Source organism: Exiguobacterium sp. KRL4 (assembly GCF_001870785.1).
Classification (GTDB): Bacteria; Bacillota; Bacilli; order Exiguobacteriales; family Exiguobacteriaceae; genus Exiguobacterium_A.
Window position 1 is genome coordinate 1 of sequence record NZ_MOLV01000016.1, and the last position, 57,671, is coordinate 57,671.

Genomic DNA, 57,671 nt, shown 5'->3' on the forward strand with positions numbered 1-57,671 from the left:
TTCATCTTCTGTCAAATTGTTAATAGGTACAGTATATCGATATCTTTAAACACAAAAAACCCCGAATGGGCTTTTATCAAGTGTCCACCATTCAGGGTTCAGTTCAGACATCGGGAACGGCGAGTTTTCTTATTTTAATAACGCATCCATCTTCGCTTTTGCATCTTGTGCCAACGTATGGTTCGGTTGATACGAAAGGACGGTTTCAAGTTCGGTATAACACGCTTCTTGCTCTCCTAAGAAGGCGAGTGCAATCGCATAATTGTAACGTGCATCCGTATGCGTCTCTTCCAGCAATAGCACCTGTTCGAAGATTTCTGCTGCTTCTTCGATCTGTTCGTTTTGGGCGAGCGCCAATCCGTACTGGAAGGCAATTTCAACATCAACGCCGTTCAATTCCGTTGCCTGTTTCAGACGGGGAATTCCTCGAATCGGGTCACCTAACTTTTGGTACGTAAGTCCGAGCATAAAGTGTAAATCGGCATCATCTAGTCCATGTAGTAACGCAAGTCGTAACGATTCTTCCGCTTCGACGAGTTGATCTGCCGCGAAAAACAAGGCCCCTTTTGCATAATGGGCACTGGCAAACGTCGAATCGATCGTTAATGCCTTCTCATAAAACCGAAGTGCCCGATCTGCATCATCCATCGATTGGAGTAATGTGCCCAGATTGACATAGGCCGTCGGATCGTTTGGCTGTTCTTCAATCGCATCGTTAAAGGCCTGAGCAGCCAGTTCATAGTTACCGGACTCCAGATGTCTAAAACCTACTTCATTATAGTTCATATACTTCTCTCCCTTACGCAAGATACGTTAAGCGTTCCCCTGCTTTGTATGCTTCATCGATCGTCGCACCACCTAGACAGATGTCACCATCATAAAAAACGACCGCTTGTCCAGGTGTAATCGCACGTTGGCGTTCGTCAAATGCGACGTCAAGACGACCGTTTTCGAGCACACGGACCGTGACCGCCGTATCTGTCTGACGGTAGCGGAATTTTGCCGTACACCGGAACTCCGTCCCAACCGGCATCGATGCCGTCCAACTGATATCAGAAGCGTATAACCCTTCCGAGTACAACAATTCATTATGGAAGCCTTGTTCGACGAATAAAATGTTGTCCGCCAGGTTTTTACCGACGACGAACCACGGTTCACCGTCTCCACCGATGCCAAGACCATGCCGTTGTCCCATCGTATAATACATCAGACCATCGTGGCGTCCCATCGTTTTCCCGTCCAGCGTCCGCATTTCACCCGGTTGGGCCGGTAAATACTGACTGAGGAATTGTTTGAAGTTTCGTTCACCGATGAAACAGATCCCGGTCGAATCTTTTTTCTTCGCTGTCGCGAGGTTCGCTTCTTCAGCGATTTTCCGGACTTCTGACTTTTCCATATGACCGATCGGGAACATCGCTTTCGCAATTTGATCTTGTGACAGTTGGTTCAAGAAATACGTTTGATCCTTGTTTGTATCGACGCCACGAAGTAGTTTATGTTCCCCATCTTCGTAGACGGCACGGGCGTAGTGTCCCGTCGCAACGAAATCAGCACCAAGACGCATCGCGTGATCAAGGAACGCCTTGAATTTGATTTCTTTGTTACACATGACATCCGGGTTTGGCGTCCGTCCGAGTTTGTATTCGTCTAGGAAATACGTAAAGACTTTATCCCAGTACTCTTTTTCAAAATTGACTGCATAATACGGAATACCGATTTGGTTCGCAACAGCGATGACATCTTCATAATCTTCTGTCGCCGTACAAAATCCGTTTTCATCTGTATCGTCCCAGTTCTTCATGAAGATCCCGATGACGTTGTACCCTTGTTGTTTTAATAAATAAGCCGTGACGGAAGAATCGACACCGCCGGACATTCCGACGACAACCGTTGTTTCGCTAGGCGCTTTTGCGCGTGTATTCATTTTCTTCACCTCTTAGTTGTTCTGAAACGATTTTACGATATCTATCAGTCCTTGTGCGAGTAGTTCGACTTGCTCCAAGTCATTCCCTGAACCAAAGCTGATCCGGACAGACTGTTTTGTCCGCGGATTTTCACCGTACATCGCCGACAGGACATGGGACGGTTCAATCGACCCTGCGGTACAGGCACTCCCGCTCGAGACGGCAATTCCCCGCATATCGAGCATGATCAAAAATGGTTCGATCTCGACATGGGGGAAATAGAGGTTGATGACTTGCGCCAACCCTTCCGCACCATTGATTTCAAAGTCGATTGTCGATGCATGTAAGCGGTCAAGTAACCGCGTCCGTAACTGATGGTACTTTTTTGTTTGTTGCTCCTGTTCCTCGACCGTCAACCGGACAGCTTCCGCAAAACCGACGATACCGGCGACGTTTTCGGTCCCGGCACGACGCTTGCGTTCCTGCTCGCCACCAAAAGACTGTGCTTCCAGCTTTAGACCAGAGCGGACATACAATAAGCCGACTCCTTTTGGTCCGTTGATTTTGTGACTCGAAGCGGATAACAGGTCAATTCCCATCGCTTCGACATCAATCGCCCTCTTGGCAAAAACCTGGACGGCGTCCGTATGAAACAAAATCTGCTGTTCCCGTAAGAAACGACCACATGCCGCAATCGGCTGAATCGTTCCGACTTCGTTGTTGCCAAACATGATCGACACTAAAATCGTATCGGTCCGAACCGCAGCACGTAATGCGGATTCCGACACGACACCGGACGCAGATACATCGAGATAGGTCACTTCAAACCCACGTTTTTCGAGTTCTTCGAATGCGTGAAGGACAGCATGGTGCTCGAAACGTGTCGTAATGACATGGCGCCCCTGGTCTTGATATTGCATCGCGGCTCCAATGATGGCGTAGTTATCCGCTTCCGTTCCCCCGCTCGTAAAGATTACTTCCGTTGGTTTAGCGTTTAATTCTGTCGCCATCACTCGTCGTGCTGTGTCGATCGCTGCCCGACCGGATCGTCCGAACGCATGCACGCTCGACGGATTGCCAAACTGCTCTAACATGTATGGCGTCATTTTTTCCAATACTTCCGGACGCATCGGCGTCGTCGCCGCATGATCAAAATACATCATTGTTTTCACCTCTCATATATAAAACATGTAGCCTGTATCGTCTTCTTCGGCTAAATCTTTTAACGTCGTCGAATCGAGGACATCGTCAACGGCACGTTGGATTTTATCCCATAACTTCCGTTTCGTCACTTCGTCACAGTTGTCACCTTCGACGACGACGAGTGGTCCTTCGAGCAAACGAATGATGTCGCCTGCCGTAATCTCATCTGCTGGACGCCCTAGTTTGTATCCACCGTAAGCCCCACGAACACTCTTGACGAGACCACCGTTACGCAGCGGTGCAATCAACTGTTCTAAATAGTGTTCCGATAAATCATAACTTTGAGCAATTTTCTTTAAGGATAATGGCTTTAACTCGCCTCCTTTAGCAAGGGCAATCATGATTGTCAGACCGTAACGGCCTTTTGTCGAGATTTTCATCATGCGAAAAAACATCCTTTCTAGTATAGTAGTAGCTAAAAGTCGAAAGAAGGAACGCTACCTATGGCTCATCTATTTGAATCACACTCTCCAGCTGGTCCACTCGCCAATCGGATGCGTCCTCAATCCTTGGACGAAATCGTTGGACAACGTCACTTAATCGGAGAAGCAACCTTGTTACGTCGGGCGATCCTTGCCGACCGGCTTGGGACCGTCATTTTCTACGGACCACCCGGGACCGGCAAAACGACGCTTGCCCGAGTTATCTCCAGTTATACGAAGTCAGCGTTTGAACAATTGAATGCTGTCACGGCAAAACTGGATCAACTGCGCGAAGTCCTGAAGGCGGCTGAATCACGACTCCAGTTTGACCAACAAAAAACGATCTTATTTTTAGATGAAATTCATCGGTTTAATAAAATGCAGCAAGATGCGTTATTGCCAGCCCTTGAAGCGGGCACGATCACGCTGATTGGTGCGACGACAGAAAATCCAAGTTTTGAAGTCAATGCGGCTTTGTTATCGCGAGCAACCGTCTTCCGGTTCGAAACACCGACGACCGATGATTTACGGGTCGTGCTGCGACGTACCTTACAAGATCAAGAACGAGGGCTTGGGAAATATCCGATTACGATCACGGAAGACGCCGTCGACCATTACGTCAAATTATCGGACGGGGATTACCGGGCTTTACTGAATGCACTTGAACTCGCCGTCTTGACGACACCGGAAATCGATGGGGAAATCACGATTGACCTCGCGGTTGCCGAAGAATCGATTCAACAAAAGGCCTTAAAATACGATAAAGACGGGGATCGACATTACGATGTCATCTCTGCCTTCATCAAGTCGATTCGTGGCTCGGATCCCGATGCTGCCTTATACTGGCTCGCTGTCATGATCGAAGCTGGGGAAAGCCCTCGCTTCATCGTCCGACGCCTGTATGTCCACGCCGCTGAAGACATCGGGTTGTCCGATCCCCAAGCCTTATTGCTCGTCGATGCCTGTGCCCGGGCTTGTGAATACATCGGTTTTCCGGAAGCACGCATTCCACTTGCAGAAACGGTCCTGTATTTAGCGACTGCTCCGAAATCAAACGCCGTCATCACAGCAATCGATAAAGCACTCGAACTGGTCCGTCGTTCCGACGGCGGTCCGGTTCCCCCACATTTACGCGATGCGCATCATGCTGGGGCTGCCGCGCTAGGTAACGGGGTCGAGTATCAATATCCGCATCAGTTCCCACATGCTTATGTCAAACAAAACTACTGGCCCGAAAATCTGGCACGAACAAAACCTGTCTTCTACACACCTAGTCCACGTGGTTTTGAAAAACAAGTGCAGGCCCGACTCGATTTTTGGAAAAAACAACCGTAAGTGTACGTATCAGAAAAAGCGACCTCCTGAGGTCGCTTTTTTTAACGGACACGTTCGATGATGACGCCTGCTTCCCGAACGATTTCATTGATGACATAACTCGCCGCAATCAATCCCCCTACGGATGGGACAAAGGCATTCGAGCTTGGTGGCATCTTCGCTTTCCGGATGACAGCTTCGTCATTCCCAACGACTTGCCGCACTTCTTCGATGATTTTGACAGGTGGTTCGTCGGAGAACACGACAGGTACACCTTTATGGATTCCCTCTTTACGTAATCGTGTCCGAATGACTTTCGCGAGCGGGTCATAACTCGTATCCTTGATGTCAACGATCTTGATTCGAGTCGGATCCATCTTATTCGCCATCCCCATACTCGAGATGATCGGAATCTGACGTCGCTTACACTCTTTAATCAAATGAATCTTAAAGGAAACCGTATCCGACGCATCGATGACAAAATCCGGATTTTCAGCGAAAAAAGCTTCGTAAGTTTCTTCATTGTAAAACATCTTTAAACGAACAATCTCGAGGTCGGGATTGATTTGCATCAACCGATTGGCCATCGCATCGACCTTCGGCTGTCCGACTGTCGGGAGTAAAGCATGAATCTGGCGATTGACGTTCGTAATGTCGATATCATCTTTATCGACGAGGATCAAACGGCCAACACCACTACGGGCAAGGGCTTCCGCCGAAAACGAACCGACGCCGCCAATCCCTAAAATTGCGACAGACTTGGATGCCAATGCGTCAAGTCCAGTCTTACCGATTGCTAATTCATTACGTGAAAATTGATGTAACATCTCATAACCTCACAATACTCATACTGTTTTACTCGGAATTATATCATAAAAAAAAACGTCATGCGACGTATAGATGAATCACTTTTTAAAAAAATAAACGATGGGACCCGAAGTGCCGTGTCGATACCTTATTTTTGAACCTGCTGTGCAGGTGGGTGTCTTATCCGACTCCTATTCGTACGTCCTCCTGCTGTGTTACGAGGCATGTACTACTAGTTGGAACGTCAGACTCCCTATCAAAAAAGAGTGGCTCAAAGATAAAAGGCGGCTCTCGTACATCTCAGGAACCCCATCTGTTGCATTTAATATAGCATTCCCCTTATCGAAATGCAACTGGTTCTGACTCTTAAAATTTGATCATTTTTCAGTCGTTTCACTTGACATCCAACGCCGAATGAATGCCCCTGCCGGATCGTATTTTTGCTGTTGGAATTCCGGGTTGAATCGTGGTATGCGTGTCGCGTTTCCGACCCCTGCAATGTAGGCCCAGTTCCCATAATTGGAAGCGACATCGTAGTCAATCAACTGCTGTTCAAAATAACGCGCCCCGATCCGCCAATCTTGTTTCAGATCGTGAATCAAATAACTCGCCGTAATCTGGCGTCCCCGGTTCGACATCCATCCCGTTTCTCGAATTTCACGCATGAAGGCATCCACGAATGGTTGACCGGTCCGTCCCGCCATCCAGGCATCGATCGCCGATTGATCCGTTTCCCATGTCAGATGACCATCTCGCAAGCCATTGGACCGAAAGAGACGATGCCCCGTTTCCCGCATCGTCAAGTGGAAAAAGTCACGCCACAACAATTCGAAGTATAACCAGTAAGTCGATTCGTTCGCCCCGTGCAGACGTTCAGTTCGTTGTAACTCTGCCATGACACGCCGTGGCGAAAGCGAACCGTTCGCAAGCCAAGCCGATAATTTTGAGGAATCATCGCGATCAAACCCGTTCCGCGTCTCTTTATACGTAAAGACAGGTCGTTCCAGGTACTCGGTCAAACGAGCACGCCCTGCCGCTTCACCGCCTGCAAACGGAAACGCCGTATGCGGATGATCCACAGCTCTCGCCTCTGGCGGTTCGACATACCGGACTTCCCCCGGTGCCTCGATTGGTTCAGCGAATCGACCGGATTCTTCGACTCTTTTTCGAAATGCGGTAAAGACTCGTTTCAGTTCATCACTACCAATATCTTCCCGAAGATGTAACGTTTGTGTCTCATACATACAGGCTGTAAACTGTCGCAGAACCGCTTGCTCCAGACGCTCTTCATAAAAACCAGTCATCCTGTGAAAATAGACGACATCTTCCGGTTCAATGAATCGTGAGAGTTGTTCCATCGTCTCCCCTCGCAAAATCGTCAGTTCGATTCCGAGTTGCCCTAAATGATCCCGTAAGGATTCGAGCGTCTCCCGTTCAAATGTCACGTGTTGATGTCCTCTCGTCTCTGTCTCCCGTTGAATGAAAAGCGCTCGGACCGTCTCTTGTTCGGTACAGGCACGCGACAAGGCTTGATGATCATCGACCCGTAAATCATTTCGATACCACACGATTCCCGCCATTTCATCAGCTCCTTTTTTCTTGTCTACTCGTACTATCTCAGTCTTCCGCTCTTACGCAAAGAATCAATGTGCGGAAAAGGTTTTGATTTTTTGTTTTAGTGGAATATGATTAATACAACTTACTAAGGAGTGAATCATTTCATGGCAGCTAAAAAAGGGAAATTAAAGACATTAATCACGCTCGCTACGACGGTCGGACCAATCGTCTACAAATTCTATAAAAAACAACAAGCTAAAAAATCAATCAACACACCAAAATAATGTATCTGTTAAACACGCTTCCCTTATCGAGAGAAGCGTGTTTTTTGATGTCTAGATTTTTTGTTCCACCGCATTGCGATGGATTCCACTTATTTCTCGTTGTTTTTTATCAAAATCAGACGAGAATACTCCCACTTCTAAACGTTCAGGGCGAAGCCCTAGTGCAAGTGAGGGATGAATCGTCTTCGGGCAAGGCGTGTCTTCCGACACGTCAATTGTCCGACACTCTTGGTTTGAAAACAATTAAAATCAGGAATAAAAAAATGTCGCGTTCTTTGAAAACTGAAGATATAGGGTTGTGACAGGAAGTTCGTCTGTCACGTAAAATCTTCAACGTTCATCTTGCGGATGATCGAAGTAGCGAAAACCAAGCAGAGTAGGCATCCGCGCAAAAGAAACGGACAAGATTAACGTTCAACCGTCGGGACGACGGGGTAGCCTGATAAATTTTCGACCGGTAGGTAGGAATCCTCCACCTCTTAGCGAAGCGTAGGTGGAGGTAGTTCACTTTTTGCTCACTCCACTGCTCCCCTCTTCGTAAAAACGCCAAGGGTATGCCGTGGCCTCGCCGGCGTTCGGAATCCCGATTCGGGTCGTCTGCACGATGGTTCCTGCAGGTCCTGCCTCGATTCGAAAACGAGAATCCGTATATACATCGACACCGGAGTCAGCCGTCGTCAATCCGAACGCTTGGCACAACTTCGCTGGACCATTGACGAGATTTTTTTGTTCCGTTTTTGTCAATGTCACATACGGTTTCTCAAACCGGCGTTCTGCGATGAGATCATGTCCGCTTATAATCTCCGCGCCACGCAGTAACACCGCATACCCTTGACCCACCTCCCCACAGACGATGTTCAGACAATGATGCATGCCATAAGTAAAATACACATAGATGTGACCGGCCGGCCCAAACATCGGCGCCGTCCGTTTCGTCGGGCGTCCGCTATAGGAATGGGCCGCTTGATCATACGGCCCAAGATAGGCTTCGACCTCGACAATCCGCATCGTGACTGCATCAACCGTCAGAAGACTTCCGATTAATTCCGGTGCGACATCGACCGGTGATCGTTCAAAAAAAAACCGTTCCATCTTCATTCCTCCTAAAAAAACAGATTTCCCTCTGGCAGAAGGAAATCTGTATTGTTTATGATTGTTTGACTGCCGTTCGGATCGACAATTCGTTTAATTGTGCATCCGAGACCGGACTTGGTGCTGCTGTCAACAAGTCACTCGCCGACGCCGTTTTCGGGAAAGCAATCGTATCCCGTAAATTCGTCCGTCCCGCGAGTAACATGATGAGACGGTCAAGACCTAACGCAATCCCCGCGTGAGGCGGCGTTCCGTATTCGAACGCTTCCATCAGGAATCCGAACTGTTCGTTCGCTTCTTCTTCCGTGAATCCAAGCAGTTTAAACATCCGCTCTTGAATATCACGTTCGTAAATCCGTTGTGATCCTCCACCTAACTCATACCCGTTCAAGACGAGGTCATACGCAACGGCTAGGACGCTGCCCGGGTCCGTCTCGAGTTTGTCGAGATCTTCCCGGCGTGGCATCGTGAACGGATGGTGGTTCGCATAAAAACGACCGTCTGCCTCTTCAAATGTCACGAGTGGGAAATCCGTCACCCAAAGGAAATTAAAGATGGTCTCGTCAATCAATCCAAGTTCTTTTCCAAGTTTTTGACGAAGTGCACCGAGGCTGTCAGCAACGATCGAAGCTTTTGCTGCCACGAAGACAAGTAAGTCACCGGCTTCAGCAGCCGTTGCGTCAACAAGACGTGCCGTCGCTGCTTCATCAAAGAACTTCGCGATTGGACCGTTCAGACCTTCTGCTGTCACTTTGACCCACGCGAGACCTTTCGCCCCATAGATCGCCGTGAATTCTTGTAATTTATCGATATCTTTCCGTGAAAACTGATCTGCTGCCCCTTTGACGTTTAAGGCTTTGACTTCGCCACCTGCTTCAAGTGCCATATCAAAGACTTTAAAACCGGCTCCTGTGACCGCTTCCGCGACATCAATCAACTCAAGACCAAAACGTGTATCCGGCTTATCTGAACCAAAGCGGCTCATCGCTTCTACGTGAGGCATCCGTGGGAACGGTGTCGTGATGTCTTTTCCGAGTGTTTCTTTCATGACACGTGTCATCATCGCTTCCATCATCGCGTACAAGTCTTCGACATCCATGAAGCTTGTTTCGATATCGACCTGTGTGAATTCCGGTTGGCGGTCTGCTCGTAAATCTTCGTCACGGAAACAACGGGCGATTTGGAAGTACCGCTCAAAACCAGACACCATCAACAATTGCTTAAACAATTGCGGTGATTGTGGCAACGCATAGAATTCGCCGGGATGAACACGACTTGGAACGAGATAATCACGTGCGCCTTCCGGTGTCGACTTCGTCAAGATTGGTGTTTCAACTTCAAGGAAGTCTTGTTCATCGAGGAAGTTTCGCATGATGTTCGAAGCTTTCGAACGCAGACGGAATGTTTCTTGTAACGACGGACGACGTAAGTCCAAATAACGGTACTTCAGACGAAGATCTTCCGATGTTTGTTCCGCTTCGTCACTGATTGGGAACGGCGTCATTTTCGAAGCGTTCAAGATGATGACTTCATCCGCGACGACTTCGACTTGTCCCGTCGGAATGTTCGGATTCGGATTTTCACGTTTGATGACGGTTCCTTTAATATCGAGCACGTATTCTGAACGGATCGTTTCCGCTAAGCGGTGTGCTTGTTCGTTTTCAGGTTGGAACACGACTTGGACGATCCCGGTCCGGTCGCGTAAGTCGAGGAAAATCAATCCACCTAAGTCACGGCGTTTTTGAACCCACCCTTTTAACTGAACCGCTTGTCCAATTGTTTCTTCTGTTACTGTTCCGTTCATATGTGTACGTCCGATCATTATGCTTCCTCCTTTAATTTCGCAACAATCGTGTCGGCAACTGCTGACAGCGGGACATCAATCTGTTCACCGGTCGACATATCTTTTAGCGCCGCTGCACCACGCTCGACTTCTTCGTCTCCGAGGATGACGGTAAAGCGTGCTTTCATGCGGTCTGCTGCTTTGAATTGCCCTTTAAACTTCCGTCCGAGGTAATCCCGATCCGCAATGAGTCCTTCTAGACGCATCAATTGCAGCAAACGGGTTGCCGTTTTTTCGACTTCATCGTTTCCTTGCGCCACGATGAAGGCATCAATCGACTCATCGATTTCCGGTAAGACCGCTTCGTTTTCAAGTGCCATCAACAAACGTTCGATTCCAATACCAAAACCGATTCCCGGTGTCGCCGGTCCGCCGATCTGTTCGACAAGTCCGTTGTAGCGACCGCCCCCACAAAGTGTCGTGATCGCCCCGAAACCTTCTGCTTCCGACATGATTTCAAACGACGTGTGGTTGTAATAGTCAAGACCACGAACGAGTGTCGGATCAATGACATACTCGATGCCTAACGCATCCAGATGAAGCAAGACTTGATCAAAATAGTCTTTTGATGCCGGGTTCAAGAAGTCAAGAATCGATGGTGCCGTCGCCATGCTCGGGTGATTGCGGTCAACCTTACAATCAAGGACACGCAGTGGATTGGCTTCGAGACGATTCTGGCAGTCCTGACACAACTCATGCGCAACGGGCTTGAAGTGATTGACCAGCGCTTCCCGGTGCGCCGCTCGACTTTCACTGTCACCGAGTGAATTGATGACAAGCTTTAATTTCTTTAAGCCGAATGACCGATAGATGCTCATTGCAAGACTGATGACTTCTGCATCGATTGCCGGTTCTTCACTGCCTAACGCTTCGACGCCGTATTGGTGCAGTTGACGGAAGCGACCGGCTTGGGGACGTTCATACCGGAACATCGGTCCGATATAAAATAACTTGACCGGCTGATTCGGTGAACCGTACAGTTTATTCGTCACGAACGACCGAACGACGGCAGCCGTCCCTTCCGGACGAAGCGTAAACTGCTCTTTGCCGCGTTTTTCAAGCATGAACATCTCTTTTTGGACGATGTCCGTCGTCTCACCGACACCCCGTTTAAACAGTTCTGTCTCTTCAAAGATCGGTGTCCGAATTTCCTTGTAGTTGTATCGTTTACTGATCTCCCGTAACTGGTTTTCAATATACTGCCAACGCTCGACCGTACCCGGAAGCACATCAAACGTTCCGCGTGGTAATTTCATCCTAATTCCTCCTTTTGAATACAAAAAAAGCCCTCGTCCGCAAAGGGACGAGAACTTGAAGATCCCGTGGTACCACCCTGGTTGCTGAATTACATTCAGCCACTCGGTGCAGTTAACGCCTGCTTACGATTTCCCCTACTCTGCATATTTCAGGAAAATACCTCAAAAGGGTCTTTCATCTAGTTCGCCTGATCACCCTTTCAGCCAAAGGGGCGACTCTCTAAGCAGCCGAGATCTAAATTACTCTTCTTCGTCATCGGTTCTATAATCGTTCTGTTATCCCTTATATTGCCTCGTTCGAAAGATCCTGTCAAGACTTTGGTCACTTTTCTAAAATCAAGGTGACCGGACCATCGTTGACGAGTGCCACATCCATCATCGCTCCGAACTGTCCTGTCTCGACCGTCAGTCCCTGCTTACGCAAACGGTCATTAAATGCTTCGTACAGTTCGTTCGCATGATCCGGTTTTGCGGCTTCCGTAAAGGCTGGGCGTCGGCCTTTTTTGACATCTCCGTATAACGTAAACTGGGAAACGGATAAAATACTTCCATCGACATCCTGAAGCGATCGGTTCATTCGTTCTTCCTCGTCCTCGAATACACGTAACCCCGCAATTTTATCCGCTAACCAATTGACTTGTTCTAGCGTATCTTCATGCGTGACCCCGACGAGTAAAAGAAATCCTTGATCGATTTGACCGGTAATCAATCCATCGACCGTCACGCTTGCTTCTTTGACCCGTTGTAATACGACTCGCATTCCTATCCGCTCCTTATGTCATCATGACGCGATGCACGGCATACACGTCTGATATCTGTTTAATCCGATCGACCACTTTCTGCAAGTGGTTGACGTTGTCAATCGCAATCGTCATTGAAATCTTCGCTTGTTTGCTGTCGTCCCCTTTACCGCTGACGGCCACGATATTCGTATTCATCGCCGAGACAGATTGAAGGACATCATTGAGGAGACCTGCCCGGTCAAAACCGGAAATTTCAATCTCAACGTTGTAACTTTTGACCGTCTTGCCTTCATGTTCCCATTCGACTTCAAGCAACCGTTCCGGATTTTGTTCATGGATGACGTTCAGACAATCCGCCCGGTGGATCGATACGCCGCGACCACGGGTGATGTAACCGACGATATCGTCTCCTGGAACCGGATTACAGCATCGGCTCATCCGGACTAACATATTGTCGATTCCCTTGACACGGACACCTTCCGGATTCTGTTTCTTCGGTCGGTCAAATGTCTTCATCCCGCTGATGGCTTCGTTTAATTCCAGATTCTTCGATTCCTTGTCTTTGCGCAATTTTTCCGTCAATTTATGGGCGACTTGAGCCGCGGTCAGTCCATGATAACCGACTGCCGCATACATATCTTCTTCCTGACCAAAATTAAACTTCCGTGTCACGTCTTCGAGTGTCTTTTCATTGATGACGTCTTTCGGCTCGAAACCAAGTTTTTTCACTTCCGCTTCAATCAATTCGCGGCCTTTTAAGACATTTTCTTCTCGTTGCTGGCGTTTGAACCATTGACGGATTTTGTTTTTCGCTTGGCTCGACACACAAATCTTCAGCCAATCCTTGCTTGGTCCGTAACTGTGTTTTGACGTGACGATTTCAATGATGTCCCCTGTTTTCAATTTATAGTCAATCGGAACCATCCGTCCGTTGACTTTCGCTCCGATCGTCCGGTGGCCGATTTCCGTATGAATCCGGTACGCATAATCAATCGGCACCGATCCTTTAGGTAATTCAATGACATCACCTTTTGGTGTGAAGACATATAACATGTCGCTAAAGAAATCGACTTTGACAGACTCCATGAATTCTTCTGCATCTGCTGTATCTTTTTGAAGCTCTAAAATTTCACGGAAATGAGCGATTTTATCTTCAAAACCGGATTTTGCTTCCTGTTCCTTGCCTTCTTTATAGGCCCAGTGTGCGGCAATTCCGTACTCGGCGATGAAATGCATATCGCGTGTCCGAATTTGCACTTCAAGCGGTTCACCCTTCGGCCCGATGACCGTCGTATGCAGTGACTGGTACATGTTCGGTTTAGGCATGGCGATGTAATCCTTGAAGCGACCCGGCATCGGTTTATATTGGGTATGAATGATTCCGAGCACCGCGTAACAATCTTTGATCGAGTCGACGATGATCCGGACTGCCATCAAATCATAAATTTCGCTAAATTCTTTTTTGGAATTTTGCATTTTATTATAAATCGAATAGATGTGTTTTGGACGTCCATCCACATCTGCTGCAATCTCGACTTCTTCAAGCACTTCATTGACTTCATTAATCACGGATGTGACCAGTGCTTCCCGTTCCGTCCGTTTTTGTTTCATCATCGAGACGATCCGGTAGTATTGTTGCGGATTGATGTAACGAAGACTGATATCTTCGAGTTCCCATTTAATCGTCGAAATCCCGAGACGATGGGCAAGCGGTGCAAAGATTTCGAGTGTTTCTTCCGCTTTTTGAACTTGCTTCTCTTTCACCATATGTTGCAACGTCCGCATATTGTGCAAACGGTCGGCTAGCTTAATCAAGATCACACGAATGTCTTCTGCCATCGCAATGAACATCTTCCGGTGATTTTCGGCTAATTCTTCCCGTTTGGATTTGTATTTGATTTTTCCGAGTTTCGTCACACCATCCACGAGCATCGTCACGTCTGCTCCAAATCGTTCCGTTAGTTCCTCCAGCGTAATGTCAGTATCCTCGACGACATCATGAAGAAGAGCGGCAACGATCGTCGTCGCATCTAGTCCGATATCCACTAGTATCCCCGCTACTTGAACGGGATGAATGATGTAAGGTTCACCCGATCGGCGAAATTGTCCTTCATGCTCGTCTTTTGCGAATTGATAGGCACGTTCGATATCTTTGACTTCTGCCTCGGTCATGTACTCCGCACATCGAGCGAGAAGGTCTTCTACATTTACGATTTGTTTATTTGTCATCCCTTATCCTCACCCAGTCCCCGGGATTGATTACGCTGAATCCCTAATATATATCTTCTATTATCGTGAAATTTTGATAATATGTCAAAATAAAAAGAAATACCCCCCCGACTACAGCCGGGAGGATATCTACTACGTATTAATCTGCGTAACGAATCAAGGACAAGATATCGTATCCTTCTAATTTTTCACGTCCACCTAACCCATCGAGTTCAATCAAGAATCCGATTCCGGCAACTGTTCCGCCAAGCTGCTCAATCATTTTGATTGTCGCTTCGATCGTTCCACCTGTCGCAAGTAAATCGTCGAGAATGACGACACGTTGTCCGGGTTGGATCGCATCGTGATGCATCGTCAAGACATCTTTTCCGTACTCGAGACCATACTCGACACGAACTGTCTCACGCGGTAGTTTCCCTTCTTTACGAACCGGTACGAAACCGATTTCCATCGCATAAGCGGCCGGACAACCAACGACGAATCCACGTGCTTCTGGACCGGCAATGACGTCTGCACCTTGTTTACGCGCATAATCGATCAAAGCATCGACCGATTGTTTGTAAGCTGGACCGTTCTGCATCAGTGATGTGATATCTTTGAAACTAATTCCTTCTTTCGGCCAGTTTTCGACCTCTTTTATATGCTGTTTGAACTCCATGTCATTTCCTCCTGCTTCGCCGCTTCTACCAAAGTATCAAAACGCTCTTTCAACTGAGCGAGTGACGAATAAATGTATTGTTGCTCAAGACGTTGACGTCCCTCGTGACGCTTGTACGTCGCGGCTTCCGTCAAATCTCGTTTTTCAGCATTCGGGTTCACACCCGGCAGCCCATCCTCCATTGTAACAAGAAAATCCAGTTCCGAAAACACTGAATGCATAAAGTTAATCGAACGTTTCGACCATTTTCGGGATTTCGACAAACGGACGAGTCCGATTCGCAGTTCATCACGGGGACATTTGGCAAAATAATTGAAGTACTGTTTAAACTCTTCCCGGGAAGGAATCGTCTCGAAATAGTATCCTTCGTCTTTAAACGCGCAATACACGCGCTCCGCCTCTTTCAAGTAGGGCAAAAAGGCAGATTCTTCTTCCGGTAAGTCTAAAAAGACGATATTCGCTTTGATCGGACCGTTCAAGGGACGTTCGGCGTACTTGGTTTGTGTGTCTTTCGAAAAGGCAACTAACGTCGTCATGTCTTCTGGTAACTCAAACACATCCGTCAACGGTTTTTTGCCACCACGATAATCAAACAGTTGAACATCGACGACGGCCAAATCCTGAATCATCAGTTGCGGTTTTCGGAAACCGTTCCACTCATTGATGTTTAAACTCCCCATCAACGAGACGTCCGCTAACGAAGAAATCTCATCGACCGCATCACCAAAACCAAATCCAATCCCGTCAAGTTCCGTTTTTCCATCCGTCACGAGCATTTTTAAATGGGTTAAGTCACGACCGATCCGCTTTAAATCGCGAATGCTGGCTCCTTCGACCACGACACGCGGCGAGGGATTTCCCATACCAAATGGGGCCAATTTCCCCATCTCTTCGATCAACCCAATCGAAATGTCTGATACGCTGAGACGTAAGTCAATCTCCGTCGTCGCGATGAACGCCTCATCCGGTAAACCAGCGGCTTGGGCATTCAACCGTTCCCGTAAAACGATGACATCCTCTGACGATAAAGTCATTCCTGCTGCTGCCGGATGTCCTCCGAAGTGTGGCAAGATGTCTTCGCATCGTGTCAATTCAGCAAACAAATCAAACGCAGCAATTGATCGACCCGAACCTTTGGCTGTTCCTTTTTCCGTATCGTGGCACAAAAGAATGACCGGACGATGGTACTTCTCAACAAGTCGTGAGGCAACGATTCCGACGACCCCGGGATTCCACTGATTTGAGTCGACGACTAAGACACGATCGGACAAATAATGACGTTCGACCAAATCAATCGCCTCTTCCGCGATTTTCTTGACGATGTCTTGCCGTTGTTTGTTCTGTTGATCCAGTTGTTCTGCGAGGATACTGGCTTCTTCGATCGTTTCCGCCAGTAACATCTCAAGCGCCGGCATCGCAGAATCAAGGCGACCCGCTGCATTGATCCGTGGACCAAAGGCAAAACCGACCGATTCTTCCGTCAACTCGTCTTCCACTAGACTGCAAACTTTCCGTAACGCTAAAATTCCGGGACGTTCACTTGCGTTTAAAACTTCGATTCCTTTTGCTGCAAGTAACCGGTTTTCACCCACTAACGGGACTAAATCAGCAATTGTCCCAAGAACGGCCAGGTCAAGCAGTTCCTCCGGTACCCGCCCGAGCAGGGCATGGGCGACTTTAAAAGCGACACCGGCGCCGGCCAGTTTCGAATACGGATAGTTTGTATCGACACCAGGATGAATCATCGCAAAGGCATCCGGTAAGACGTCTTTTGCTTCATGGTGATCGGTAATGATCAAATCGACACCCAAGTCTTGTAAGACTTTTGCTTCGTCAATTCCAGAAATACCACAGTCGACGGTGATGACTAAACCAAATCCTTCTTCAGCTGCCCAACGGAACGCAGCTTCGTTTGGTCCATATCCTTCCGTAAAACGGTTTGGGATGTAACATTCCGCCATCGCTCCGATCTCAACTAACGCATGCCAGAGGATCGCGGCAGAACTGACACCGTCGACGTCATAATCCCCATAAATCAAAATCATTTCCCCTTCTTCAGCTGCCTGCTGAATCCGGGCCACGACCTTGTTCATATCCTGAAAGAGGAACGGATCATGAAAGTCCATCTGATCGGCTTCTAAAAACGCTTTTGCCTGTTCTGCCGTCTCGAATCCACGTTGTACGAGCAGATGCGCGACCTGTCGGGACACGGCCACTTGTTCTGCCAACTCGTCTATTTTCAGCGAATCGACTTCTTTGTCGATCCATGTTTTCTTTGAATGATACATCTAACCCCTCCAATCAACTTCATCATTATAAAACAAAACCCGCGTTAGCGATAGCTAACGCGGATCTGATTATGATGCTTGTTTCGATGATTTTAATGTCCGGCCTTTCATGACGAGCCACAGTTGCGCTGCGATGAAGATTGAAGAATACATCCCCATGATCAGACCCACCAGTAAGGCAAGGCTAAATCCACGGATCGCTTCGCTACCAAAGATATAAAGTGCCGCAGCCGTCATGATGACGGTAATGACCGTATTGATGGAGCGGATGATCGTCTGTTGAATCGATTCATTGACGATATGCGACAATTCACTGAACGTCACTTGACGGCCACCTTTTTCAGCAAGACCCAAGTTTTCCCGGACCCGGTCAAAGGTAACAATCGTATCATTGACGGAATAACCGATGATGGTCAAAATCGCTGCGATGAAGTACAGATTAACTTCAATCTGGAACAGTGAGAAGAAGGCAATGATCATCAAAGCGTCATGGAGTAACGCGAGGACCGTCGCAATCCCGTAAAGCGGTTGGAAACGGAACGAGACGTAGATGACGATTCCGAGTGAAGCCAGCAAGACGGCATAAATCGCGTTACGGGCGATTTCCTGACCGACTTGTGCCGACACTGTCGAGATGCTTGGTTCTTTTTTATATTTTGCTTCGATCGTTTGTTTCATTTTCGAGATTTGTTCCTGGCTGAATTCTCCAACGAACGTCACGTTCGCGAGCTTTCCGCCTTGTGCAAATTGAACGCCGTTGATTTCAGCTGCATCAATTCCCGCATCTTCAATGACGGAGCGAACCTCCGATTCCTTAATCGTGTTCGTTGAAGAAATTTCGACCCGTGTTCCTTCTGTGAAATCAATTCCAAGATTCAATCCACGAAACGCAAGCAATAAGACGGAAATCAGTACTAATGCGATCGTAATCGTAAAATAGAGTTTCCGATGTTTGACATAATCAAATTTCGTTGGGTTAAAGTTCACGAATTTCATCCTCCTTTACGCCAAACCAGGTTTTTTTCTTATCAAACCAGCGGCTACTGACGAGAAGTTGCATCAAGTAACGCGAGATGAAGACATTCGTGATGAACGTAACGGTAATCGAGACCATCAGCATAATCGCGAATCCTTTGACGGTACTCGTTCCGAAGTAATACAACACGCCTGCTGAAATCAACGTCGTCAAGTTGGCATCAAGAATCGTACCAAATGAGCGGCGATTACCGGCTTTAAAGGCGGACAAAACGGACTTCCCGCTTCGGAGTTCATCTTTGATCCGTTCTGCCGTGATGATGTTGGCATCAACCGCCATCCCGACTCCGAGTACAAGAGCAGCAATCCCTGGTAACGTCAGGACGGCATTGATTCCGTTAAAGAAGATCATGACGAGATAGATGTAGAATAATAATGTAATGATTGACACTAAGCCAGATACCCGGTAAAACAGCAGCATGAACAAGAAGACGGCTGCGACACCGATCATTGACGCAAACAATGTCTGATCGAGAGCATCTTGACCAAACGCGGCCGAGACAGATGTCGAGTAGATTTCATCCAGTTTCACCGGAAGCGCTCCGGCATTTAGGATCGATGATAATTGTTTGCCGTATTCTGCTGTGATATCACCACCTGAGATGATGGCTTTGTCCGAGTTGATCGGCTGTTGCACCGATGCATCAGAGACGATTTTTGAATTTTCTTTTTGAATCTCTTTTTCGTACGTATCGCCTTTTTCATAATCGAGCCAGATGACAAGACGGTTTGCCGGTGGCTGCATTTGTGATACGTTTTGTGTCACTTCATAAAATTTTTCTTTTGACTTCATCGTCAATTCGACAAGCGGCGCATTCGTCTGTGGATCATATCCGACTTTTGCCCCTTTTGCCTTCAGATCCGATCCATCCAGTAACACTTTGTCATTGATGTCCCGGAATGATAATTCAGCCGTCGATGATAAAATCTGACGTGCTTCACTCTGATTCTTGACACCGGCTAGCTGGACACGAATCCGGTTGTCCCCTTCAATCCGGATGTCCGGTTCCGAGACACCCAGGACGTTTACCCGGTTTTCGATTGCCGTCAGCGTCGCGCTCATCGCGTTTGCATCGATGACATCGCCTTCTTTCAGCGGTTGTACTTCATACAGCACTTCAAATCCACCTTTTAAATCAAGACCCAACTTCGTGTCTTTGAGGAGCCAAGTCGACGTCGTACCGATCAATATGAGCAGCGCGGCAACGATAATGAAAAACGTGGCCAGTTTTCCCTTCTTAATCATGCTACATTGTCCTTTCTCTCTATCCCAGTATATTTTCAGACAACTTTCTTATCCTATCTTAGCTTACATAAAAATTGGTAATGATAGCAATCGTTTTTCTCATATAAAAATAGAAAAGACGCTCCCGAATTCGGAAAGCGTCTTTTTCGAGCCTTATTCGACGATTTCGTCGTCCATGACAGTCGTTGATTTTTTCGTAACTTCTGCGACCGCACTACGGTTAAACGTCAATTGCGCGTTACCCGATTTCAATGTGACCGTTGTCTCATCAACTTTTTGTACGACCCCATGAAGGCCACCGATCGTCACGATCGAATCACCGCGTGATAATTGGGTTTGCATCTCACGCACTTGCTTCTGGCGTTTGTTCTGTGGACGAATCAACAAGAAATAAAACACCACGAAGATCAAGATCATCGGGAGGAATGTCAATAATTGTTGCATCTGAGTCAGCTCCTTTTCATTCAAATCACGTTCATTATACCGTAAAAAGAATGGAATTGTCAGACCATTTATCAGAAATTCTTCGCGTTCGGTAAATTATAGCCGTATTCTTCAAAGAATTCTTCTTTGAAATCAAGCAGACGGTCTTCACGAATCGCCTGACGGACACCTTCCATCAGCTTGACGAGGAAGTGAAGATTATGTGTCGAACAGAGGTGCAGCCCAAACGTTTCCTGCGCACGGATCAAATGGTGAATGTAGGCACGCGAATAATTCTTACATGCATAGCAATCACATTTTTCATCGAGCGGACGAAAATCACGGGCATATTTGGCATTGCGGACGACGAGACGTCCGCTTGACGTCATCAACGTTCCGTTACGCGCAATCCGCGTCGGCAAGACACAGTCAAACATGTCGATTCCGCGAATGGCGCCTTCGATCAAGGCATCCGGCGAACCGACACCCATCAAATAACGTGGCTTGTCTTCCGGCATGAGTGGTGTCGTAAAATCAAGGGCACGATACATGACGTCTTTCGGCTCTCCGACTGACAAACCTCCGACGGCATACCCCGGGAAATCAAGCGATGCAAGATCACGCGCACTTTGACGACGTAAATCTTCGTACTCGCCGCCTTGAATGATCCCGAACAATGCTTGATCCTGCGGCCGTTCGTGTGCCTCAAGGCAACGTTCCGCCCAGCGGCTTGTCCGTTCGACAGAGGCTTTCATGTATTCATGAGACGCGGGGAACGGTGGACACTCGTCAAATGCCATCATGATATCGGAGCCCAACGCATTTTGAATTTCCATCGCTTTTTCCGGTGATAAGAACAGTTTGTCACCGTTCAAGTGATTCCGGAAATGGACACCTTCTTCTGTGATGTTACGTAAATCAGCAAGTGAGAAGACTTGGAAACCACCGGAATCAGTTAAGATCGCTCCATCCCAGTTCATGAATTTATGGAGACCACCTGCTTCTTTAATGACATCATGTCCAGGACGGACCCATAAATGGTACGTGTTCGAAAGAATGATGTTCGCATTCATGTCCTTGATTTGTTCCGGTGCCATCGTTTTGACCGTCGCTTGTGTCCCGACTGGCATGAAGACAGGTGTCTCGAAACTGCCGTGCGGCGTATGGACGATTCCTAACCGCGCACCGGATTGTTTACACGTCTTGATATGTTCATAGGTTACTGCATGTTTTGTCATCGGTTTAATTCCTCTCTCGTTAAGAACATCGCGTCTCCGAAACTAAAGAATCGGTATCCTTGCGCAACGGCTTCTTCATAGGCATGTAATATGTGTTCGCGTGTCGACAAAGCGGATACGAGCATGATCAATGTCGACTTAGGTAAATGGAAGTTCGTGATCAATCCATCGATCCCTTTGATTTCCTGACCAGGGTAGATGAAGATATCCGTCCAACCGGATGCTTCGACGAAATCACCATGATCCCGGATGACGGTCTCAAGAGTCCGCGTCGATGTTGTTCCGACCGCGATGATCCGGCCGCCGTTTTTGCGGGTGTCCCGTAAAATTTGTGCCGACGATTCCGGCAACTCATAGTATTCACTATGCATCTTGTGGCTGTCCACGTCATCCACTGAGACCGGGCGGAACGTGCCGAGTCCGACGTGTAACGTCAACGGTGCGAGGTTCACGCCTTTATCCGTCAAGGCTTTCAACAATTCCGGTGTAAAATGCAGTCCTGCCGTCGGGGCTGCCGCACTGCCCCGTTCCCGGGCATAAACGGTCTGATAACGGTCTTGATCTTCCAACTGTTCATGAATATACGGTGGTAACGGCATCGTCCCCAGTTGGTCGAGCACTTCGTAAAAAATTCCTGTATAGGAAAACTTCAAAATCCGTCCGCCGTCTTCGAGTGCTTCGAGACATTCCGCTTGGAGTAACCCGTCTCCAAAGGACAGCTTCGTTCCTGGTTTAACCCGTTTCGCCGGTTTCGCGAGCGTTTCCCAGACATCCTCACTCGTCTGCTTGAGTAACAATAGTTCAATCTTCCCGCCGGTCTCTTCCTTGACGCCGAACAATCGGGCAGGTAAGACTTTTGTATCATTGATGACCAGTGTATCACCGGCATTGAAATACGACACGATGTCATGGAATTTCTCGTGACGAAGGGCGCCCGTTTCCCGGTTGATGACCATCAACTTCGAACTCGTCCGATCAAGTAACGGGACTTGGGCAATCTGTTCTTCTGGTAAATGAAAATCAAATAAATTTACATCCATCGTTAATTTCCTTCTTTCAATCCTAAATGTTGCCGTGCAAACGGCGTTAAGACACGACCACGTGGTGTTCGTTGTAAAAAGCCTTGTTGAAGCAAATACGGTTCGTAGACGTCTTCGATCGTCTGCGCATCTTCTCCGATCGTCGCAGCAATCGTCTCAAGACCAACCGGTCCACCGGCAAACCGTTCGGCAAGCGAACGTAACAATCGGTGATCGACGTCATCAAGACCTAAAGCATCGACGTGTAAACGATCGAGAGCACTCGTCGCAAGCGTTACATCAATCGCCGTTTGATGGGCGACTTGGGCAAAATCTCGGACGCGTCGTAAGAGGCGATTGGCGACCCGCGGCGTGCCACGGGAACGAAGGGCAATCGCTTCCGCTGCCATCCGGTCCGCTTCAAACCCAAACAAACGGGACGTTCGCGTGACGATCGCAGAAAGTTCCGGCATCGTGTAATATTCAAGTTTCAGCGTCACACCAAATCGGTCCCGAAGTGGTGCCGATAACATACCGGCCCGCGTCGTCGCTCCGACCAGTGTAAAAGGCGGCAAGTCGATTCGGACACTGCGAGCTAGTTCCCCTTGACCGATGACGATATCGAGACAATAGTCTTCCATCGCTGGGTACAAGATTTCCTCGATGGAACGACTCAACCGGTGAATCTCGTCGATGAACAGGACATCCCCCGGCTCGAGCGAGGAAAGGATTGCTGCTAAGTCTCCAGGTCGCTCGATTGCCGGTCCGGCCGTCGTCTTGATTCCGACACCCATTTCATTAGCGATGATTGTTGCAAGTGTCGTCTTACCGAGTCCGGGTGGACCATACAGAAGCACATGATCCAGTGTTTCTTGACGGATTTTTGCCGCTTGGATAAAGACACTCAGATTGCCTTTGGCTTTTTCTTGACCGATGTATTGTTCAAGTGTCTGAGGACGTAAACTCCACTCTTCCTGATCTTCCGCGTGGGCGGATTCTGACAAAATCCGTTCTTCCATGTTCTCACCTCACATTCAATAACAACTGCAGCGCTCGCTTCACATATTGGTCGGTCGACAGCACTTCACCTTGAAGCGCCTTTTTCACTTTTTCGACTTCCCGTTCACTGTAACCAAGTGCCGTTAAGGCTTCACACGCTTCATTTAGTTCGGCATTTCCTTGAGCGAACAATCCTTCACTCGGAATATAATCAGGGGCCAGTTCGGCCAACTTGCCTTTTAAATCAAGCGTCATTTGTTTCGCCGTCTTTTTCCCGACACCCGGGAACTTAATCAAATAACTTTCCTTCTCTTGTTCGATTGCTTCGACAAGCGCATCGACATCCCCCGACGCAACGATAGCAAGTGATCCTTTAGGACCAATCCCGGTCACACCAAGTAATTTCGTGAACAGTGCTCGTTCGCGTCGTGAACGGAATCCGAATAATACTTCTTGGTCTTCTCTGACATAATGATACGTATATACGATAACCTGTTCGTCTCCGGTCCGATAAAAAAACGGGTTCGGTGCTACGATTTTGTAGCCAATCCCCCCGACCTCGATCGTCACGAATTCTGCACAGACATAAGCGACTTCGCCGCGTACGAATTCTATCACTTTAGAACGCTCCCATCCATTAACAAACTCTCGTGTTATTGTAGCATATAACGCGGAAGCTCTTCAAAACGTAATTCCACAAAAAAAACTCTACCATCCGTTGCCGGATAGTAGAGGATCGGATGCGCTCATGAACGTTCGAGCATCCGCTCGAGCGCAAGAACCGCATACCGGGTCGTGTCAGCATCGACGGTGATGACATTCACCGGATGGCCAGCTTCGATTTGTTCGAGTGACCAGGCGAGGTGTGGTAAATCAATCCGGTTCATCGTCAGACACGGACACATGAACGGATTCAGGGAGACGATATCCAGTTCGGGGTGGTCGTGCGCCAGCCGTTGCACGAGATTCATTTCGGTCCCGATCGCCCATTTTGTTCCCGGTTCCGCCTGTTCAATCTGTTGAATGATATACGCCGTCGAACCATTTAAATCAGACGCTGCGACGACTTCAAACGAACATTCCGGATGGACGAGAATCGTTCGATCCGGTTCCGTCCGCCGGAACTGATCAATCTGTCCGACGGTGAACTTCTCGTGGACCGAACAATGCCCTTTCCAAAGGATGACCCGAATGTCGGCATCTGCACCATCAAACAACAACTCATCCGCGATTGGATCCCACACCGCCATCTGTTCGAGCGGAATGCCTAACGCGTGCGCTGTATTTCGACCAAGATGTTGATCCGGCAGGAAAAAGAGGATGTCTCGTTCCGCAAGCGCCCATTCAACCATCTGGACAGCATTCGATGAGGTGACGGTTGCTCCACCATGGCGACCGACAAACGCTTTGATTTCGGCCGTTGAATTGACATACGTCAATGGGAGAATCGAACGGTTGAGACGGTCCGATAAGATCTCGTAGGAACGTTCCGTCTGAAAACCATTTGCCATATCGGCCATCGAACAGCCGGCTCGCATATCCGGTAACACCACCGTATGGTCGCTAGAGGTCAGCATATCTGCTGTCTCCGCCATGAAGTGAACCCCACAAAAAACGGTATACTCCGCTTCCGTCATTTTTTTTGCCACTTGTGCGAGTTGAAGCGAATCTCCCGTCGCATCGGCGAATTGGACGACTTCATCTTTTTGATAATGATGGGCCGGTAAAAATAACCGGGTACCCATCCGGGATTTCACCCCTTCGATCACTGCAATCAATTCTTCATCTGATTTCGTTAAATACTTTTTCGGAATTCCTTTATCGGTAAACAAATCAACCTTCATCTTTTTTTCCTCCTATGATTTTCATACTGATGTCCAGTGCAGGTGCTGAATGTGTCAAGGCACCAAGCGAGATGTAATCTGCTCCGGTATCACAATACGCCGGTAACGTATCAAGCGTGATTCCACCTGATAACTCCACTGTGATCTGTTTCGGAATCCATTTCCGGAACGTCTTGATTTCATCCGGCGATCGATTATCGAGCATGATGATATCGACTCCTGCTGCGACAGCTTCTTTGACTTCTTCGCCCGTCTCGACTTCGACTTCAATTGGTGTTGTATGACCAATCTGCTGTTTTGCCCGTTCGACGGCTGCTGTGATCGATCCGGCGACCGTAATGTGATTGTCTTTAATCATGACCGCATCATCGAGACGCCCCCGGTGATTGAACCCTCCACCGACACGGACTGCATGTTTTTCAAGCATCCGTAATCCTGGTGTCGTCTTTCTTGTGTCCGAAATCCGAATCTGTCCAGCTGCTTGTCGGACCGCCTGATGCGTCAGTGTCGCAATCCCTGACGTTCGTTGAATGAGGTTCAAGGCGACCCGTTCGCCAGTCAGAATCGATTTTAACTGCCCGGACCAGTGAGCCAGCACTTGCCCCCGTTCAATCGTCTGTCCGTCCTTTACTAAAAGATCGTGCTCCACCGCTAACAACGTTGCAAGCTCCGTTAAAACGTGTTCGCCACAAAAAACGCCTGATTCTTTAGCGATAAATCGTCCGACACCTTGCTCATTTCCTGTCAGACAAACTTCGCTTGTCACATCTTGATGACCGATGTCCTCAATCAAAAAATCTTTAAGCTGTTGTTGCAGATGCCATCTGTTCATCCTGTTGCTCTCCTTTTAATCGTTGAATTGCCCCTTCTAGTAACAATCGGGCTGTCCTCTTTTTTAAATGATTGATTTCCGCTTGTCGCCCGGTCTGTTGCCCCGGGTGCTCCGTCATGAGTGTTCGGAGTGCCTTTTCAAGTAATTCCTGTTGCAAGTCGACTTGTAATACTTCAGTCAGCAACTGCTCGAGGCGACTCGTCTCATCATCCGCCATGCTTTGTGTCGTCGGCAGCGGTCTTCGCTTCTCTAACTGAAGCTGTTGCGCGAGTTCTTTTCCGACCACGACACACTCGAGAAGCGAATTGGAAGCTAATCTGTTTTTTCCATGCAAGCCGGTTGATGCCGTCTCGCCGACCGCATATAATCCCGGTACCATCGTCCGTCCTGCTTGATCCGTCTCAATCCCGCCCATTAAGAAATGAACACCCGTCGTCACTTCAACGAGATCCGTCGATATGTTCAATGATTCACATTTTTTAACAAACGTCGGGAATCGAATGTCAATCTCCTTGACCGCTGTCGTATTCAAATAGACCGCTTCTTTTTTTCTTGTCGCTGTAATGACAGCGGCGACTTCGTCACGCGCTGCTAGATCACCTTGCGGGTGACCGGCCATTATCCGCCGACCATCTGCCGTCATTAAATAAGCACCCGCACCACGTAAGGCTTCCGTGATTAACCCCTGGCTCTTGCCGTTGTGGACCAATACCGTCGGATGATGTTGGATATATCCTAAGTCGACTAATGCAGCTCCCGCTTGTTCGGCAAGTACTAAACCATCACCTGTCAAACTCGGGTCATTCGTCGACGTCAGAAACAGTCCACCAATTCCTCCCGTCGCTAGCACGACCGCTCGGGCCGAAATCCGAATCGGGATTTCGCCTTGATACCCCCGCGCCCCGACCACTTGATGATTATTTGTCAACAGCTCTGTCACGACCGTATCTTCTAAGATTGGATGGTGAAGGTGTTGCAACAATTGGTGCATCATCCGTTCCCCTGTCCGGTCGCCGCCACTATGGAAAATCCGTGGCAGACTATGGGCGCCTTCCTGTCCGAGTGTATAGTGTCCCGAGGCGTCCCGATCAAATGTTACGCCAAATGATTCCAATTCCGTGATAGCTTGTCGCCCTGCCGCTGTAATGAACGTGATCGTCTCATCATTGGTCCGTCCCTTTGCGGCTTGTATCGTATCTGCTTGATGACTTAAGTGGTCACGCTCTAAATATGCGGAAGCGATCCCTCCTTGTGCCCGCATGGAATTTGTTTCTGTCCGTTTCCCTTTTGAAACGAGCAAGACGTTCATTTCGGATGGGAGATGGAGTGCAACGGAAACTGCCGCTAGTCCTGTACCGATGATCAAAACATCTACTTCTATCTTTTTATGTAATGACATTTGATTTACACCTCTGTTATTTGTCTTTACTATTGACTTGACAATAAGTTTGGCATATTTTTAGCTGAGTGACAAGATGAAAGGATACGATAACTTATGATTTATTTGGATCATGCCGCCACAACAGCGATGCACCCGGATGCGTTAGAACAATATCGACAAGCAGCAGAACAGGCGTATGGCAACAGTTCCTCGCTTCATGACGCGGGAGATGCCGCCCTTCAACTACTCAATCAGGCACGTGCCCAATTGATGGATTGGTTACAAGTAACAGAAGGTGCCATCATTTTTACAGGAAGTGGCTCGGAAGCTAATTACATTGCGTTAAGTCATTTATTGCGGCAAAGTAAAAAGACAACTGTCTTGACACTAATGTCGGAACACGATTCAGTGACCTTGCCGTTAAAACGATTGGCGAGTAAAACGATTACCATCAGCTTACAAGCGACAGGTGAGTTTGATTGGGTTCAATTCAAGGAAGCATGCACGGAAGATGTCGGTGTCGTCTCGATCCAACATGTCAATTCCGAGACCGGGTTCACTTTTCCGATTTCAGACATCGCAGCTTTTTGCCGTCAAAACGACATCCTGTTTCATTGCGACGGGATTCAAGGTTTCCTGAAACAACCGGTCAACTTGACGGATGTCGATGCCTATACGATCAGCAGCCATAAAGTATACGGACCCAAAGGACTGGGTGCCGTCTATCTGCGGCGTCCCTTGTTCAGTCCTTACTATGAAGCCCATCATGAATACGGGATTCGTCCAGGAACGGTTGATGTCCCGGGGATTGCGGCTTTCCTGATGGCCTGTAGCCGCTACCGCGAGGAAAATCAGCAGATCCAAGCATCGAGTAAAAGATTTCGTGGTATGCTAAAAAAAAGTCTTCCTTCTTCTCAGTATCAAATCATTGAATCGCCTCAACAACTCGACTCGATTTGTGCCATTCATACGAAGCAACGGGATGGTCAATTCGTCCTTCTCGCCCTGAACCGCGCTGGGATTGCCGTCTCGGCGGGAAGTGCTTGTCGCGCAGGCGAAAACGGACCAAACGCGACCTTACGAGCGATCGGTTTTGATGATACGACTGCGCATGGCTTAATCCGCCTGAGCTTTGGTCGAATGACGACCGAAGAAGAAGTGAAGCGATGTATCGATGTCCTCTGTTCTCTAGAGGAATCAGATTAATGGAAAGGTAGGAGTCGTCATGGAAAGAAGACAATCCGGGGAAGAACGCCGGCAAGGATTACTACAATTGATTCAGGAGAGCGAACGACCGGTCACTGGAACTAAACTTGCCAAGCAGGCAGGTGTCAGCCGCCAAGTCATCGTCCAGGATCTATCCTTATTAAAGGCAAAAGGATATCCTGTCGTCGCGACAGCACGCGGCTATTTGTTGAATGATCCAGAGCTCGACGCCTCACGCCACATCAGAAAAGTTGTTTGCCGTCATGGTATTGATCAGCTGAAGGCAGAATGTGATGCGATCGTGGATGAAGGTGTCATCATCCGTGATGTCATCGTCGAACATCCGGTTTATGGATTTTTGACAGGTGAATTGATGCTGAAGAGCCGACGTGATGTCCGGGCTTTGATCGAACAATTAGAGGAGACACAAGCAACACCTTTGTCTAGTTTGACCGATGGTGTCCATCTCCATACACTTGAAGCCGATAGTGAAGCAGCACTCGACGCGGCCATTGAAGCACTGGACCGTCTAGGTATTCTCGTCTCAGAACTGGATGCTTAAGCTGGACGCGACCACTCTCATCAGATAAATGCCACACCAAAAAGGTCCATTCCGTCGAAAAAACGGAATGGACCTTTTGGGAGTGCATCATATGTGTTCATCTATCGATTCAGTGCGTGGCGCATCATCTGGAAAAGTCGCCAAGATCGTCCGGACACGCCGGTTTTCGACGTGAAGGACAGTGAAGCTGACTTGTCCATAAACCATCTGGGTTCCAGCTTCCGGAATGTGACCGACGTCCTCCATGATCCACCCACCAAGTGATTGGGCTTCCGTGTCTGGCATCAATAGTCCGAACTGATGACAAAAATCTTCAATGTCATATTCGGCTAGACATTCATAACGGTTCGGACTCACTTGTTTCGTATACTCCAGTGACTCGTCGTGTTCATCCCAAATCTCACCGACTAGTTCTTCTAAAATGTCCTCGAGCGTGATCAACCCTGCCGTCCCACCAAACTCATCGAGCACGACCGCCATATGGGATTGTTTGACCTTTAGTTCTGGTAACAGATCGATGATATGCGTTTGCGGGACGACAAACGAGACCGGTCGAATCAATTCTCGAATCTCAACGCGTCCATGTTTGACGAATTCTCGCAAAAAGTCACGTTCCGATAAGACACCGATGATATGATCAATCGAATCTTTATAGACCGGTAACCGCGAGAATCCACCTTTTTGGACTTCACGTAAAATGTCATCAAAACTGTCATCGATGTCAATCGCTTGAATATCCGTTCGCGGTGTCAATGCTTCTTCGACCGTGACATTCTTAAAGTCGACGGCTCGATGAACGATCTCCGCACTCGCTTCATCCATGATGCCTTCTTCCTCACTGATATCGACGAGGGCACGTAGTTCCTGTTCCGTGACAAGAGGTCCTTTCGGATTTGCCCCGATCAGTACCAACGCTGCTTGCCGTAACTTGAGGAATAAAAAGATGATCGGTTTAAAAAAGACTAAACATAGATGCAACGGACTACTGATCCAAAATACATACGTTTCCGCATGTTCCCGCGCATAGGATTTAGGGATCAACTCACCAAACAACAAGATGAACAGAAACGTCAAGAAGACGATACCGATTTGTACCAACAAATCGGCTGATAACGATAACGCTAACCAGCCACCGATCATCGCTACACCAAGGTTAGCCAGTGTATTCCCGATCAAGATGGCCGTCAACGTCTCTTCGTAACGTTGCAACAGCCGGAGCGCTTGTGTCGCACGATGGCTACCCTCTTCCGACTGATGCAGGATTCGTAACCGATTCGCACTAGATAACGCTGTTTCAGAAGACGAAAAGAATGCTGAAATGACTAGTAAGACGAAGAACCAGATGAACTGAATCGCGGGAAGTGGGTCCACGATGCTCTCACACTCCATTTCTTAAATAAACTTGTTCGGATTCGTTAGACTTAGAACGATGACTCGATGAATTCGAATTCGAAGTCACGGATTCGAACGACGTCTCCATCAATCGCACCCATCTTACGTAATTCTTCATCGACACCCATTTGACGTAATGTCCGCGCGAAACGTTTGATCGATTCTTCACGCATGAAGTTCGTCATCGTAAACAGTTTCTCGATTCGTGGTCCTTTAATGACGAAGCAATCATCTTCATCTTTCGAAACCGTAAATCCAGCTTCTGGTGCTTCATAGCCATAGACAACACGTGGTGTCGCTGTTTTTTCTTCGAGTTCTTCGAGACCAAATTCAGGTGTCGCATCAACGAGGTCAGCAATCCGGAATAAGAGATCCCGTAATCCTTGACGTGTCGCAGCAGAAATCGCAAAAACTTCTAAATCCGGGAAGGCTTCTTTAAAGGCTTCAAGATTTTCTTCCGCATCCGGCATATCCATCTTGTTTGCGACGACGACTTGCGGACGCTCTGTCAGACGAAGGTTGTAATCCGAAAGCTCTTTGTTGATGATGTTGTAATCATCAACCGGATCGCGTCCTTCCATTCCACTCATATCGATGACGTGGACGATGACTTTTGTCCGTTCGACGTGACGTAAGAACTGGTGACCAAGACCAACACCTTCGCTTGCGCCTTCAATCAGACCAGGTAGATCGGCCATGATGAAACTGCGGCTATCTTCTGTTTCGACTACACCGATATTCGGTGTAATCGTCGTGAAGTGATACGCGCCGATTTTCGGACGGGCTGCTGAGACGATGGATAACATCGTCGATTTCCCGACACTTGGGAACCCGACCAGTCCGACATCTGCGAGCATTTTCAATTCGAGCTTCAAGTACTTTTCTTGACCTGGTTCACCGTTTTCCGCATGTTCTGGAGCTGGGTTCGCTGGAGTCGCAAAACGTGAGTTCCCACGTCCACCGCGTCCACCTTTGGCAACGATGGCTTGTTGTCCGTGATGGACGAGATCGGCAATGACTGCATCCGTATCATCATCGTAGACGACCGTGCCCGGTGGTACTTTAACGACGAGATGGTCAGCCTTACGACCGTGCATCCCTTTTGACATTCCGTTTTCGCCTTGAACTGCTTTAAAGTGGCGTTTGTAACGGAAATCCATCAACGTCCGGAGTCCTTCATCTACTTCGAGAACGACGTGAGCACCATGCCCACCATCTCCTCCAGCTGGACCACCATCTGGGACGTACTTTTCGCGACGGAACGCAACTTGCCCGCGTCCTCCATCTCCTGCTTTTACATAAATATTTACCTGATCGACAAACATGTCAGATCCCTCCTATTACTGTTCTTCCTCTACAGGAAGACTTTCGATTTCGATCACACACTCATGTTCCGTCTGTGACTCGATCTCCATCGGCGTCACTAGATCTTTAAGGCGCGACATATCTAGTAGATCCCGATAGATCTCGATGGTCACGCCCTCATGAAAGGTCACGGATACTTCTCCATTTCCCACTTCTATCATGTCAATCGCAGCTTCTACAATCGTCGCGAGACGTGTATCATCCAGCTGCTTTGGTCTTTCGATTACATCATATTCGACAGTTAGGCCTGTCCAATCTGCTCGTTGCAGTGTGAGCGCCGTTTTCGGTAATCCAATCAAGGAAAGTCGCCCTTCTCGTGACGCTTGTTCCCGGTAGACTGAACAAATCGATTCAACAGCCGCCTCGTCACCAATCGCGCTATAGGAACGAACGAGTTGCAATCGATTCAACCATTCGTGACGAAGTGACTTCAAAAGATCCAGTACCTGCTCATCCTTCATCAGTCGTTCCCTCCTAAAAAAAACAGACCCTAACCCCTGAAAGTGGCTAGAGTCTGCTTCATCGATCACTTATGCTGGGTAAACGCTGACTTGTTTTTTGTCGCGTCCGAGACGTTCGAAACGAACGACACCAGTTGCAGTTGCGAAAAGTGTATCATCGCCACCACGTCCGACGTTCATACCTGGGTGAATCTTCGTACCGCGTTGGCGGTAGAGGATTGAACCAGCAGAAACAGTTTGACCGTCTGCACGTTTCGCCCCAAGGCGTTTCGATTGCGAGTCACGACCGTTCTTTGTCGAACCTACCCCTTTTTTCGATGCGAAGAACTGAAGATTAAGTTTCAACATGTGGAATCCACCTCCTATATTTGTTCAAGTTGGATAAACTCACCGTAACTTTCGGCGATGGTTCCGAGTTGGACCAACATCGCTTCCAGTAACAATTGGGTGCGTTCACTGACATCCGGTGCTAAGTCAGCATACGGTTCTACATAAAAGTAGCCACCTTCTTGTTGTTCTGCCATTTCAAGGAGCAGGACCTGCCCGAGCAGTGATTCGATGGCATTGTATGCCCCGAAGATCACACTTGATGTGCCGGCACAGACTAAATCCAAACCAGGCTCAGCGAACTCGGCATGTCCTGTCACTTCGATGGAACGGATCAACTCCGCTTCATCTCGTCGAATCTTGACACGTATCATGGCTTACGCTTCGATTTTCTCGATGCGGACCTTCGTGTAAGGTTGACGGTGACCTTGCTTACGACGGTAGTTCTTTTTAGCTTTCATTTTGAAGACTGTGATCTTTTTCGCGCGAGCGTGTTTGATGACCGTTGCTACGACCTTCGCACCTTCTACGAGTGGAGCGCCGACTTTAACATCGTCACCACCAAGGATCAAGACTTCGCCGAATTCTACTGTGCTGTCGACGTCTGCGTTTAATTTCTCAACGTAGATCTCTTGGCCAGCTTCGACTTTAACTTGTTTACCACCAGTTTTAATAATTGCGTACATTACGTGCACCTCCTCTTAGGAACTCAGACTCGCCATCACGGGCAGCGGATGCTTTAAGACCCGGTCTGTGCGGTTGTAGTCATTTGGGTGCTTCCAAACGAACTAACGTTATTCAGAATACCAAACGATGAGGCAGATTGTCAATAACGTTCTACCCGAATTATTGTTGTCTTTTAACAAAGTCGTCACAGTCAACTTTTGTTCCCGTAAATAAAATTCCCGTTTCACCTTCTACAAGGATCAGTTCGAGTGGACTTTCTTCAAGTAACAATGGACTGAGCGAAGCAAGGGGTGCCCGGACGACAGCGGCTTCGGCATAGGTGGCGATTTCTTTTAAGCGAGGTTCGAGTTGCCGATGAATCGCGATCCGAGACGGTTGTCCCTGGTCGAGTGACCGTTCGAGTAATGACTTCCCGTGACGTTGTCGTGTCAGTTCACACAAGCCCATCTTCGTAAAACCATGGATTTCAATCTGTTTCGATTCGTGTGCGGCCCGTTCCTTCAAGAGTTGTGTCACCCGTGTCTGCCCTTTGCTCGAGCCACGTAAAAAATCAACGGCAATCATTCCGCTAATATTACGTAAACGGAGTTGGCGCATGATTTCGACGGCTGCCGCTTCATTGATTTGATCAAAGGTCCGTTTTTGTTCCTTGACGGAAATCGTTTTTCCGCTGTTGACATCGATGACGGTCATCGTCTCGACTTCCTCAATCAACAAGTATGCCCCACCGTCTAACCAGACGACCTTATCGAGCGCTTTTTCGATCGTCCGGTCCACTTGCTCCATTGCGGGCAGACGCCCTTTCACGACTGGTCGTTCAACCCGTAATCCCATCTGTTCGAGTCGTTCTTTATCGAGCCGATGTGTCACCAGGGCTTCTTCGACATGACTCAGCCGTTTCGCTTCTTGAATGACCAACGATTCATCTTGTTCTAACGTCGTCTGTCGCAACATGTGCTGATGACGTGCACGTAACTGGTTGAGTTCCGCAATCAGTACCGTGGCTTCCGCCTGTGTCGCCTCCGTCCGGTACAATACCCCTTCTGCTGCTTCCAGTGTAATCATCTTCGCGAGTTGTTGCTGGACAACAAGATCAAGCTTCCGGCTGAAGCGGACACGGCGACCATACGGGAAATAGACAAGGAAACGTCCGCCATACGTAATATTTTGTGTCACTTTATGCTGTTTCGGTGCTGCCCCTTCCTTGACGACCTGTACGAGCAACGTCTGACCGACTTGGACGGCTTGTCCGATGGTCGGAACGTCCGGATAACGGCGTAGCGTCTCCAGTGTTTCGTTGATCGGCAAATACAGTGGCGTGCCGTCCGTCGCAATCAAAAACGCCGCCTCGAGCGTCGGATGCAATCGGTCGACCTTTGCATGCAGCAATGTCCCGACACGAATCTCATCCCGCATCCGTTCGTGGTATTCGATGACCCGACCACCTTCTACTAATGCCACCCGTTCCAAGGACGGGGTCTGTTCACTAATCCATTTCATCTTAATTCCTCCATGAAAAATAGACTAGAAGCATAAAACCCTTCTAGTCTATTTTTCCCCATCTTATTTCATGCCAAGCATTTTTTTCAGCTTCACGAAAAATCCTTTTTGTGGTTGTTCCATGATATCGAGCAGAGGGACCGATTCCCCCAGAATCCGTCGCGTGATGTTCCGGTAACCGAGACCTGCCCGGTTATCCGGGTTCATCGTCACGGGGACACCTCGGTGTGACGCCGCGATGACTTCCTCATCATCGACGATCAATCCGAGCAGATCAATCGACAAGATACGCATGATTTCGTCGATATCGAGCATATCACCCGATGCCATCATATGCGATCGGACACGGTTGACGACAAGTTTCGGAACGATTTTACGTTCCGAACGTTCGAGCATTCCGATGATCCGGTCTGCGTCTTGGACCGCTGCTTTTTCTGGCGTCGTGACGATGACCGCTTCGTCTGCACCGGCAATCGCGTTCATGAACCCTTGTTCAATCCCGGCCGGGCAGTCAATCAAAACAAATTCGTACTCCAGTTTTAACGTATCAATGATGGCTTTTACCTGTTCCGGTGTGACGGATGATTTATCCTTAGACTGGGCAGCAGGTAACAGGTACATTTCTTCAAAACGTTTATCACGAACGAGGGCTTGATGCAATTTACATTGCCCGGTCACGACATCAACAATGTTGTAGATACTCCGGTTGTCGAGTCCAAGTACGATATCCAGATTCCGAAGACCGATATCCGTATCGACGAGACAAACCGAATGGCCCATCAGTGCAAGCGCTGTCCCGATGTTTGCGGTTGTCGTCGTTTTCCCAACTCCACCTTTACCAGATGTGACGACGATGGCACGCCCCACATGCGTTTTCGCATCTCTATGTACCTGTTCTTTCACTTGTTCCATATCTGTCACCCTCTTTCACTATCAATCGCAAACTGATCCATCCGCGCAAGCGGGACGGTTTGAAGACGGGAAAATTCAACCCCTGTGTCTCCTACAAACGCACAACCCATTTCTAACGCCTTTACCGGCGCATCATCCGGATCTTCGTAGACGAAGTCGGAAATCGAAATCCATTTGGGTTGTAAAATACTTGCGGCAATCACAGCTTGCTGATTCCCACCCTTCCCTGCATGAACGGTTCCCCGCAATGCGCCAAGACAATAAATACTGCCCGTAGCATGCACGACGGCCCCTGGATTGATGTCGCCGATGACGACAATCGACCCTTCGACGTCTACGACATGTCCACTGCGGGCCGTGCCGCCAAAGTAATGAAACGTTCGTTCGCCGTAGAGCGCTTTCGCTTCATCCTTCGTCAGACACTCACTGTCATAGCCGTTAAACGAAAATGAATCATGACGCGCGACGATGGACTCGACAGCCGTCACAACGCCTTCGTCGACATAACGTCGACCGAAGAAGAAGGTAATCGGCACGGCGCGTCCGTTCTCGACGGATTTGTCGGCAAGCGTCAATTCTAAATCGTCAAGAAATTCATCCACACTGCACCTTTCATTTACATAGACGGCGAGGCCACCACGATGACCTTTCATCGTTACATAACGCTTACGCTCAATCATGACTCATCCTCTTTTCTCAGCAAATGTGGATTGCACCAGTCGTGTCATCGGATAATACAAGACGATGATCCCAACCAACTGGGCAATGAGACTCCTTGGAATGATTTGCGTCGCCAGCTCCTTAAAGGGAACGTCGACACCTACGACCGAAGCCGTGAAGAAATAAATATCCAGTTCAAACAAAATGGCGCTGAACGTAAAGGTGACGATGATCGTTAATACGTTCTCCTTTACATATTTTAGCACGAAGCTACTAAAAAGCGGAATGGCAGATAACGCAAATAAATAAATTCCGATGATATCCGAGTAGACGAAATCATACAACAGTCCAAACAACAGACCAAATCCAAGCGCCTGTTCGATTTTTCCGTAACGCCCTAAAAACATCAAGGCAATCAATGTGACGTGGACGACATACGGTGAACCGTCCCCAAGCGGACCCGCAAAGAGTGTCCCTTCCAAGATAAAAAGAAGGAACACGGCGAAAAACAACTTGATGTTATTCACTAGTGTCCCCTCCCTTGTCGGTCTCAGCGAAAGGTTCCTTCGCTTCTCGTTGGATCACGAAAACGTGACCAAACTGTTCGAAGTCTGCTGCCGGCTTGACGTATGCGATTTTCGAAGCACCGTATTGATCCGATTTCACTTGCTCGATCTTCCCGACGACGATACCGCTTGGATATTTGCCACCAAGACCGGATGTCGTGACGGTTTGCCCTTTTTTCAGTTTGGCATCGTTTGGTATCTTCGTGAACTTCAAGAGATTCGTTTCTTCATCAAATCCTTCGATCGTCCCGAAAACCCCTTTACCCTTCGTATCGTCCGCAACGGCCGAGACATTGTTCGTCCGGCTTGTATCGGATAACAATTGAACGAGTGACGTATAGGCACTCGTCTGGATGACACGACCAATCAGACCATCTGCGGTCACGACTGCCATATTGGTTTTGACACCTTGTTCTTTTCCGATATTGACCGTCACGAAGCGTTGCCATTCAGACGACGTCCGACCAATCATTTCTGCTGGTAGTAACGTGTAATCACGAATCGATCCTTTTAACTTCAACATGTCTTTTAATTCATTGTTCTCACGTTCCAAGTCGCGGACTTTGACGGAGTTTCCCGCATAATCCCCCAGTCGTGATTTTAAATACTCATTTTCCTTATACACATCTCGCACTTCTTTAACCGAAGTGACCGTATCATCAATCCAGCCAATCGGTGTCGCAAAAAGACGTTGTCCTACCCCAACCGTATCGCGGACAAAACTTTGATACCAGTGGGTTTGGTTACGCCCTTGCAGCGAAATCCCGATTAAGATCACCAAAAGGAGAAAACTAAGGAGTGTGATGAGCAGTTTTCGATTATTTAAAAATCGCTTCATCGCTCATCCCGTCCTTATCTTTTTTGTGAGATGCCTGATTTCGAACGCAATACATTCATCATCTCCAGTGATTTTCCTGTACCAATCGCCACACAATCGAGTGCATTTTCTGCAACGAGTGTCAAAATGCGTGTTTCATCTTCGATGACCGCATCCAAGTTTTTAAGGAGCGCGCCGCCACCCGTCAAGACGATCCCACGATCCATGACATCTGCCGAAAGTTCTGGTGGTGTCTGTTCGAGTGTATGTTTGACACCGGCTAAAATGGCATCGACCGTATCCGATAAGGCGTCGCAAATTTCTGCACTCGTGACTTCGATCTGTTTCGGAAGTCCTGTCACGAGGTCACGTCCACGAATATCCATCGTTTCGTTTTCTGACTCTTCATCGATCCGCGCATAACCAATCGTCATCTTCAACGTTTCAGCTGTCCGCTCACCAATCATCAAGTTGTACTTCGATTTGATGTAACGAATGATGGACTCGTCCATCTCGTCTCCACCAACACGAATCGATTGGCTTGTCACGATCCCACCGAGTGAGATGACAGCGACTTCCGTTGTTCCGCCACCGATATCGACGACCATCGAGCCCGTTGGTTCAGAGACCGGAAGACCGGCTCCGATTGCGGCTGCAAACGGTTCTTCAATCGTATACGCTTCACGTGCTCCAGCCAGTTTTGCTGCGTCTTCGACCGCCCGTTTTTCGACGGATGTGATACCGCTTGGTACACAGATCATGACGTTTGTTTTTGATGAAAATAATCCTTTTTTCTTCGTTGCTTGATCCATGAAGTATTTGATCATCGTAGCCGTTGTTTCATAATCGGCGATAACCCCATCTTTCATCGGGCGTCGTGCCGTCACGTTCCCCGGTGTCCGTCCAATCATGTTTTTTGCTGCATTACCTACTGCTTCAATCTTTCCTGTATCCGTACGGAATGCGACAACGGAAGGTTCGCGCACGACGATACCTTGCCCCTTCACATACACAAGCGTGTTTGCCGTACCTAAGTCAATGCCGATTTCACGGCTAAATGATCCAAACATTATTCAAAAAACCCCTCTCTGAGAATACACTTCACTAATTATAACGGAAAAGCCTTCCTTGGAAAGCGTTAAAACGTTACAGCTTGTTTACAGTTCATGAATTGATGCAAAAGAAAAAACGCCTAAGGTCGGGAAGTCTCCTTCCCCCTCAGACGTTATTCTTACATAAATCCCCGCTGTTTCATACTAATAAATTGTCCATGCCCAATGACGAGGTGATCGATGCAGCTGATTCCGATCAGTCTTCCGGCTTCGACCATCCGCTCCGAAACCTCGATATCTTCCCGACTTGGTGTCGGGTCACCCGACGGATGATTATGGACGGCAATGAAGCTCGCTGCCGAGCAGCGGATCGCTTCCCGGAATATATCACGCGGATGAACAATCGACGTATTCAACCCTCCGATGAACAGCGTTTTTTTCGAGATGACTTCGTTTTTCGTGTTCAGATACAGGCAGATGAAATGTTCTTGCTGGTATAGACGCATCTCTTCCATCAACAGTTCAGCGGCATCCTCTGGTGAACGGACGACCGGACGCACCCACTTCGGTTCCGTGACGAGTCGACGACCGAGTTCCAGTCCGGCCATGATTTGTAAGGCTTTTGCTTTTCCGACACCCGGCGCCTTTTCAAGTCCACCAACGCCCGCTGCTTCGAGTTCAATCAACGAAGGGTAAATCTCAAGTAATTCTTCTGCGATTTCGAGTGGTCCCCGATTCCGTGTCCCGCTCCGAACGAGGCATGCCAGCAACTCCACTGTCGTCGCCTGTGCCAAACCTTTTAACTGAATCATATCCTTTGGCCATTCAATCACTGCATCCGACCTTTCTGTACGAGGAATTACGCGAACATCGGTTTGATTCCAAACGTTTCGAGGCGACGGCTAATCGGATTGATCGGTAAACCAACGACATTATAATAATCACCGTCAATCGCTTCGACAAACAGACCACCTGTACCTTGAATGCCGTATCCTCCGGCCTTGTCGTACGGTTCGTCGGTCGCGATGTACGATAGCATCCAACTTTCCGGAAGTGGACAGAAGCGGACCGTCGTCGTCACGGTAAACGTCTCTTCCCGCTCGTCCGTTAAGAGGGTCACACCGGTCACGACTTCATGCGTCCGTCCTGATAACAGCCGCAACATCTCGAGCGCTGCTGCCCGGTCAGCCGGTTTTTCAAGAATCCGATGATCGAGCGCAACGACCGTATCGGCGGCTAAGACGATTTCTCCAGGTCGCGCGACGGCACGTGCCTTTTTTTGCGACAGATACATCACGTAGTCCTCAGACGACATCGGATATGGGGCTTCTTCAAGTACGTTGGCAGGTCGTACGGTATGCGGGATGCCGATTTGTCGTAACAGTTCCGTTCGTCTAGGCGACGCCGAAGCCAGAATCAATTGGTGTTGCGTTATCATCAGTATCACGCTCTTTTCATTCTTTTTCGACCAGTCTTACTGGCATTATCTTTTAGTATAACGAAAAACAAGTGCTTCTCCGAGTCGGAAAAACACTTGTCTACTGTTTAGTTACCTGTGACATCGACAAACGGATCCGATTTGGGCGTCGTTTCCTGTAAGGGTGTCTGCTTATCCGGAATCAATTGTTTTAGATCCGGGCGGTAATAACTTTCAATCTCGACCGTAAAGGACATCATCTCATCTTCCAGGACAATCGTTTGGCTACCTGGACCGGGTTCATCCGGTCCCGTCAGCTGAATCTGTCGTAAAATCGTGATCCGGTCCGTCCGTTCGATCTGCTTGAGGAAGGCCATCAGTTCCAGATACGAGGGAGCTTCGACCGTCAAGGATGCTGGCAACGCCGTGGCACTTGTCGTCGCGACCGGTTCTGTCGTCTGCGCGGCTTCCGTCTCGGACTCTGTCGCCATCACTCCATCGACGACTGGTGTCGATTGAACGGGAGAAGCTGGTGTCTCGGCTCCCGCCGTTCCAAACGTGATTGCCTGGACTTTGACACCGGCAATCTGACTCGCTGCATTGATCGCATCGATGACATCATCGTTTGCCGGTAAGACAGGCACTTGTTTTTGTAAGAAACTTGATTCCGCAACGTCAACTTTCTGCTCGTTCGCTTTAGCGGCTTCAAGTGCCATCTGTTCCCGTTCGAGTGTGGCTTCCGTTTGGTTCAGTTCTTGATACGTCGTATAGGTCGTATATCCAAAATAAGCAAGTCCCCCGGCGATCAATAGAACCGTCAAGGCCAGAAGAATGAAACTACTGTATCGTTTCAATTTCCTTCCACCTCCTCTACTTCAGTCGATACGACTTCACCCGGTTCCGCCTCCGTTGCCGGATCAACTTCTTCCGTCGGATTCGCTTCCGGATCCGTCGTCGAATCGGTTGTCCCGTCTTCTTTCGGAGCGTCCGGATCGGCTTGATTCGTTTCCCCTTTGATGACTTCTGCCGGGACGACCGTCAAACCGAATTGCCCGATATACCGCGGCTCTTCCGTCTCGGTTTCATCCGATGGGGTGATGGTCGTCGTCGGCACTTCTTCCCCTGTCGTCGGATCAACCGTCGTCGACGTCACGACTTCTGCTTCTTCGTTCATCGTTTTTGTCGTGACGCTCGTCAACGTAATCCCGGTAAAAGCGGTATCGGTCAACAATTGGCGATAAAACCCATTTAATTCATCCAGTGTTTCAAACTGGGCATTCATCGTCACAAGGTGATCGGCGCCATACGCAAACTGTAAGATATAACCGCGTTCCGGTAAGTAACGCGTAATCCGTTCGAGCGTCGGAACAGCAGGACGAGGTGTCGCCTCAAGTCCTTCGACCGTTTCTTTCAACTGTGCGACTTCTTGTTTAGCGGATTGTGCGGATTCTGATTGAAGCGTCCGGACGATTTGAATCTGGTTGTTTGCCGTCTCGATCCGGTCCGCAAATTGATCTGTCTGCCAGTACAAATATCCACCAATCATCCCACCAAAGACTAACAGAATCAGGGAAGCGACTAACGGGAACTTTGGAGCGACATCACTGTCCGGTAACAAATTGATCCGGTCTTTATGGATCGTCGCTAAACCAACAAGCGGTAAGTAGGCTTTTGGAATCGGTTGACTGACGACATCCAGCGTCTCCGGGACTTGTTCGAGACGAACATCAAAGTTCGCTTCAAATCGGCGGACCAGTTCTTCTTGAAACGGGAAGTCTCCCGTCAACATGACCCGGCTGATTTCCCGACCGTCGCGGGCTAATGAAAAACGGTAAAAATCAAGGACTCGTGAAAATTCCAGTAACATCTCTTCTAAAATGAATTCGACGTTTGCATCATCCGATTTATACCGGTAATGCAGTCGATCATCGATGACATCGACGTCCCAGGCATTTGCGACAAAGGTATCGACGGAACGAATCAATCGTGGGACTTTGTCCTCGATGATGATCAACTGGTGATTTGTCGCGTTGACGTTCCAGATCAACAGATTGCTGTCGGCTTCGACTTCGTACAAGGAATCGAGACCAAAAAACGTCGCGAGCGGCTGCGGTTCTGCTGCCACTAAACGAAGATGTTTTTGTTTGAACAACTCCATGTATTGCTTTAACGCTTCGTTCGGTGCGGCGTACAACATGATTTCCCGCTTTCCGTCTTCTTCGAGTAACGTGTAATCAAAGTACGGTTCTTCAAACGGCAGGACGATACTGTGTCCGAGTTCCATGAACAAATAACCGCGGATCTGATTTGTCTCGACCGTCTCCGGAATTTCGAGTTTACGGGCGAGAACAAGCGAACCGTCCAGTGCTAAGACCGCTTGCGAACCACGTGGGACTTTTAATTTCGCGAGCAGACTTTCAAAAATCAAATCAAACGAAGCTTCCGGTTGAAGCCAGCCTCCTTGGAGTGTACCGGGTGGAAGTGAGACAACGGCACGGCGTTTGATGACACCTTTTTTGACGACCGCTCCGAAAATCCCGACATCCGTGAAATTGAAGTAGATATATGTACCTCTGCGCCTAGCTTGCGCCATATGTAGATTCTTCCTTTCCTAGAGGAACAGATCGAGATAAAGCTTCACCCAATCGTCCGCAAAGTAATATGTCAGTAACGTGCCGATCGCAATCGACGGGACAAACGGAATCGGTTGTTTCCGTTCGACTCGTTTTAAGCCAAGCAACGTCAGTCCGATGATCGATCCGACAAAAGCAGAGACGAACAACGCGATAACGACGTAGAGTGGACCTAAAAAAATCCCGAGGATCCCAAACAGCTTGACGTCGCCTGCCCCCATTCCTTGACGTGAGGCAAGAAAGATCACGAACAATAGAACAAATCCGACGAATCCGCCAATAATTGGATTATACCAGTTCTCAAGGGGAGAAAGGTAGCGAACAATCAGACTAATCGGTAAAAAGAATAATAAGATTTTATTTGGAATCAGCATGTAAGAAAGATCGGACATGACAAGGATACTGAGCAGACTCGTCAGCACGATTGACAAGACAAACTGCATCGACCAGCCGAACTGATAAAAAGCATAGGCGTACAGGATTCCGCCGAATAATTCGAGCGCCGGATATTTGATGGAGATTGGCAACTGACACGTCCGGCACTTCCCGCCCAGCACGACATAACCGACGACAGGTGTCAGCTCAAGCGGTCCGAGGACGTGACCACAGTTCGGACAATGGGACCGCGGACGGACGACCGACTCCCCGACCGGGACCCGTAGTCCGACGACGTTCGTAAATGATGTCACGAGCATCCCGATCAGGAAAAAATACACTGTAAACACAATTGTCATCATCTGTTTCCCTCCTTAAAAAAGTTCAGAAAAAAACCCCCGAGATGGGGGTAATCATAATTAGTTTACTTCAATGGTTGAACGTTTTAATGCACTAGAAGCTACTCCATCAAAATAAGTGTTGCTTGCTTTATCACTTAACAAAGTGACTGTGTATGTGTATTTTCCTTGAGATTCTTTAACAACTACATACGATGATTTATAAGATTTGTCTGAGTTCAGAGAATCTTTCATTTCATCAATGTATTTCGCAAGTGAGTCTTCACGTGGCGCTGCAGTTCCAGTCGTTACAGCAGCTTTTTCTTTAATGTCATTACCATTATCTTTAATACCTAGTTTAATTGTTTCACCCGGTTGAATTGGATTCGAAGAAGTATACAGTTTCGCTGCTGCTACTAACTGTTTCGCATCGGATACAACCGCATCCTTACGTGAGTTTTCGATCAATCCACCGATTGCGACGACAGCGATTGCTGCGATGATTCCTAAGATAACGACAACAACGAGTAACTCGATCAAAGTCAAGCCGCGCTCGTCACGCATTTGTTTGGCATCTAACCAGATCTCTTTTAGGCGTTCTAACATGTTTATTATTCCTCCCTAGTACTTTTTTACTGTTTCTGGCGTATAGGTCATACTGTCCAGACGAATACTATTATAGTAGCACCATATTTTTTGTAGAAAATGTATTTTTTCTACAACAGGTAAATGTTTTGACAGTTGTCAACTGGCTTGGATGTCGGAGTAGATTTTAAACATCGGTACGACGACGGCGATGACGATGACACCAACGATGACGGCGAGGACAACGATCAGTAACGGCTCGATGATCGACTTCAGGCGGTCGGTCGTCGTTTCCACTTCCGTCTCATAAAAGTCAGCGACTTCCGTCAGCATCGAGTCGAGCCGTCCCGACTCCTCCCCGATTGCAATCATCTGGGTCACGAGTGGTGGAAAATATTTGTTTTTCGACAACGGTTCGTGCATCGGAATCCCCCGTGACATTGCTTCGTTCGCTGCGGCGATTCCTTTACGGATGACCCGGTTCGTGACAATCCGTTCCGTGATGTCAAGGGACGCGAGAATCGGAACTGAGGCATTCAGTAAAACGGCCAACCCACGGGTCATTAAGGCAATCTGTGACTTTTGAATCAATGGACCAAATACCGGAATCATCAGTAAGAAACGGTCAAAGATGACCCGTTGCCGTTCGTTCTTCAAATTAAAGTACAACAGTCCAAGCAGACCAAAGGCAATCAGTAACAACACCCACCAGTAAGCGACAAAAAAGTCGGATACGGCGACGACGATTTTGGTGATTAACGGGAGTTCACTTCCGAGTTGGTCAAAAATCGAGGCAAACGTCGGAACGACGTTGAGCATCAAGAAGACGACGACACCAATCGCGACGACCGAAACGACAGCCGGGTAAATCAAGGCCGAGATGACCTTTCGTTTGATTTCGTATTGCTTCTGGAGTTGGGTGACGATATTATCGAGTGCTTCTTCCAAGTTACCGCTTGCCTCTCCTGCCATCGCCATACTAACGAAAAACGTATCAAAGACGCGTGGATGTTTTTCGATTGCTTGCGAAAACTGGACGCCACTGCGTAAGTCATCTTCGACTTCGACAAGTGCCCGTTCAAGTGGTTTCGAGTCTGTCTGTTTCCGCAAGATCTCCGTTGCTTTAACGATTGAGACGCCGGAACGGACGAGTGTTGCGAACTGCCGCGCATACATGACTAGATGTTCGATTTTCGGTTTTGCCGTTAAAAACGTAATCTCCGTATTTAATCCTTTTGATTCTTGTTTCTCGAGTAACGTCACGGCAATCTGATCCGTTCGCAACCGCTCCGCCGCTTCTCGTTTCGTCAAGGCCGTAATCTTGCCTTTTTTTCGTTTGCCGGTCATCGTTCGACCTTCGTATTTGAAGACTGTCATTAATTCACCCCGATATGTAAGGTGTCGCGGCAGATGCTGGGATCAAGCCACGACTTACTAAGTCTTGTAATGCCATCTGCATCGTCTGCATTCCGTACTGTTTTCCCGTTTGTAAGACGGATTGAAGCTGATACTCTTTCCCGGTCCGAATCAAGTTCGAGACAGCAGGTGTTTCGACCATGATTTCAAGCGCCGCCACCCGCCCCGTTCCATCGGTCCGCGGCATCAAACGTTGCGAGACCACGCCTGCTAAAACGTTGGCTAACTGGGCACGGATTTGATCTTGTTGCTCCGACGGAAAGACATCGATGATGCGGCTGACAGTCGATGCTGCCGTCGACGTATGGACGGTCGCAAACACTAAGTGACCGGTCTCGGCCGCCGTGACTGCGGTCGAAATCGTCTCGAGGTCCCGCATCTCACCGAGTAAAATAACATCCGGATCTTGCCGGAGCGCCGAGCGTAAACCGGTCGCAAAACGTGGGGCATCGATCCCGATTTCCCGTTGGTCAATCAGACTCTTCTGGTGACTATGTAAATACTCAATTGGATCTTCGAGCGTAATGATCCGTTTATACATCGTCTGATTGATCTCATTGATCATCGCGGCAAGCGTCGTCGATTTCCCGGAGCCCGTCGGACCGGTCACGAGAATCAAGCCATGTGGTTTCGTCAGAAAACGTTTGAGGACCGGTGGTAACGCTAATTGTTCAAGCGTCGGGACTTCGGTCGGAATCGTCCGAAACGCCATCGACAAGGCGCCGCGCTGATAAAAACAATTAACACGATACCGCGCCACTCCCGTCACCCCAAATGAAAAATCAATGTCCCGATCCTGTTTTAACTGCAGAAACATTTCCTCGGTAATAAGGGAGCGAACGAATCCTTCAATGATGATCGGCTTCATCTTGTCTGTTCCGAATGGTGTCAGCGTTCCGTTAATCCGAAAGACCGGCGGTGACCCCGCCGTCAGGTGGACATCGGATGCTTCTTTTTCTTTCGACGATCGTAAGATGTCTTCAATTTGGGCGCGTTCCATCGTACTCATTCGGAAATCACCGTCCGCAGAATCTCTTCCGTCGTCGTGATGCCTTGTGCGACTTTAGATAAACCGTCAGCCAACAATAACCGTTGTCCTTGTGATTTTACATACATCGTGATTTCACTCTCCGTTGATTGATTCATGATCATTCGCCGTAAGCTTTCATCGACCATGACGACTTCCTGAATCGCCAGACGTCCCCGGTAACCCGTCATATTACAAGACGAGCAACCTCGCCCGCGCATGACGGTTGTCGCTGAAATCCCTTCTTGGGCAAATAATTCTTCTTCCCGTTTCGATAACGGTTGGACTTCGCCACAATCGCGGCAAACACGCCGGACAAGACGTTGGGCAATCAGTCCCGTGACGGATGCGGCGACAAGGAACGGCTCTACCCCCATGTCGATCAATCGAGTGATCGAACTGACGGCTGAGTTCGTGTGTAACGTCGACAGGACGAGGTGACCGGTGAGTGAGGCCCGGATCGAAATCTCCGCTGTCTCGATGTCGCGAATCTCTCCGACCATGACGACGTTTGGATCCTGCCGTAAGATCGAACGGAGTCCACTTGCGAATGTCAGACCGATTTTGGAATTGACCTGCACCTGATTGATGCCATCGACTTGATACTCGACTGGATCTTCGACGGTGATAATGTTCCGTGTTTCGTCATTTAGCTCATTTAAGGCCGCATACAACGTCGACGACTTTCCGGACCCGGTTGGTCCCGTAATCAAAATGATGCCGTTTGGTCGTTTGAGCATCTCACGAAATTGGTGTTCGTTTCGTTCGCTGAATCCGATTTTTGCAATCGAGATGTTGGAGTTCGAACTATCAAGAATCCGAATGACGACTTTTTCGCCATAGACGGTTGGTAACGTCGACACCCGGAAGTCGTACGCGACGCCGTTATAGAGAAACTTAATCCGTCCATCCTGCGGTAAACGGGATTCCGTAATATCAAGTTCACTCATGACTTTGATCCGTGTCGTCAAAATATTTTGGATCTGTTTCGGATAGTTATTTTCCGTCCGTAATTCGCCGTCAATCCGAATCCGGATCGATAGGGATGTTTCTTGCGGATCCATATGGATATCCGATGCCCGTTGTGAAATACCATTCTCTAGCATTTGATTGACCAAACGGATGATCGGAGCATCTTCACGGGTCACCGTATCGCGTGATGTATCCGAAATCATCATCTCATCCGACTCGAGCAATTCCCGTAACGAAGAATCAATGTCGTAATATTTTAAGATCGTCCGGCGAATTTCGTCGCGTGTCGCAAGTCCTACTTCGATCATCAATCCTGTCTGAAGACGTAAATCATCAATCGCAATCAAGTCCATCGGGTCTGCCATCGCAATGAACAGGCGGTTCCCCTCGCGGTAAACCGGGACAAGCGTATGCCGTTGAGCGAGTTCTTTTGAAATCAGTTTCGTCACGGCGACATCGACCGGATAGTTATACAGTTGGATGACGGGAATCTTAAGTTGATGATGCAAGGCTTCAATCAATTGTTGTTCCGTTAAGTGACCGAGTCGCAGTAACGTATCGCCTAATTTTTCCGTCGTCCGCTTGACGGATAACGCTTCCTCGATCTGTGCTTCCGTCACGACACTTTCTTCTAACAGCATTTCACCTAACCGTTTTCGTTTCATTGCCATTTACGTCGTCATCCTTCCGCGTGCCATGTTTCTTCCTCGTCAAGTGGTGTCAACTGCTGTTTTTTTTCATCGACGGCACTCGTAATCGCTGTGACGATTAAAATCGTCATCACATATCCTGCGATGACAAACGGATTCGTCATCCAGTCGAACTTTACTAATAAATAAAGCGCAACCACTAATAGCAACGCGGTTAATGACAGAATTACTTTCGTCAATGTCGTCGCGACAAACGGAATTTGAATCGCAAACATCAACCCACAAATGATTGTTGCGAGACCGATGATGATGCCCAGTTCAATCGCTAGATCCGTCCAATTCATAGCCATCCCTCTTTTCTTCTAGTATCAACCAACAGCGCCTTCCGTCGAATCATCTTCGACTGGTGACGCCGGGTCCCCGGTCGTCGGAGCTTCTGGTGTATCCGGTGTCGTCGGTTGATCCGGCGTCGTTGGCGTATCTGGTGTTGTTGTCCCATCATTCGTTGTTCCATCGTTTGTTGTTCCATCCGTTGAATCATCTGTCGTCCCATCGGAATTTGGTGTCGTCTCCTCTTCCGTTGTACTATCCGTCGAATCGTCGACGGGATCATCAGCCGGTGGCGGTGTCACGACAGGCGGTAATTCTTCTTGGCTACTTTTCGTAACGATGGCTGGCGTTGCCGAATAGAAATCGAGCGCCAGTAACCGTTTGACTTCTCCTTGATTGGATTTCGTAACGCGATATAGTTCAATCGATTTCCCTTCGACGCCTGATTGCGTATCACTGCTCGTTCCAGCAGACAACGTCGCCGAATACCGCGTAATCGTCCGGTACGGAATCGTTTTCTCTGCTTCGAGCACAGCAGTGACCGTTTCTTTGAATGGTGTCCCACGTAATTCGAGTGTGACGTCACTCCCGTTTTTCGTCGCGATGACTTGGTAGTTGACGGCTTGTGTGTTCCGGACAGCAAAATCCGTTTTCTCGTCAATCTTGACGTCATACCCCAGTGTCACATCGTCCGGCAGTTGGGCATGCGGCATCCGTTCGACAATCTCAAATGGTGTTTTCGCAAACAATTCGTACAGTTTACTCCCGATGTACGACGCGGCGACAGGATCCATCCCATACGTCTTGACATTCATCAATTGGTCAGCCTTGATATCAACTTGCGCCATCGCATCAATCATTTGTTCTTCCGCTGCTGAGCGGGTCATGAACGTGACACTTGAGACGACTTCTCCTGTCGGATCGATGGCGGCTGCCGTCTCTGCCGGATCAAAATTACTTTCCTCAAGCTTTTCACTTGTTTTGATTAACCAGGTCTTGAACGTCTTGATTTGCTCGTCTGTATATGTAATCGGTTGTGCGGCTAAATAAGATTCCGTCGCCGCTTCATCGACGATCACTTGTAACGCACCGCCCTTTTTTAAAGACGCTGCTTTAATCGAGTCCTCAATCTTAAACGTCACCAGCTCGGTTGGAATCGGTAACGTCCCTTCCCCCGTCCCGACCGTCAACGGTGTTTTTTTCGCCCAGGACGCAACCGCTTCCTGGACTTTCGGTTTTGCTTCTTTCCGGGTCAAACCACTGACCGGTACAGAACCGATTCGGGCCGTATCGGAGAAGTTTTCAGCGACTGTTGCTTTTCCGGTAAAGGAAATCAAGGCAAACGAAGGAACATAGATTAAGGCGATTAAAGCGAGTAACAGAAGCGTATGTACAGCAAAACGTTTTAAATTTATCATCATCTGTTTCCTTTCCGTATGAAATAACCATTTCAGGTGTCTAGTATTTCCATTATAATGAATATTATGATGAAACATAAGTCCTACCTGACAAATACTTTCTTCATGTGTGAATACATACCGTTTTTTATTTTCTGGTTCAGACATCCTATTGATTCAGACACGAGGTGAGTCCATGCAAGACAAGCAAGCCGGATTTTCGTTAATTGAAGTATTAGTCAGCATTACGATTTTATCGATTATTTCCGTATCTTTAATCAGTATCTTTTCACAGTCCCTTGCAGCGTCACGGGACAGTACCGAATTGACGTTTGCCAATTACTTAGCGAAGAATGCCGCCTCCTACATTGAGCGAGAAGCCATCGAGACAGAATCCGGTCCCTTTGTTTTTGATGATTTGAAGGAACAAGCACAACAAACGATTTATCAGAATGGTTCTTTTGAAATACCGACGCCGAACACGCCGTCATGTGGTGTATCGGCTATTTGTGACTCAATCTTCAACGATGCTGAAATAAATAATCTACCGTTTGATGTGAAGTTCAGTGTTACGCCCCACAAGATTAACGGTGAAAACGATCCAAATCTGCTTGATCTGTATATTTATGTCTATCCGGACGGACAACCGGAGCCGATTACGTCTTTGAAAGGATCGATCACCAATGCGACGCTTAATCAAAGTTTTCCCTCAACGAAATGATGGGTTTTCGCTCGTCGAGTTGCTTGTCGCCATCGTCATTGCTGCGATTTTCAGTGCCGTCATTTTGACGGTATTCATCTCCGGGACAAAAAGTTTTCAAGCGACCGGTATCATCAGTGAATTGCGGAGCGAAGCAGACAGCTCGGTTGGTTTGATATTAAATGAAATCACAGGGTTTGATGCCATTCGGATCGACCAAGCAAACAAACTCGCATTCTACAAAAAAACGTTGCCCAGTCTCAGTCAAGCAACCGGCTTACTTGAACGGTCGGCTGGCTTCGTTCCGTATAACGCGAATCAAGAGGATGTGGTCGAGCCCGTTGTGTATAAATTCGACGATAAACGAACAGAACAAACGACCTTGATTTATAACGGTCCGGTCGAAATCATCAACGAGCAGACGAGCATGCAAAAAACGTTTACCCTGTCACGTCCGGAAACGGTCACGATTACGACAGGTGATTACCCCGGTGTCTATGTGGTCCATGGTATCTTAACGATCACATTGACGATTCAATCCGTCGATCAAGAAGAAACACAGACACTTACGAGTACGATTGGCTTCTAAGGCAGAAAGGATGACTTATGCGAAAATCCGAAGAAGGTTATACCTTATTATTTGTATTGGTCACACTGACCGTTCTATCCGTGCTGGCAGTCGCGACAATTGGAATCAGTCTTCAATCCACCCGGTTGACAGAAATTCGTGGGACGAACATCGAAGTCGAATCAGCGACACAAAGTGAATTGAATCAAGCGATCGCCGCCTTGCAGCAAATCATCGCAACGACCGACGGCATTCGTCCGTCCAGTTCTTCCAAGGAACTGTTTGCCGATCCGAAAAATCGAATCATTTTACCACTGGCAACATCAGCCCCCAATGTCACCGTTGAATTAAATGAGACCGCCTCGAATATCCGGGTCAAGGCATTTGATTTGACCGCCCAAGTGGAAGAAACGAAAGGTGACCAACCGACCGTCCGAAAAACATACTCCCAACGTGTCTACCTATCGGCGATTCCCAGTTTTCTTTATTACATTTTAGGTTCCGATAACCAGGTGATTCTAAACGGTGCGCCGCGTATTCAGGGAAATGTCTTCTCACGTAATCCGTTGCAAGTCTCAGCAAGTCCAAATTTCATTTATAATGGCGCAACAGGTACCTACACCGATAAAAATGCCCGGTCCTATATTGATGGTCAGGTTAAAGTTTTCCAACCAAAAAATCAGCCGTTACTAACTTGTCGTGACTTCCTAACCTGTGACAGCTCGGTGTTTGACCCGACAGTCAAAACCGATCTGATCGCAACCAAAGAAGCATTAGTCCCATTTGATTTTGAGTTTGCCTTAAACGACTTTTTAAACATCCCGAGTACGACACCACTTGCGACAGTAGCAACGTATTTACGCGCTCAACCCATCAAACAAGCTCTTTTGACGGGACCATTTTTAAACGAACTTAGCACCGATAAACAACTGATTCGACCTGCTCCGACAGAAAACAATACGGTGACGATTACAGACGACATCGTCAAAGCGTCGACTGAACCGCTCATCATCGATGGAAACTTGACGATTTCTTCGCTCAATCCGATTGATCAGCCTCTTGAAATCAAACGCCCCATCATCGTCCTTGGTAATCTATTGATTCGTGGCAATGTCAGTTTCGCGACGACGATGTTTTCAACCGGGACAAGTCGTCTTGACGACGCGAATATCCAAGGCATTGCGAGTTCGACCAGTCAAAACACGTTGATTTTACTCAGTAAGGGGAGTCTGACGATTAACCGGGTCAATAAGTTTTCAACACCGCAGACTACAAAACCTGACATGAGTGCCTTTTTATACAGTGATGATACAAAACTGAACCGGATTTATTCCGTCGGTTCGACGATGAATTTGCAGGGCGGCATTTTCACGAAAGGCAGTCTTGAAGTCAATGCGTACCGGGGAACACTGGATCTACCGGAAAACAGTTTCCCGCAAGATGTTCGTGCACTCGAAACGTTGATGCAAACGAAACAGGCGGCAGATGCGGAAAAATCACGGCTGCGTTTGACCTATGATGCGAGTGTGCTTCAAAATCCAACAGCCATGTTGCCACTCAGTCGAGCCGTCCAACTCTACGTCGAAACACCAAAACGACTTCCATGACATGCAAAAACACGACATCCTTGTACATGAGGATGTCGTGTTTTGGGTTACTGAAATGATGTCGCCCCATAGGTCTTCGCTAACTGTTTTACTTGTTTTGTACTTGCTGACGCTCCACTTGTTTCTAACAATTGATACAAGTCTGTCCGGTTTTGTTTAACTGTCTCATAAATCGGTGGATCCGTTCCCTTGTCCGGTTCAGCACCCGCCGCAAGGAGCAGCTCGATCGCTTCTTGATTTTGGTCAACTGTCGCATAATAAAGCGGGGTATGACCAAATCGATCCAATTGATTCAACTGACTTTTGGAAGCTTGTTTGACGAGTAATGCATAGGCATCGACAGAACGATTGATGCTCGTTGCAACATGTAAGACACTTTGCTTATTCGTATTCACTTGTTTTGTTGAAGCCCCTGCCTCTAACCATTGTTTGACGGTATCGGTTGGAGCGAACTGAGCGACATAAAACCAATTTTGTTGATTTTTAGCGCTTGTCCGATTTAGCAAAACAAGTGCTTTGTCGTATTCGAGTGTCTCTTGAAACTGTCGAATGTATCGATTACGATCTTTCGTCGACAAACTGACGTCTTCGGCGGCTTGTTCCAATACTTTTGGACTTTTGGACGTAAGACTGTCCTCAAACGTTTGTTGATTTCGATAATCGACTAACAGATACGTCGTTCCTCCGATTCCAATCAAGAACAGAAGAACGACGATCATGATTTTTTTTCTTGTCACGTCGTTTGCTCCTTTTTAATACACATCGGTATCACTTTCTCCTGTCGATCCTTCAGATGAAATCGTGACTTTGAAAGTTGTCGTCAACGGTTGCTTCTCCGTCGTTCCTTCTTTGATCACTTCAAAGATTTCTTTATTTTCTTTTAATGCCGTGACTTTAATTCGTGCAACGCCTGGTCGAAGTGCTTTTAAGGTCTGAGCGGTCGCATCCGTCTTGACATATTCCTTGCCTTGCAACACTTCAAGGCGGTAGAAACGTTCCGTCGCCGTGATGGGTAACCAGTTGAGAAGTGGACGTTTTTGATCATCCTGTAACGTCATCGTCAAATCGGTTGCCGTCAAGGTAACAGGGTTTTCCCGCACGTTAATTTTCGTAATTGCGCGTGTATCCGGGAAATCTTTTAATTGTAACAATGCATCTACTGGCCCCGCTGGTGTGCCTTTGATTCCTTTGACGGTGTATCCTGTATTGGTCTCTGTTAATTCAATCGCATCACTGACTTTTGAGAGCACAAACGGTAAGCGAATGTCTGGCGCGAACGAGGCAGTCACGTTTTGTGTCGTCCCAGCCCATAGCTCAAGATTGCTTGGGCTAACAGATAGTTCTGGTACCTTGACTTCAATCGTATACACTTGGGACTGAGCTAAATACGTCGTGGTTCCAGTTGTCGCCGGAACAACTGCTTTGACTGTCATTATCCCAGGCTTGAGTCCTGTCAATGTTAACGTTTCCTGATCGAGTCCTTTTGCCTGCGCCAGTGTATCATTTGTAACGATCCATTTGATTGGGGCATCCGTTCCCGATAACATGATGGCGTCACCAGTCATCGGCTTCGTTTGACCGACATACAAAACGCTTGGTACATCGCGGACAATCAATCCACCAAACACGTCGTTCACTGTCAGCTTCGAGGTCGTCACCAACTCACGTCCGTTTGCGACCGGAACGATCAATTTGATATCTGTCGTACCGATTTTTTTCGGGACGATGATTCCCTCTTGATTGATCGAAGCAATATCAGGATCTTCAATCGACCATCTTAACGTTCCGTATTGACTACCAGCTGGGCTGATTTCCGGTAATACTTTATACGAAGGAGTATTGATATCGATCCGAACCGCTGGAATTTTTGCCTCCGTCGCATATCGTGTCGATAAAGCATACCCGAGTGTCGGGAAAGCTTGTGTGTCGTTCACAACTGATTTTGATTTATCGACCCCATTTTTCTTGTCACGATAAACGGTTTTCGTCGAACTCATCGTATTATCTTTTTTATCAAACACGTGAACCCCAGCCGCATCCTTCGCCCGGACTTTTACAGTAAAGGTCAACTCGGACGGTTTTGCGATCCAGAATCCTTTTTGAACACCTGCGATGGCTTCGTCGTATTCGATATCCGGAACATCACCCGTTAATGTTTGATTCACAATCTTCACGTTACCGAGTCCAGTCGCTGAGACGACCTCGACATTTGTCGGGAAGTTTTCGCTAAACAGGATATCTTCCATCGTGACAGAGAATTGACCCATGATATACCCATTGTTTCCGATGGCATCTTTTTGAGACATCGGACTTGTCCGGATCGTATACGTAATATTTGCCGTTTCTCCTTGCGGGATCGTCGCGGGATCAATCGAACGCGATAACGTGAAGGGAGATGATGCAGACGGTTGGACGACTTGAATCGTTCGCTCTTCCACCGTTTTAGCACCACGCTGGTCTTCTGCCTCGATTCGAATTTTTGCGAATGTTTTTCCTGCCAGTTTTCCATTAAACGTTTCACTGACAAACGAATTATTTTTTAACTTATCGTTCTCATATACCTTTTCATTATCAATATAGATTCGTGTCTTTAGTTGCCGGTCACGTAAATCATAATCATTGACTTTATACGAAATCGTCAGCGGTTCATTGTCTAAATAACTTGCCTGGCTGTCCGGCAAGATGTTTTTAAGGAGCGGTTTGTGGTTCGCTCCAATGAAGGCACGATACATCGTATTCGAGAACAATTCTTTTTCTTGTTGTTGGTTGAATGTCGAGGTATGCCCTGCACCAGAATACGTGACATTTCCTTTTGTATACATGTAATAATGATTTCGGGCGTCACCAATTGTTCGTCCGGCATCCTGATTTGTCGATGCAACGCTGTTTTCACGGATGTTATACCACGGAATCAAGTCCGGTTGTTCTAAGTCCAGACCAAAATATTGGTTGTGGGTCGTCGCAATCTGAACGCTATTGCCTAACGTAAATGGATAGGACGTCATGACACCATCGTTTTGTTTAACGGCTTGACCTGATGTCCGTGGTGCTCCGTATCCCATGTTGGTAAAGTTTTTTTGCCCCGCAAGTCCGGCAAACTTCTTTTCCCAAAACAGTTCAGGACTTGCCGATTGATTTGGACGGAAAATCGTATCATGAGACAACATCAACCCTTGCCCCGTGTTCGTAAACCCAAGGATTGCGTTTGAGGCATCATCGCTCAGCGATGCCGCTCCATACGAATCTTGAAACCCGAAGATCAGCATATCGTAAGCCGTATTTAAATTTTTAGTCGGATACGTTTTATTGAATACATCTGCCGTGATGACTTCGACATTAAAGTCATAAAAACCATCTTGCTTCAGTAACGTTCCCGTATTCATGAACCCATTGATTGATCCAGTCGTTCCCGTTCGTGTCACTTGAAGGATCTTCGCTTCTGCAGTCTGGTCCTTCATCAAAAAGCTGCCGGTTTTATAATCGGTCAAACCGTCGCTACTTGATACACGAATCATCCAGTTCCGCGGTCCGGTATAACTTGGCGCGTCAAAGTTATAGCTGAGCGTGCCGGTTTTTACTGCTGGTTTCTCATCCACTTTTTCTGACTCTTCAAATTGATCGTTGCTGTCAAAATCAATATACAGTTGTGCGAGCTGATTCGTATTGTCCACGCTCGTCGTATACGTAAAATCAATTGGTACGTTCGGAACAGCTGTCGTCGCTTTATCGACTCCGGTCAATGCCGTTCCCTGTTGCTGAACAGAGACACGTTCGAGACGGGGACGAATAATTTTTTGTGCCTTCAATTTTGTCATGACCGCCGTCATATCGGTGTAGGTGGGAACACCTTTAAGCACTGCATTAAAATTACTTGACGTCTGCGCCAAAACATCCTGATGTAAAAAGACCGGTAAGCCCTTTTGAATATATGCGCCATAGATTTCATTCGCCTTCAGTTTCGTAATGTCATTTTCAATTTTATTCGTATTATGATTTTTTTTCGTATCAGAGATTGTCATCGAATAGCGGTCTGTTCCTGAAAAAGCAGACGGATCAAACACAATCGCATCAAATGCTCCGTCGAGCGGGAAACGCGATGCATTTAATTCTTTGACTGTCATCATCTTGATCTCGAACTGATTTTTATCAAGACCTGTCAACATCGAATTCACTACTGTACCCGGATCAATCCGGTTCGTCGCCGACCAGGCATCCCGCACTTCGAGAATCTTAAACTTCTCTCCAATTGCAGCCTTTGTATGTGGTGGTTGTATATACGTAATACTGGTAAAGATCAATAGACTGACTAAAAACAGACGTACCCAACGTTTCATTTCAATCGTCTCCTCGTCATAAGATCATGAAATCTAGGACTATATTACCCCACCTTTAGTATACAAGGACTTTTAGTGTTTCCCCTTTTTTGTAAAAGACTGCTCCTTTAGTAATGCGCGAACCGTACTGATGAAATAGAGCGATCCCGTGACGATCAGCGTCTGATTCACTGTATCCACCTGTTTGAAAAATTGTTT

Annotated in this window: 53 protein-coding genes, 1 other RNA gene, 1 pseudogene and 2 other annotated features (1 of these 57 running past the window's edge); of the genes and pseudogenes, 6 read left to right on the top strand and 49 right to left on the bottom strand. The window is 47.9% G+C overall.

Annotated features, from left to right (window positions below):
• Positions 1–129: 129 nt before the first annotated feature.
• The 4 genes from BLD48_RS10355 to cymR are packed head-to-tail and all read right to left on the bottom strand — an operon-like array spanning position 130 to position 3,487.
• Complete coding sequence (locus tag BLD48_RS10355) at positions 130–786, bottom strand: tetratricopeptide repeat protein (protein ID WP_071500157.1); 657 nt, start codon at positions 784–786, stop codon at positions 130–132.
• 13 nt (positions 787–799) lie between these two features.
• Positions 800–1,924, bottom strand: a complete 1,125-nt coding sequence (mnmA, locus tag BLD48_RS10360) for a tRNA 2-thiouridine(34) synthase MnmA (RefSeq protein WP_071500158.1) — start codon at positions 1,922–1,924, stop codon at positions 800–802.
• 12 nt (positions 1,925–1,936) lie between these two features.
• On the bottom strand, positions 1,937–3,067 hold the full coding sequence (locus BLD48_RS10365; protein ID WP_071500159.1) for a cysteine desulfurase family protein: 1,131 nt from the start codon (positions 3,065–3,067) through the stop codon (positions 1,937–1,939).
• 12 nt (positions 3,068–3,079) lie between these two features.
• Complete coding sequence (gene cymR / locus BLD48_RS10370) at positions 3,080–3,487, bottom strand: cysteine metabolism transcriptional regulator CymR (protein ID WP_071500255.1); 408 nt, start codon at positions 3,485–3,487, stop codon at positions 3,080–3,082.
• Positions 3,488–3,550: 63 nt separating this feature from the next.
• Between cymR and BLD48_RS10375 the strand changes: the two genes are divergently transcribed.
• Entirely contained in the window at positions 3,551–4,864 is a 1,314-nt protein-coding gene (locus BLD48_RS10375; RefSeq protein WP_071500160.1) for a replication-associated recombination protein A, read from the top strand.
• A 41-nt stretch (positions 4,865–4,905) separates the two neighbouring features.
• On the opposite strand, the gene BLD48_RS10380 is transcribed toward BLD48_RS10375, so the two are convergent.
• From BLD48_RS10380 to BLD48_RS10470, 19 genes and pseudogenes are all read right to left on the bottom strand, one after another.
• Entirely contained in the window at positions 4,906–5,670 is a 765-nt protein-coding gene (locus BLD48_RS10380) for a tRNA threonylcarbamoyladenosine dehydratase (protein WP_071500161.1), read from the bottom strand.
• A 100-nt stretch (positions 5,671–5,770) separates the two neighbouring features.
• Positions 5,771–5,960: non-coding RNA, 6S RNA (ssrS, locus tag BLD48_RS10385), on the bottom strand.
• 67 nt (positions 5,961–6,027) lie between these two features.
• On the bottom strand, positions 6,028–7,230 hold the full coding sequence (locus BLD48_RS10390) for a DASH family cryptochrome (RefSeq protein ID WP_071500162.1): 1,203 nt from the start codon (positions 7,228–7,230) through the stop codon (positions 6,028–6,030).
• Between the two features lie 765 nt (positions 7,231–7,995).
• Positions 7,996–8,583, bottom strand: coding sequence for a DNA-3-methyladenine glycosylase (locus BLD48_RS10395; protein WP_071500163.1), 588 nt, complete (start codon positions 8,581–8,583; stop codon positions 7,996–7,998).
• 55 nt (positions 8,584–8,638) lie between these two features.
• Positions 8,639–10,405, bottom strand: a complete 1,767-nt coding sequence (gene aspS / locus BLD48_RS10400; protein ID WP_071500164.1) for an aspartate--tRNA ligase — start codon at positions 10,403–10,405, stop codon at positions 8,639–8,641.
• The gene (gene hisS / locus BLD48_RS10405) at positions 10,405–11,682 is read right to left on the bottom strand and encodes a histidine--tRNA ligase (protein WP_071500165.1); all 1,278 of its coding nucleotides are present in this window, start codon (positions 11,680–11,682) and stop codon (positions 10,405–10,407) included. The genes aspS and hisS overlap by 1 nt, the downstream gene beginning before the upstream one ends.
• A gap of 40 nt (positions 11,683–11,722) precedes the next feature.
• Positions 11,723–11,948, bottom strand: a binding site (T-box leader).
• Between the two features lie 56 nt (positions 11,949–12,004).
• The gene (gene dtd, locus BLD48_RS10410) at positions 12,005–12,442 is read right to left on the bottom strand and encodes a D-aminoacyl-tRNA deacylase (RefSeq protein WP_071500166.1); all 438 of its coding nucleotides are present in this window, start codon (positions 12,440–12,442) and stop codon (positions 12,005–12,007) included.
• Positions 12,443–12,455: 13 nt separating this feature from the next.
• Entirely contained in the window at positions 12,456–14,654 is a 2,199-nt protein-coding gene (locus tag BLD48_RS10415; protein WP_071500167.1) for a RelA/SpoT family protein, read from the bottom strand.
• Between the two features lie 139 nt (positions 14,655–14,793).
• Positions 14,794–15,312, bottom strand: a complete 519-nt coding sequence (locus BLD48_RS10420; protein ID WP_012370959.1) for an adenine phosphoribosyltransferase — start codon at positions 15,310–15,312, stop codon at positions 14,794–14,796.
• Positions 15,291–17,600 (bottom strand): single-stranded-DNA-specific exonuclease RecJ, encoded by a 2,310-nt coding sequence (gene recJ / locus BLD48_RS10425; protein WP_071500168.1) that lies wholly within the window; start codon positions 17,598–17,600, stop codon positions 15,291–15,293. The genes BLD48_RS10420 and recJ overlap by 22 nt, the downstream gene beginning before the upstream one ends.
• 69 nt (positions 17,601–17,669) lie before the next feature.
• A pseudogene (secD, locus tag BLD48_RS16670) lies at positions 17,670–19,881 on the bottom strand (protein translocase subunit SecD).
• 153 nt (positions 19,882–20,034) lie between these two features.
• The gene (gene yajC, locus BLD48_RS10435; RefSeq protein ID WP_014970891.1) at positions 20,035–20,325 is read right to left on the bottom strand and encodes a preprotein translocase subunit YajC; all 291 of its coding nucleotides are present in this window, start codon (positions 20,323–20,325) and stop codon (positions 20,035–20,037) included.
• Between the two features lie 71 nt (positions 20,326–20,396).
• Positions 20,397–21,542 (bottom strand): tRNA guanosine(34) transglycosylase Tgt, encoded by a 1,146-nt coding sequence (gene tgt, locus BLD48_RS10440; RefSeq protein ID WP_071500169.1) that lies wholly within the window; start codon positions 21,540–21,542, stop codon positions 20,397–20,399.
• On the bottom strand, positions 21,539–22,582 hold the full coding sequence (gene queA / locus BLD48_RS10445; RefSeq protein WP_071500170.1) for a tRNA preQ1(34) S-adenosylmethionine ribosyltransferase-isomerase QueA: 1,044 nt from the start codon (positions 22,580–22,582) through the stop codon (positions 21,539–21,541). Before queA ends, tgt begins: the two co-directional genes overlap by 4 nt.
• Positions 22,583–22,584: 2 nt before the next feature.
• Complete coding sequence (ruvB, locus tag BLD48_RS10450) at positions 22,585–23,580, bottom strand: Holliday junction branch migration DNA helicase RuvB (protein WP_071500171.1); 996 nt, start codon at positions 23,578–23,580, stop codon at positions 22,585–22,587.
• A gap of 4 nt (positions 23,581–23,584) precedes the next feature.
• Complete coding sequence (gene ruvA / locus BLD48_RS10455) at positions 23,585–24,178, bottom strand: Holliday junction branch migration protein RuvA (RefSeq protein ID WP_012370967.1); 594 nt, start codon at positions 24,176–24,178, stop codon at positions 23,585–23,587.
• A gap of 128 nt (positions 24,179–24,306) precedes the next feature.
• Positions 24,307–25,404 (bottom strand): quinolinate synthase NadA, encoded by a 1,098-nt coding sequence (nadA, locus tag BLD48_RS10460; protein ID WP_071500172.1) that lies wholly within the window; start codon positions 25,402–25,404, stop codon positions 24,307–24,309.
• Positions 25,394–26,236 carry a carboxylating nicotinate-nucleotide diphosphorylase gene (gene nadC, locus BLD48_RS10465; protein WP_071500173.1) on the bottom strand — a complete coding sequence of 281 codons (843 nt, stop codon included), beginning with the start codon at positions 26,234–26,236 and terminating at the stop codon, positions 25,394–25,396. The genes nadA and nadC overlap by 11 nt, the downstream gene beginning before the upstream one ends.
• Positions 26,205–27,635: an L-aspartate oxidase gene (locus BLD48_RS10470; RefSeq protein ID WP_071500174.1), complete on the bottom strand. Its 1,431-nt coding sequence runs from the start codon at positions 27,633–27,635 to the stop codon at positions 26,205–26,207. The genes nadC and BLD48_RS10470 overlap by 32 nt, the downstream gene beginning before the upstream one ends.
• Before the next feature lie 96 nt (positions 27,636–27,731).
• On the opposite strand from BLD48_RS10470, the gene BLD48_RS10475 reads away from it, so the two are divergent.
• On the top strand, positions 27,732–28,823 hold the full coding sequence (locus BLD48_RS10475; RefSeq protein ID WP_071500175.1) for a cysteine desulfurase family protein: 1,092 nt from the start codon (positions 27,732–27,734) through the stop codon (positions 28,821–28,823).
• 19 nt (positions 28,824–28,842) lie between these two features.
• Entirely contained in the window at positions 28,843–29,385 is a 543-nt protein-coding gene (locus tag BLD48_RS10480; RefSeq protein WP_071500176.1) for a transcription repressor NadR, read from the top strand.
• An 87-nt stretch (positions 29,386–29,472) separates the two neighbouring features.
• Here the strand turns inward: BLD48_RS10480 and BLD48_RS10485 are convergent, their stop codons facing one another.
• The 23 genes from BLD48_RS10485 to BLD48_RS10595 form a co-directional block, all read right to left on the bottom strand.
• Entirely contained in the window at positions 29,473–30,756 is a 1,284-nt protein-coding gene (locus BLD48_RS10485; RefSeq protein WP_083412306.1) for a hemolysin family protein, read from the bottom strand.
• A gap of 50 nt (positions 30,757–30,806) precedes the next feature.
• Positions 30,807–32,102, bottom strand: coding sequence for a GTPase ObgE (obgE, locus tag BLD48_RS10490; RefSeq protein WP_014970900.1), 1,296 nt, complete (start codon positions 32,100–32,102; stop codon positions 30,807–30,809).
• Positions 32,103–32,117: 15 nt separating this feature from the next.
• Positions 32,118–32,603 carry a Spo0B domain-containing protein gene (locus tag BLD48_RS10495; protein ID WP_014970901.1) on the bottom strand — a complete coding sequence of 162 codons (486 nt, stop codon included), beginning with the start codon at positions 32,601–32,603 and terminating at the stop codon, positions 32,118–32,120.
• 69 nt (positions 32,604–32,672) lie between these two features.
• Complete coding sequence (rpmA, locus tag BLD48_RS10500) at positions 32,673–32,951, bottom strand: 50S ribosomal protein L27 (RefSeq protein WP_012370976.1); 279 nt, start codon at positions 32,949–32,951, stop codon at positions 32,673–32,675.
• Positions 32,952–32,965: 14 nt separating this feature from the next.
• Complete coding sequence (locus tag BLD48_RS10505; protein ID WP_026827819.1) at positions 32,966–33,304, bottom strand: ribosomal-processing cysteine protease Prp; 339 nt, start codon at positions 33,302–33,304, stop codon at positions 32,966–32,968.
• A 3-nt stretch (positions 33,305–33,307) separates the two neighbouring features.
• Complete coding sequence (gene rplU / locus BLD48_RS10510) at positions 33,308–33,616, bottom strand: 50S ribosomal protein L21 (protein WP_012370978.1); 309 nt, start codon at positions 33,614–33,616, stop codon at positions 33,308–33,310.
• Positions 33,617–33,631: 15 nt separating this feature from the next.
• Positions 33,632–33,701: a sequence feature (ribosomal protein L21 leader region), on the bottom strand.
• A gap of 75 nt (positions 33,702–33,776) precedes the next feature.
• Positions 33,777–35,117, bottom strand: a complete 1,341-nt coding sequence (locus BLD48_RS10515) for a ribonuclease E/G (protein WP_071500178.1) — start codon at positions 35,115–35,117, stop codon at positions 33,777–33,779.
• A gap of 63 nt (positions 35,118–35,180) precedes the next feature.
• Positions 35,181–35,984: a septum site-determining protein MinD gene (gene minD, locus BLD48_RS10520; protein WP_071500256.1), complete on the bottom strand. Its 804-nt coding sequence runs from the start codon at positions 35,982–35,984 to the stop codon at positions 35,181–35,183.
• A gap of 50 nt (positions 35,985–36,034) precedes the next feature.
• A complete protein-coding gene (locus BLD48_RS10525; protein ID WP_071500179.1) occupies positions 36,035–36,709 on the bottom strand; it encodes a septum site-determining protein MinC in 675 nt (224 codons plus the stop codon).
• Between the two features lie 3 nt (positions 36,710–36,712).
• Entirely contained in the window at positions 36,713–37,216 is a 504-nt protein-coding gene (gene mreD / locus BLD48_RS10530; protein ID WP_071500180.1) for a rod shape-determining protein MreD, read from the bottom strand.
• On the bottom strand, positions 37,209–38,093 hold the full coding sequence (mreC, locus tag BLD48_RS10535; protein WP_014970907.1) for a rod shape-determining protein MreC: 885 nt from the start codon (positions 38,091–38,093) through the stop codon (positions 37,209–37,211). Before mreC ends, mreD begins: the two co-directional genes overlap by 8 nt.
• Positions 38,094–38,107: 14 nt before the next feature.
• Positions 38,108–39,142 carry a rod shape-determining protein gene (locus BLD48_RS10540; protein ID WP_014970908.1) on the bottom strand — a complete coding sequence of 345 codons (1,035 nt, stop codon included), beginning with the start codon at positions 39,140–39,142 and terminating at the stop codon, positions 38,108–38,110.
• 161 nt (positions 39,143–39,303) lie between these two features.
• The gene (gene radC / locus BLD48_RS10545) at positions 39,304–39,936 is read right to left on the bottom strand and encodes a RadC family protein (protein WP_193363389.1); all 633 of its coding nucleotides are present in this window, start codon (positions 39,934–39,936) and stop codon (positions 39,304–39,306) included.
• A gap of 47 nt (positions 39,937–39,983) precedes the next feature.
• A complete protein-coding gene (locus tag BLD48_RS10550; protein WP_071500181.1) occupies positions 39,984–40,562 on the bottom strand; it encodes a Maf family protein in 579 nt (192 codons plus the stop codon).
• Between the two features lie 107 nt (positions 40,563–40,669).
• On the bottom strand, positions 40,670–41,395 hold the full coding sequence (locus tag BLD48_RS10555; protein WP_071500182.1) for a hypothetical protein: 726 nt from the start codon (positions 41,393–41,395) through the stop codon (positions 40,670–40,672).
• Positions 41,392–43,134: a fimbrial assembly protein gene (locus BLD48_RS10560; protein ID WP_071500183.1), complete on the bottom strand. Its 1,743-nt coding sequence runs from the start codon at positions 43,132–43,134 to the stop codon at positions 41,392–41,394. Before BLD48_RS10560 ends, BLD48_RS10555 begins: the two co-directional genes overlap by 4 nt.
• Positions 43,135–43,152: 18 nt before the next feature.
• Positions 43,153–43,911, bottom strand: coding sequence for a prepilin peptidase (locus tag BLD48_RS10565; RefSeq protein ID WP_083412308.1), 759 nt, complete (start codon positions 43,909–43,911; stop codon positions 43,153–43,155).
• 57 nt (positions 43,912–43,968) lie between these two features.
• A complete protein-coding gene (locus tag BLD48_RS10570; RefSeq protein WP_071500184.1) occupies positions 43,969–44,493 on the bottom strand; it encodes a type II secretion system protein in 525 nt (174 codons plus the stop codon).
• A gap of 138 nt (positions 44,494–44,631) precedes the next feature.
• Positions 44,632–45,849 (bottom strand): type II secretion system F family protein, encoded by a 1,218-nt coding sequence (locus tag BLD48_RS10575; RefSeq protein ID WP_071500185.1) that lies wholly within the window; start codon positions 45,847–45,849, stop codon positions 44,632–44,634.
• Between the two features lie 4 nt (positions 45,850–45,853).
• Positions 45,854–46,897 carry a type IV pilus twitching motility protein PilT gene (locus BLD48_RS10580; protein WP_014970916.1) on the bottom strand — a complete coding sequence of 348 codons (1,044 nt, stop codon included), beginning with the start codon at positions 46,895–46,897 and terminating at the stop codon, positions 45,854–45,856.
• Positions 46,894–48,558 (bottom strand): GspE/PulE family protein, encoded by a 1,665-nt coding sequence (locus BLD48_RS10585; RefSeq protein WP_071500186.1) that lies wholly within the window; start codon positions 48,556–48,558, stop codon positions 46,894–46,896. The genes BLD48_RS10580 and BLD48_RS10585 overlap by 4 nt, the downstream gene beginning before the upstream one ends.
• An 8-nt stretch (positions 48,559–48,566) precedes the next feature.
• Complete coding sequence (locus BLD48_RS10590; RefSeq protein WP_014970918.1) at positions 48,567–48,881, bottom strand: hypothetical protein; 315 nt, start codon at positions 48,879–48,881, stop codon at positions 48,567–48,569.
• Positions 48,882–48,905: 24 nt separating this feature from the next.
• Entirely contained in the window at positions 48,906–50,285 is a 1,380-nt protein-coding gene (locus BLD48_RS10595) for a G5 domain-containing protein (RefSeq protein ID WP_083412309.1), read from the bottom strand.
• A gap of 175 nt (positions 50,286–50,460) precedes the next feature.
• Between BLD48_RS10595 and BLD48_RS10600 the strand changes: the two genes are divergently transcribed.
• From BLD48_RS10600 to BLD48_RS10610, 3 genes are read left to right on the top strand one after another with little or no spacing between them, the layout of a single operon-like run.
• Positions 50,461–50,985, top strand: coding sequence for a type IV pilus modification PilV family protein (locus BLD48_RS10600; protein WP_071500188.1), 525 nt, complete (start codon positions 50,461–50,463; stop codon positions 50,983–50,985).
• Positions 50,948–51,553: a PilW family protein gene (locus BLD48_RS10605; protein ID WP_083412310.1), complete on the top strand. Its 606-nt coding sequence runs from the start codon at positions 50,948–50,950 to the stop codon at positions 51,551–51,553. The genes BLD48_RS10600 and BLD48_RS10605 overlap by 38 nt, the downstream gene beginning before the upstream one ends.
• A gap of 17 nt (positions 51,554–51,570) precedes the next feature.
• The gene (locus tag BLD48_RS10610; protein WP_071500189.1) at positions 51,571–53,139 is read left to right on the top strand and encodes a type II secretion system protein; all 1,569 of its coding nucleotides are present in this window, start codon (positions 51,571–51,573) and stop codon (positions 53,137–53,139) included.
• A 47-nt stretch (positions 53,140–53,186) separates the two neighbouring features.
• On the opposite strand, the gene BLD48_RS10615 is transcribed toward BLD48_RS10610, so the two are convergent.
• The 3 genes from BLD48_RS10615 to BLD48_RS10625 all read right to left on the bottom strand — a co-directional run.
• Complete coding sequence (locus BLD48_RS10615) at positions 53,187–53,876, bottom strand: ankyrin repeat domain-containing protein (protein ID WP_071500190.1); 690 nt, start codon at positions 53,874–53,876, stop codon at positions 53,187–53,189.
• 15 nt (positions 53,877–53,891) lie between these two features.
• Positions 53,892–57,473: a DUF5057 domain-containing protein gene (locus BLD48_RS10620; protein ID WP_071500191.1), complete on the bottom strand. Its 3,582-nt coding sequence runs from the start codon at positions 57,471–57,473 to the stop codon at positions 53,892–53,894.
• Positions 57,474–57,545: 72 nt separating this feature from the next.
• On the bottom strand, positions 57,546–57,671 hold the end of the coding sequence (locus tag BLD48_RS10625; RefSeq protein WP_071500192.1) for a bifunctional folylpolyglutamate synthase/dihydrofolate synthase. Its footprint extends 1,125 nt past the window's final position; the window shows 126 of its 1,251 coding nt (coding positions 1,126–1,251); its start codon lies off the right edge, out of view; the stop codon is at positions 57,546–57,548.

Excerpts from the sequence above, each read along its gene's own strand:
- BLD48_RS10585 (WP_071500186.1), bottom strand. The coding sequence starts at position 48,558 with ATGGCAATGAAACGAAAACGGTTAGGTGAAATGCTGTTAGAAGAAAGT.
- BLD48_RS10480 (WP_071500176.1), top strand. The coding sequence starts at position 28,843 with ATGGAAAGAAGACAATCCGGGGAAGAACGCCGGCAAGGATTACTACAA.
- BLD48_RS10565 (WP_083412308.1), bottom strand. The coding sequence starts at position 43,911 with ATGATGACAATTGTGTTTACAGTGTATTTTTTCCTGATCGGGATGCTC.
- mnmA (WP_071500158.1), bottom strand. The coding sequence starts at position 1,924 with ATGAATACACGCGCAAAAGCGCCTAGCGAAACAACGGTTGTCGTCGGA.
- radC (WP_193363389.1), bottom strand. The coding sequence starts at position 39,936 with ATGATTCAGTTAAAAGGTTTGGCACAGGCGACGACAGTGGAGTTGCTG.
- BLD48_RS10620 (WP_071500191.1), bottom strand. The coding sequence starts at position 57,473 with ATGAAACGTTGGGTACGTCTGTTTTTAGTCAGTCTATTGATCTTTACC.
- BLD48_RS10415 (WP_071500167.1), bottom strand. The coding sequence starts at position 14,654 with ATGACAAATAAACAAATCGTAAATGTAGAAGACCTTCTCGCTCGATGT.
- BLD48_RS10605 (WP_083412310.1), top strand. The coding sequence starts at position 50,948 with ATGCGACGCTTAATCAAAGTTTTCCCTCAACGAAATGATGGGTTTTCG.
- BLD48_RS10505 (WP_026827819.1), bottom strand. The coding sequence starts at position 33,304 with ATGATACGTGTCAAGATTCGACGAGATGAAGCGGAGTTGATCCGTTCC.
- mreC (WP_014970907.1), bottom strand. The coding sequence starts at position 38,093 with ATGAAGCGATTTTTAAATAATCGAAAACTGCTCATCACACTCCTTAGT.
- aspS (WP_071500164.1), bottom strand. The coding sequence starts at position 10,405 with ATGATCGGACGTACACATATGAACGGAACAGTAACAGAAGAAACAATT.
- nadA (WP_071500172.1), bottom strand. The coding sequence starts at position 25,404 with ATGAAGGTTGATTTGTTTACCGATAAAGGAATTCCGAAAAAGTATTTA.
- BLD48_RS10380 (WP_071500161.1), bottom strand. The coding sequence starts at position 5,670 with ATGTTACATCAATTTTCACGTAATGAATTAGCAATCGGTAAGACTGGA.
- hisS (WP_071500165.1), bottom strand. The coding sequence starts at position 11,682 with ATGAAATTACCACGCGGAACGTTTGATGTGCTTCCGGGTACGGTCGAG.
- BLD48_RS10610 (WP_071500189.1), top strand. The coding sequence starts at position 51,571 with ATGCGAAAATCCGAAGAAGGTTATACCTTATTATTTGTATTGGTCACA.
- BLD48_RS10575 (WP_071500185.1), bottom strand. The coding sequence starts at position 45,849 with ATGACAGTCTTCAAATACGAAGGTCGAACGATGACCGGCAAACGAAAA.
- dtd (WP_071500166.1), bottom strand. The coding sequence starts at position 12,442 with ATGCGAGTCGTATTACAACGGGTCAAAGAAGCAAGCGTGACGGTCGAT.
- recJ (WP_071500168.1), bottom strand. The coding sequence starts at position 17,600 with ATGTATCATTCAAAGAAAACATGGATCGACAAAGAAGTCGATTCGCTG.
- BLD48_RS10470 (WP_071500174.1), bottom strand. The coding sequence starts at position 27,635 with ATGTCATTACATAAAAAGATAGAAGTAGATGTTTTGATCATCGGTACA.
- BLD48_RS10580 (WP_014970916.1), bottom strand. The coding sequence starts at position 46,897 with ATGAGTACGATGGAACGCGCCCAAATTGAAGACATCTTACGATCGTCG.
- BLD48_RS10515 (WP_071500178.1), bottom strand. The coding sequence starts at position 35,117 with ATGAAATGGATTAGTGAACAGACCCCGTCCTTGGAACGGGTGGCATTA.
- BLD48_RS10375 (WP_071500160.1), top strand. The coding sequence starts at position 3,551 with ATGGCTCATCTATTTGAATCACACTCTCCAGCTGGTCCACTCGCCAAT.
- BLD48_RS10540 (WP_014970908.1), bottom strand. The coding sequence starts at position 39,142 with ATGTTTGGATCATTTAGCCGTGAAATCGGCATTGACTTAGGTACGGCA.
- BLD48_RS10365 (WP_071500159.1), bottom strand. The coding sequence starts at position 3,067 with ATGATGTATTTTGATCATGCGGCGACGACGCCGATGCGTCCGGAAGTA.
- ruvB (WP_071500171.1), bottom strand. The coding sequence starts at position 23,580 with ATGGAAGAACGGATTTTGTCAGAATCCGCCCACGCGGAAGATCAGGAA.
- BLD48_RS10525 (WP_071500179.1), bottom strand. The coding sequence starts at position 36,709 with ATGATTGAGCGTAAGCGTTATGTAACGATGAAAGGTCATCGTGGTGGC.
- rplU (WP_012370978.1), bottom strand. The coding sequence starts at position 33,616 with ATGTACGCAATTATTAAAACTGGTGGTAAACAAGTTAAAGTCGAAGCT.
- tgt (WP_071500169.1), bottom strand. The coding sequence starts at position 21,542 with ATGACAAAACATGCAGTAACCTATGAACATATCAAGACGTGTAAACAA.
- BLD48_RS10560 (WP_071500183.1), bottom strand. The coding sequence starts at position 43,134 with ATGGCGCAAGCTAGGCGCAGAGGTACATATATCTACTTCAATTTCACG.
- BLD48_RS10395 (WP_071500163.1), bottom strand. The coding sequence starts at position 8,583 with ATGGAACGGTTTTTTTTTGAACGATCACCGGTCGATGTCGCACCGGAA.
- obgE (WP_014970900.1), bottom strand. The coding sequence starts at position 32,102 with ATGTTTGTCGATCAGGTAAATATTTATGTAAAAGCAGGAGATGGAGGA.
- BLD48_RS10570 (WP_071500184.1), bottom strand. The coding sequence starts at position 44,493 with ATGTTAGAACGCCTAAAAGAGATCTGGTTAGATGCCAAACAAATGCGT.
- BLD48_RS10595 (WP_083412309.1), bottom strand. The coding sequence starts at position 50,285 with ATGATAAATTTAAAACGTTTTGCTGTACATACGCTTCTGTTACTCGCT.
- BLD48_RS10590 (WP_014970918.1), bottom strand. The coding sequence starts at position 48,881 with ATGAATTGGACGGATCTAGCGATTGAACTGGGCATCATCATCGGTCTC.
- BLD48_RS10355 (WP_071500157.1), bottom strand. The coding sequence starts at position 786 with ATGAACTATAATGAAGTAGGTTTTAGACATCTGGAGTCCGGTAACTAT.
- cymR (WP_071500255.1), bottom strand. The coding sequence starts at position 3,487 with ATGAAAATCTCGACAAAAGGCCGTTACGGTCTGACAATCATGATTGCC.
- BLD48_RS10390 (WP_071500162.1), bottom strand. The coding sequence starts at position 7,230 with ATGGCGGGAATCGTGTGGTATCGAAATGATTTACGGGTCGATGATCAT.
- yajC (WP_014970891.1), bottom strand. The coding sequence starts at position 20,325 with ATGCAACAATTATTGACATTCCTCCCGATGATCTTGATCTTCGTGGTG.
- BLD48_RS10475 (WP_071500175.1), top strand. The coding sequence starts at position 27,732 with ATGATTTATTTGGATCATGCCGCCACAACAGCGATGCACCCGGATGCG.
- BLD48_RS10495 (WP_014970901.1), bottom strand. The coding sequence starts at position 32,603 with ATGAAGGATGAGCAGGTACTGGATCTTTTGAAGTCACTTCGTCACGAA.
- BLD48_RS10550 (WP_071500181.1), bottom strand. The coding sequence starts at position 40,562 with ATGATAACGCAACACCAATTGATTCTGGCTTCGGCGTCGCCTAGACGA.
- queA (WP_071500170.1), bottom strand. The coding sequence starts at position 22,582 with ATGGATGTAAATTTATTTGATTTTCATTTACCAGAAGAACAGATTGCC.
- rpmA (WP_012370976.1), bottom strand. The coding sequence starts at position 32,951 with ATGTTGAAACTTAATCTTCAGTTCTTCGCATCGAAAAAAGGGGTAGGT.
- BLD48_RS10600 (WP_071500188.1), top strand. The coding sequence starts at position 50,461 with ATGCAAGACAAGCAAGCCGGATTTTCGTTAATTGAAGTATTAGTCAGC.
- nadC (WP_071500173.1), bottom strand. The coding sequence starts at position 26,236 with ATGAACAGATGGCATCTGCAACAACAGCTTAAAGATTTTTTGATTGAG.
- BLD48_RS10420 (WP_012370959.1), bottom strand. The coding sequence starts at position 15,312 with ATGGAGTTCAAACAGCATATAAAAGAGGTCGAAAACTGGCCGAAAGAA.